Raw genomic sequence first — 57,671 nt, forward strand, 5'->3', positions numbered from 1 at the left:
TGTAAAGTTTGTTTTGATTGTCAAATCTCGAAAGATCAACTAATCTATTGTTTCTATATCCGAATAAATTCGAATCGTCAGGTTTTAAATTTTAACTATCTTACACTACTTCAAAGAACTTGTTTGGACAACTTTTTTGTCCACTTGCCGTATCTGGCTTGCATTTATTAAATGCTTGTTTCAGAACGGGTTTGCAAATGTAAAACAATATTTTGATGTTTTAAAATTATTGAGAGAAAAAGTTTTAATAAAATTTTATTCTCTTTTTCAAATTAAAACAAACATTTATATCTCTATTTGCTTATTCCCTCGAGCTTCTCTCATTTGGGAATGCAAACATAGGACTCTTTTATGAATATGCCAAACGCTAACCTAAAAGAATTAATGAATATCTTTTAACCCACTCAAAAACAGACCAATATTGATTAAACTATTTTACTCCTCGGTCTTTTATAAACTGGAACAGTACTGCAAGGCTCCCCAAACATCACGCTTTTTGCTATAGGCATTACTTTCTTGACAATTTCTCCATAGGCATAATCAGGGATGGACAACTTGCCACAGCCTTTTATTACCACTGGCCTATCTTCAAAATAAGCCAAGTCTAACGTATTCAGCACACCACTTATAAGGTGTTTCTCTAAATCATCAATACTCCCTATGATCACTTCCTTTGCTACAGGCTGTAAATTTACCATCGCTAGCATGTAGGCCCATTTGGGAATGATCGCATCCGTCGAACAAGTAATGGCCACGAGCTTGTCTGCATAAAGCGACCAGTCTAAGTTTTTAAAACTTTCACGGTACTCCCTCTCTTTAATCACCAAGCCCTGATACAAGAAAGGCTCCAAATCAAATACTATGCGCTCTCCTGCGATATGATAAGTCTCCAAATCGATGGTGACGATAGCGCTGTTGGCTACCCTGTTTATAATTTCGCTCATAATAGTAATGGGTTCTTCTTTGACTTTAAAACCAAGAACTCTTTTAAGTAGTTCGGCTCGAAGTAAGCTATGTCCTCAAAATCTTTGTTTACAAACCTGCGATAAGCCAGTTCTCCTAAACTAGCTGCAGAATTTAGCTTGTCTATATATCGGGCATTATCATGATTCAGGAACTCCTCTGTTTTTTTATTGGCATTCCCCAAAAAATAAACACTTCCAGTAGCTAAAAAATCTCCAAATACACCCTCTTCCAAAATAACAGGCTTTAAAGGATCGATGGTAGCTCCATTTGCATCCAATACTTTCGCATAGACCTCCATGCGCCGGGCATCGATCATGGGCACAATAAAGGAACCTTCCTCCACTTGCCCTACCATTTGGCAACCAAGCCCATCTAGGCTATCTATCCCAATCAAAGGCAAGTCATGGGCAAAAGCCAGTCCTTTGGCTGTGGAGACCCCAATGCGCAAGCCGGTATAGGATCCTGGACCTTGGGCGACTGCAATGGCATCAAAACTACCGATACTATAATCAGCCTGCTCCAACAAGCTTTTTATCAATGGCACCAATTTACTACCATGCACATTGTCCTGATGCAGTTCAGAAATGGCAATTAGCTTGCCATCCTCATGGATCGCTATCGAACAAACGCCAATGGAAGTTTCAATTGAAAGGATTCTACTCATGTATAATAATATAAGTATTGCATATATAAACCAAGTAACTTAAAACGGCTCAACGTAAAAAACAAAACGGCCGCTTCGAAATAGAGCAGCCGTTAAATATTATTTGAATCTTGAGATGCTCATCTTACTAACTGCTCAAAATAAAAGCCCCTTATTACGAGAATTTTCAGGCCAAAAGAAGTGGCGAAGTCTCGCTTATTTTATCGGAGTCAAATAGGAAGCATAAACTTCAGCGTCGGCAAATACTTGCAAAGCACTTTCGATCTCTGGATCTTGATCTAATGAGGCTTCTATTACCCCATTTTGATAATAATACCTTGAAATTATTTCATCCTTTAACGCTTCTTTAATTTCGTCCTTGAAGGTAACTAGGTCTTGCTCTTTGCTATGACTAACGCTTTTCTTCAGATTCTCAAGCGCTTCTTTGATATCACCAAAATACTTTTCTCGCTCTGAATACTTCTCCAGGTCTTCTATGGTTTTTTCCACCCTTGTCGTATAATCGTATTCTTTGTCCTGAAGCCAATCTACAAAAGAAGTATACAGTTCCTCACTCACCTCAAATTCTCTAGGCTTGACGATGCGCTCATGTTTTAAGGCAAATTCGCTAACAAAACTAAAAACCAGACTTCTAGTTACCAGACTATAAGTAATCGGAGCAAAGTTTCTAGAATCCAATTCAATATCAGGTTCAATGCCTGCACCATCATACACGGTACGGCCATTTTTGGTTTGAAATTCTTTTCTTAATGAATCAGCCACATAGATACCATTTCCATCTTCGTCCTTTTTGCTGTAATCAATGGCTTGGATGCATCGACCACTTGGAATATAGTACTTGGCCGTCGTAAGTTTAACCTGAGAATTGTAGGACAAAGGAATAGTACTTTGTACCAAGCCTTTTCCAAAGGAGGTTCTACCCACCAAAACTGCTCGGTCATAATCCTGCAAAGCACCCGCAACGATTTCTGAAGCGGAAGCGCTTCGTTCATTAATCATCACTACCAAAGGAATTTCTTTGTCAAGAGGTGAAGCCCTGGTTTTATATTCAGAAAGCACTTTGTCTAATTTACCGATCGTCTTAACTACTTCTCGGCCTTTAGGAATAAAAACATTCACCACATTTACTGCTTCAAGCAAAATACCGCCCGGATTATCTCTTACATCTAATATGATTTTTTTTGCTCCCTGTGCTTTAAGATCTTGTAATGCTAAAGCCACATCTTGCCCAGCATTGGTAGTGAAATCGGATAATTTAATATAGCCGGTTTCACCTTCTACCATCCCATAATAAGGCACATTACTAATCACAATCTTCTTCCTGGTAAGTTTTACCGTCAAGGTATCCTCTCCACGCTTGACCACTACCTCCACTTCTGTATTGGCAGGTCCTTTAAGCAACTTGGAAATATCTCCAGTATTCTCATTAATTACATTGACAGAATCTACTCTCAACAACTCATCTGCCACCTTTAAACCTGATACTTGGGCAGGAAAACCTTCATAAGGCATCATGATCATGTTTTTGCCAAGGCGATTACCTATTAATGCACCTACTCCCCCGTATTCTCCAGTAGTCATTACCCTAAAATCATCTGAACCTTCTTCAGGAATGTATTCTGTATAAGGATCAAGTTCAGCAAGCATGGCATTTATGCCAACAGTAACCAACTCATTGGGATCAATTTCATCTACATAATAGGTATCAAGCTCTCTTACAAGTGAGGCAAAAATATCTAGGTTTTTGGCCAGGTCAAAAAGTTTGTCATTCTTAGGATAAAAAGACAGTGTCAAAACTGCAATTCCTATTATAGTAAGGCTAGTGAAAATGCCTTTACGGGAAATAAATTTATTCATTCTTGCGGTGTTTTTACTACAGGTATTTTCTTAAGGACCTTTATGACTTTGGGGGATATATCGTGATAGCCCATTAAATCATTTGAAACGTAAATTAAAGCTATAAGTTTTTTGGAACCCTCAGTAGAAGGAAGGAGGTGTTTGTTGAGACGGTAGGCTTCTTTTACTCTCCTTTTAATATAGTTTCTGTCTGTAGCATTCTTAAGCTTCTTTTTAGAAACAGATACCAGTAATTGATTGTCAGATATCCCCAATTGATCAAGATACAAAACCTTGAAGGGATATAAAAAAAAAGAGGAACCTTTATCAAAAAGTTCCTTTATTAACTTTTTGGAGTGTAATCTTTCATTCTTTGAAAATTTACATTCCATAAAATAGCACTGAATAAATTACCCCATATATTAAAATGGGAGAGAATTATTTCTTAAGGGTCTTCTCAGAAGATACCGATAACTTGTGTCTGCCTTTAGCTCTTCTGGCTTTAATTACTCTTCTGCCATTAGAAGTAGACATTCTCTCTCTGAAACCGTGCTTGTTTCTTCTTTTCCTGCGGGAAGGTTGAAATGTTCTTTTCATTATTGCTATATTTTAATCGCTTGATTCTCGTTTTTTAAAGGATTGCAAAGATAGAGAGGTTTTTTTTATTTACAAACCAGTGGCTTACTTTTGTTTAAGACCATTTCAATACATTTCATGAAATATACCCTAAGTTCACCCATACCAACGTCACAAATTCTAGAAATTCAACTGGAGTTTGACTGTCATAAAGACGAAAAAATTAACCTTCAATTGCCTTCTTGGCGCCCTGGGAGGTATGAAATCGCCAATTATGCCCAATATATCAAAAGATTGGAGGTCATCGGTCCAGATGGAGAAGTTGCTTCAAAAAAACAAACAAAAGATCTTTGGACATTTTTCGCAAAATCAGCAGGAAAGCATAAAATATTTTATTCTTATCATGCAGCCCAGCTCGATGCTGGTGGTTCATGGGTAGCTCCCGACCAGATTTATGTGAATTTTATAAATATTTGCTTTGCCATTTCTAATAGATCTGAAGAAAATATAAACGTAAAACTTGAACTTCCCAAGAATTATCAGGTGGCTTGTGCCTTGCCTCAAGACAAGAACCACAGGCTCCTTGCAAGCAATTACCAGGAATTGGTAGACAGTCCTATTTTGGCAGCGGCTGATTTACATCATGAAACCTATAAAATAAAAACTACTACTTTCCATCTATGGGTTCATGGGAAGGTGTTTTTTGATTGGGCAAAGGTATTAAAAGAATTCAGCAGCTTTACTGAAAAGCAAATTGATGATTTGGGCAACTTTCCAGCTGAAAACTATCACTTCCTTATTCACATGTTGCCTTTTCCTCATTACCATGGTGTGGAACACCAATATTCTACGGTGATTACCCTAGGTCCTGACCGCTTATTCAAAACTCAGGAAGGTATGGACAGGCTGATGGGCATCTCTTCCCATGAACTTTATCACTTCTGGAATGTATGTCGCATTCGCCCGAAGTCCATTCAACCCTATAACTTCTCTAGTGAAGCTTATCTAAAGGAAGGGCTAATCGCTGAAGGGGTTACTACTTTTATGGGCGATTTTTACTTGCTTAAATCAGGGTATTATTCACCAGAAAGGTATTTGGAAGTTTTAGAAAAGTTGATGGAAAGAAGCTTTGAAAGCCTAGGTTGGGAGAACCAATCCATCGTGGATTCAAGCTGGGACCTATGGCTAGACGGCTACAAAGCTGGCGTTCCTGACAAAAAAGTCAGCATCTATACCCATGGAGCCCTTTTAGTGTTGGCCATGGATGTGATGCTTATGAGAAACGATAAGCGCATGCATGCTGCCATGAAAATTATGTGGGAGCGCTTTGGGAAAGATGCTACAGGTTATGAACTGATAGACTTCGAACAAGTGGTTGTGTCTTTGGCGAAAGATGAAGAAGAAATGCGACAGTTTTTTAAAGCTTTTGTATGGAAAAAAGGGGATTTGTTTTCTTTGCTCCAAACCCTATTGCCTCAGATAGGACTTCAGGTAGAAAAAAGAAGCAATGATACTTCGCTGCAAAGTAATTTTGGAATAATAACAGACCCTAAGGGACACCTGATAAAAATTCACCCTAAATCCCAAGCCTATGAGCGGTTGATGATAATGGACCGCATATTGTCTTACGCTTTAGACAAGGATGGACTCCACATGCAAATCAAGAGATGGGGAGAAACAATGGCGATAAGTTTACCTATTGAAAAGACACTATTTTATGCAACTTACAAAATCACGCGTTCCAGTGATCTTTCAGGCTTCAACAGGTTCGTGCATCTATAAATCAGGGAGGTAAAAGGCGAGAAAGTGCGATTGTGTTGCTTGTTTAGTCTAGTCTAGTAAAATAAGAAAAGGGGGTTTCAAAGTCCCTTTTCTTATTCAAATAAAGAATTGTCCAGCGGTTCATTCAACTGAATACTGACCACATGGGTCTCCATGGGCACAGGTAACATAGGATTTGATATGGTTACTTTCATCGGAAACAATATGCCTTTGACTTCTTGATAATCATCAAACATTACATCTCCAGCAACATCAGCAACCATTTTTAACTTAAGCCCTGTGTCCACACTAAAATATTCCTTGCTTTCAAGCCCTGCAGAATTCGTCACCTCCAGCATATAAGCCTCTTCCCCATTGATTGTAGCATTTTCACCTTTGGTCACTGTGAATCCCATTTCTTCATAATACAGTTCGGGAAAAGCATAAATATTAGTTTTGAGCGTTTCCAGTTCGTCAGCAGATAGTGCTTTTACCTGGCCCATGGCGCTCATATAACCTTCTTCGTCTTTTACAACAGTCTTCTGAATCACACTTCCATTGACCACCATCTGTTGCATCAAACGCATCCCTTCCATGTCTCGATTGGTGTCAATTTCAATTTTCATCCCTTGAATTTCAGCCTCCATTACCAAAACGATGGTCTTGATTCCTGAAATTTTCTCCTCCCCTCCTATGGCTTTAATATAATCTTTTATTATTTCCTGTGGGGTTTTTTCTTGCAAAAAATCTCTACTCCCAATGCCGTGCGCGACAACATTCTCCATCACAAATAATAGGGCTATAATTAAAGGAAAAATAAGTTTTCTCATCGATATCATCTATATAATTAATTAAAATCTTGGTCAACAACAGGGACATTTAACTCCACCTGTGTAACTTCTGTTTCAAGAGGTACAGGTAACATCGGGTTTTTAATGGACATTTTTACAGGAACCATGACACCATCAAATTCTTTGTATTCAGTAAAAGTAGTGTCACCGGAAAGCTTGTTTTCACTTCTTAGCTTCAATCCATTTTCAATACTGTAATAATTGACTACTTGCCCACCAGTGGGATTGGAAATTATTATTTTATAAGTCGCTTTTCCTTCTACCTCTGTAGCCCCATCAAGGACAAGCGTGTAGCCCATGGTTTCATAATAAAGTTCGGGTATTAACCAAAGGGAAGCCATTTTAACATCTTCATATTGTTCATCTGTCAAAGTTTGAGATTTTCCCCTAGAACTGACTGTAGCCTTCCCATCTTTTACTATGGTCTTGGAAACTTCATTCCCCATTACAATGACTTTTTGGGTCAAACGCTGGTTTTCCGTGTCATATATAGCTGTCATATCCAATTTATTACCCTGCACTTCAGCAGACATTTCGAGTTTGGCAGTTTTAATATTTTCTACTGCAGAAACACCCCCCACTGCTGTAAGATAGTCAGCTATAACTTCTGAAGCTGTTTTGTTATCATCAGACAATTGAATTTCCTGGACCTCTTCTCCTTTGTAATTGTACATGGTCGCCTCTCCAAATTGGGACAAGCCTTCCTTTACAGCAGAGCCATTCCCAACCACTGTTATGTACATACTATCTGGCTTAAGGTATTTGGCTGCAGCCTCATTTATGTCGCTAACAGTTAGGGCATCTAATCGCTGTAGGTAACTACTGTAAAAATCTTCAGGTAAATCATACCTGTCAATATTGATGGCAAAAGTGGCAATGGTATTTGGGTTTTCCAGAGACCTTCCAAACCTACCACTAAGATTGGCTTTGGCCATTTTTAGTTCTTCTTCTGTAATACCATTTACCTGAAGATTTCTGATTTCATGGATCATTTCATAAACGGAGGAATCTGTTACTTCATTTCTTACAGAAGTACTGGCAGAAAACCGAGCAATGAGTTTATCCGATCCAAAGCTTGACCTAGCACCATAAGTATAGCCTTTCGTTTCCCTTAAGTTGCCATTCAGTCTGGAATTAAATCCTTCACCCAAAATGAAATTCATTACCCTCGTAGCCATATAATCTGGATTGGTAAGATGCATTTCTACAGGAAAAGCAATGTTGATTACTGATTGTACAGCCGAAGAGCGATCCAGTAAGGCTACCTGGTTCTCTGTTGGTAACTCAGGCTGCTCATACTCAAATTTTGGAACATCTCCTTTTTCCCAGGATGCAAAATATTTGTCCACCAATGCTTTTGCTTCTGTGGCATCAATGTCCCCCACTATCGCCAAATAAGCAATATTGGGTTTATAATAAGTCTGGTAATACTCCTTTACATCCTCCAATGTTACCTGCTCTACCGTTTCGGCAGTCATGGTTTCACCGTAAGGATGCTCCCTACCAAAAACCAGCGCATTGGAAATAACGCCTGCCAAATAATCAGGATCATCTTTAGAAGAGGCCAATGATGTTAGGGTTTGTTTCTTTAACTTGTCAAGTTCCTCCTGAGGAAAAACTGGATTATAGAGTACATCCGTCATTAAATCCAGTATTTTTTCTTGGTGTTTTTTAAGGGATGATCCCGAAAGAGAGGTGGAGCCAGCACCGAGCGAGGCACCTACAAAATCGATTTCCTCATCAAGTTGATCTTTTGTTCTAGAGGTAGTTCCTGCCATCATCATGTCTCCAACGAAACCCGTTAATCCTGCGATATCCCCTTCGAAAAGCGGATCCCTGTCCAAGATCAAGTAAAATGCCACCCTAGGCAGTTTATCATTCGGTACAACAAAAACTTTCAAACCGTTGTCCAGGGTGAATGTGGCCGGATCGGTAAATTCAATTTTGGGTGCTGGTCCTGGAGGAGGTAAAACACTTCTGTCTACTTGTGCATGTGCCCCAAAGGAAAATAGTACAGCAAAAAGAGATATATATAAGGTCTTCATTTTTCTAGCTTTAGGGTTTTTATTGGTTTTGAGCCGATTCCTGTGGCTTCGGAAGGTAATACAATACCACCCTGCCATCCAAGGTCAAGTACTTATTGGCCACTCGCTGAATGTCGTCCTTACTTACTTTGCGGTAGACCTCCAGCTCCCTGTTAATGTATTCGGTATCTCCATAGAACAAACTGGCTTCAGCAAGATTTTGGGCAATTCCCTCAATGGAAGAATTCTTACTTACCAAGTTATTTTCAATGATGTTCTGCAATTTTTGAAAATCTTGATCTGAAATTCCTTCTTCTTGAACCTGCTTTATTAAGACATCAATTTCATTTTCGAGGTCTTCTGGAGCGATACCCATATTGGCAATACCATACATTATAAAAATTCCTCCGTCTTCCAAGTCAAGTGGAATTGCAGCGACTACCAAAGCTTTTTGTTGTTTGTCTACAAGTTCCTTGGTCATTAGAGAAGATTTACCTCCTGTAAGGTAAGTGGATAGCATTTCCATCGCATAGGCATCAGGATGATTTTTCGGTGGAAGATTGTATGCCTGAATAATAGCAGGTATTTGGATGTTATCATAGATAATATCTCTAATCTCTGTTTCTTTCTTTGGCTCTACAATATCTGGTCTGTAGATGGCATTCTTCCCTTTAGGAATCTCTGTAAAATAATCCCTAACCCAGTCTTCCGTTTGAGCATAATCAATGTCGCCAGCGATGGTGAGGATGGCATTGTTAGGCACGTAGAAATCCTTATAAAACTGCATGAACTCATCTAGACTTGCAGCATTCAGATGGTCCAAGGAACCGATAGGCGCCCAACGATAAGGGTGTTCACTATAGGCCCTTACTAAGGTTTCTGGAAGAATGGTTCCATAAGGTTGATTGTCATAGCGCTGACGTTTTTCTTCTTTGACAACTTCCCTTTGTGTTTCCAAGCCTATGTCATCTATTTTAGCATGTAGCATGCGCTCACTTTCAAGGTAAAGTGACAGTTCCAGATAGTTGGAGGGCATTAGCTCGTAATAATAGGTGATGTCATTGCTCGTAAAAGCATTCAGCGCACCACCGTTACCTTCGACGATGTCTGTATATTCACCCCTTTCTATATTTTCTGATCCTTCAAATAAAAGGTGTTCGAAAAAATGCGCAAACCCTGTGCGTTCCGGATCCTCATTCTTGGATCCTACATGGTACATCACAGAGGTAACGACTATAGGCGTCTTGCTATCTTTATGCATGATCACCTTCAAACCATTGTCCAAAGTGAATTCCCTAAAATCAATTTTGGTCTGGCTAAAAGCTAATGTTTGGATAAAACATAGCCCAACTAGCCAAATTAAAGGCTTTTTCATAGGTTGATAGTTATAGTAAAATTGCTAATTACACTTTCATATACAGCTCCATTTTGACACAATTAAGAATTAGCTGTCTAGGTAATTTAAGTTAAATATGTTGATAATCTAGGTCAATTAATTATGATTTAATCTGCTCTATTAACGCTTTTATGGCAGCAAGGTTTTTTTCGTTCTGATCATCTAAGACCTCAAAAAATGCTTCAGAAACGAGCTCCGGATTCCTTAACAAAATACCAAATTCTTCAACACGCTTTTTTTCTTCTTCCAGACAATATTTAGATATTTCTTTTGCGTTGTCATGATCCAGAGAAGTTTTAAAATTGTTCCAGGATCTCGAAAACAAATTCATCAAACTCCCCTCTTCCACGGGGATTCCTTCCAAAAGGTAAATTTCTTCTTTGAGTGCACCTATCAATACCAATTTTTCTTTTGCCCTGTCTATAAAAAATTCTCTAATGGCCCCTTCCTCCACATTCCTGGCAGCATCCTTGTAACTTTTTATGCCATCATAAGAATTTTTGAGTATCTGATTCAGGAAATTAATCAATTTTGTCTGGTTAGCCATATAAAATTTTATGCCGGTTTGAAAGGTTAAATATATCAAAATGCTTTTATCCCTCCTATAGGAGTGGAAATTAGCTTTCATCACAATTTGATTTTCGTTATGCATTGAATATATTGCTCAAGCTTAATAACGACAACTTCAGCCACCAAATCAATGAGAACCTTTTCGATAGCGGTAATAGTTACCTGTTTAAATTTATTTTTTGTTTTATCCTGTAAACAAAAAACAAGCCAAGAGGAATCTGCCAAAACATGGTACAAAGGAAATCTGCATACTCATTCCTATTGGAGTGATGGGGATGAGTTCCCTGAAGTAATCATGAAATGGTACAAGGACCAAGGTTACCAGTTTGTTGCACTATCCGACCATAATATCTTCCAAGAAGGTGAAAAATGGAAATCTATTAAGGAAGACAGTCTCTATAGGAAGGCTTTCCAGACCTACCTTTTAGATTACGGTGAGGAATGGGTGGAATACATTCAGGAGGAAGGTGATTTGAAGGTGAAATTAAAAACTTTCGAAGAATATGGCCCTCGCTTTGAGGAAAAAGAAAAGTTCCTCATGATCCCTGCTCAGGAAATCACTGCTGGTTTTGAAGGAAAACCCCTACATCTCAACCTTACCAATCTGGAAAGGCTTATTGCTCCAATGGAAGGAGGTAGTGTCGTCGAAGTGCTGCAGAACAACATCAATGCGGTCTTGGAGCAAAGAAAAGCTTCCGGCAAACCAATGATGGTGCACATCAATCACCCCAACTTCCATTGGGCCATTACACTTGAGGACATGATTCGGCTTAAAGGTGAACGCTTTTTTGAGATTTATAATGGACATCCTGCGGTTAATAATCTAGGGGATTCCAGTAGAATGGGTTATGAAGCCATGTGGGATTTTATCAACATCGCCTATCTGGAAAAGGGCCAGCCTTTGATTTTTGGTTTGGCCACGGATGACAGCCACAACTACCACAAACAAGGCGCGAAATTTAGTAATTCCGGCAGAGGCTGGGTAGTTGTTCAGGCAGATTCATTGGAAGCCGGCACTATAGTAGAGGCTTTGGAAAGAGGAGATTTTTATGCCTCCACGGGCGTGGAATTGGAAAAACTTAGCTATGCCAACAATATTTTGGAGGTGGCTGCCCTTCCCAAAGACGGGGTAAATTACACTTTGGAGTTTATTGGTTGCAAAAAAGGTGCAAAAGACACGCAGGTATTAAAGGCCGTTGAAGGGAATGCAGGGTCTTTTGAGATAAGTGAAGACTTGCTATTTGTACGTTGCAAAATTATCTCCTCCGAGCCCCAGCACAATCCTGTTGAAAACATGAAAAACCAATTGGCCTGGACGCAGCCGGTAAGGCCTGAATAAAATTGGGAGAGTACTTAAAATGGCCCTTAGGTAATATATAATTCATACTTAGAGCGAATTGCAAATTCCGTTTGATAGGAAGCAGTAGATGCAATCTACTCCTAGTGCGTGTACTTGTGGCGTTCTGAAAGTTAAAAACTTTCAGTATTTTAGGTATAAGTTAGGCTTCGCTAAACTTAGACCAGACGGGGAATTTAGACCAAAAAAGGGATAGTTAAACCCTTAAACTAGCGGGATTCTGCCTGGTATCCACCACGGCTTCTACATAAACGTCTCCTTCGATGTTATAGATATTCTTATAATTTCCTTGGACTAGGAAGCGGTATGAACCCACTATTGATATATTGGTCTCATGAGGTGATTCTGATTCGGGGAAAGTTTCTAATTGTCTGGTTTTAGCCAAGATAGACTGGACAACGTTTTTTGCAGATTTTCGCGATTTTTCCGCAATAAAGTCATAAATGATTTCCAAATCACCCCATCGACTCATCTGTCCAAATTACCTGTACTTTCTTCACCGGGCCCACTTGCTTTCGAAAAAATTCTCAACATCCTCTTGGCTATGAGTCTTACCACTCTTTCTGTCGGCCTTCGATCGGCCTAATTTAGATTCCAGTTTCTCACCCATTCCTGCGCGGTAAGCTGATTCCATTGAAGATCTACGCAGGGCGTCAACTTTTTTGATCATGGTTTCATCTTGTGTGGTCAACCAATTAATCAATTCAATTTTTTTAACAGCTAGGTCCATATTATTGTAGTTTCTTGTTATAAAGTTAACGAATTTTCTCTTTTATAAAATCGCTTTTGATGCCTTCTAGACGAAGTTTAAGTTTTAGCGGTAGCTAACTAGAGTAGAATTTGGAAAGTACATTAAACTTGGCCTTTGGAAAATTTATAATTCAGACTTAAAAGGAATTGCAGATTTCGTTTGATAGGAAGGAGTAGATGCAATCTACTCCTGGTTTTGCCTTTTAGGAAAGTTGAAAAATTTCGTCATTTTGGGTCTAAGTTACGCTTTGCTAAACTTAGACCAGCCTAGAGTAGGATCTCGAGAAGGCCCTAAGACACTAAGATTTTTAAAATACTTCTTTGCGACTCCGCGACTCTGCGTGCTACTTTCAACGATTACTTTATTCATGATGATCCTCGCAAAGGCGCTAAGACGCTAAGGTTTTGAAAATCCTTTCTGTGGCTTCTCAAAATTTAGACCAGACGATACTTGAAAATATCTATTTCAATTAGACCTATAATTAGGATTGTAATTGGGGTTTTCGGTGTGTAGGATAGGGTTAAAGTCCATCAACCATTCTTTAAAAGATGTTTTCATCTCTTTCACTTTTTCAACCTCTACTTCACTCAAATCATTGGTTTCGCCTATATCCTTAGAAAGATCAAATAACTCCACAGATGGTGGATCATAGTATTCTACCAATTTATAATCGCCCATGCGTATGGCATAACCGGGCATTTTGGCTTGTGGACTATAATGCGGATAATACCAACAGAGCTTGTCCCGATTCCATTCACCTTCACCAGTTAAAAGTGGAACCATGGAAAAACCATCTATGTCCTGATCAAAATGGTTGATCCCAGCCATGTCAATAATTGTTGGAAGCATATCATCCGTAATCACAGGTACATCACTTGTGCTGTTTGGCTTGACTTTTCCCGGCCATTTGACCAATAATGGCACCCTGATTCCTCCCTCATAAATATAACCTTTGCCTTCTCTAAGCGGGGCATTATTGGTCACTCTACCTTCGCCTCCATTATCGCTGCCCAAAATTACAATGGTATTGCTGTCCAGGCCAAGTGAATCCAGAGACTTTAGTAACCTTCCGACATTCCAATCCATATTCTCTATCATGGCCGCATAGGTTGCATTTTTTTGCTCATTTTGACCTTTCAGTTTCAATTCATATTTTTTCATCAAGGAATCAGGAGCCTCCAAGGGTGTATGGACGGCGTAATGTGACAGGTATAAAAAGAAGGGTTCTCCTTTACTCTCTTCCATAAAATTGATTGCTTCACTGGTCAGTCTGTTGGTTAAATATTGCCCTTCTGCTCTATTGTCTAGGTTTTTTATCACTGGGTTCCAGCTTTTCTCCGATTCATATGGCCCCCAATAAGTTGGTGGACTGCCATGTTCATACCCTGCAATGTTTAGCGCAAAACCCTGATTTAAGGGAAAGTACTTTTCTTCTTCCCCCACATGCCATTTACCTATGCTTGCTGAGGTGTAGCCAGACTGAAGCAAAATTTCCGGAATCATCTTTTCTTCAAGGAAAACATGCATATAATCCTCCGGGGGAATGATCCTTCCTTCCTCCGGAAACCTATGTTTGCCAATGGCTGTGATATGACCTGTAAATCCAATATGCGCCGGATTTTTGCCTGTCAATATACTGGCACGAGAAGGGGAGCAAACCGGACTCGCAGAATAAGCAGCAGTAAACTTCATCCCTTGGGCCCTTAGCTTGTCAATATTTGGCGTTTCATAGAATTCACTCCCATAGCAACCCAGGTCTTTCCAGCCCAAATCATCTATCAGGATATATACAATATTTGGAGGTCTCTCCTGAGCCAATAGGTTGGATTGAATGCTTGGTAGCAAAAGGCAAATTACACTCAAAAAAATCTTTGATTTACTCATATATAATCTTTAGTACAGAAATACAATTGATTCGGGCTTAGTGAATGCTCCCTTTTGGTCCAAGCTTAAGGATTAGCAATACTTTAAACCTCCCATGAAGAAAGTTTTCAACTTAGGTAAATTCCTTAAAATCCTTACCAAGTTGCCATTGATTTAAAATTCGAGATCTTTTTCCTATTCTCAAAACCGAATTGCAAATTAGGATAGATCTTTAACGAGAAGTTAGGGTCATCAAACAGGAAAAGTCGTGACTTCAAGAATTGAATTAGGATAAACTAAGCGGCTGAAATGGAAGTTTACTTGTTTTACTGATTTAGCTCAAGTTGGGATAGTTGAAAGCACTCGGTATTTTAGGTGTAAATTATGCTCAATTAACTTGTACTAACTGCGGTTTATAAGCAGAATTAGCTTTAAACCCACTCATTTTTTATTTATTTTTCAATGCCAATCCATTAAACCCTATGAAACAATTCATTTACACTTTGGTTTTTTTCTTTTTGTGGTCGTGTGGCTCTGGGGATTCTTCCGGTGAAAAAGCGATAGCTACGGATTTGAATTTTAAACTTGATACCCTTCTAATCGACCCGGCAAATGAATTACTTTACTTAAATGCCGGGCTTCGGGTGGCTGCACTTGATGAGAAAAAGGAATACTTGTATAATTTTAATCCAAATGATTATACCCTAGAAAAAATTGATTTGAACAAGGGGATACTGGCAGGTAAACTTCCCTTTGAAAAAGAGGGTCCCAATGGGGTAGGCAATATGGTTTTTGGAATGCATCTTATTCCCTCCAATTCCATTGCCTTTATGGGCTATACGAAGGTAAGTTTATTCGGTTTGGAAGGAAATAAAACAAGTGAATTTGCTTTTAACGATCCGACATTTGGGGGAGACAAGTTGGAAGAAAGGGAAAACTTTCAATTTATAAACAATCAGATGGTTGATGATCACACCATGATAGGCCTGATTCGAGATGGAAGGGAGAAAACCTATGCCTTGGGTATTTTGAATACAGACACCCAATCCCTTACTAAAGTCCCTTTGCCTTTTGAAGCATTAGAAAATTTTCGATTTACCTTAAGCAGTCCTTCCAGGGTCCAAATGTCCTATCCAACTGTAACGATAAGTAAGCACCAAGAAAGCTACATTATCAGCAATGATATTTCAAACAGTATTTTGCTTTATGATAAGGACAGCCTGATCCAATTCGATTACCGGAGTAAATTGAATGCTGATAAAAAAACAGGAAAATACAATCAAGATTTTGAAAACGAAGAGGCTTTTAAGCAGACAGCTTTAGACATGCGTAGGGAGATTAATTTTATGGCTCCTCTTTGGGATGAAGAGAAGCAGCTGTTTTACCGATTTTCCCATAAAATTATCAAAATAGGAAACGATGTAGAAAACTATGAGGATACTGAATCAGCCTTGTACCTGACTATTTTTGACCCTAATTTTAATGTGGTTGCAGAATCACTTGTTGATGGGCTAAATACACCACCAGGTTACCATTTTGTCAAGGACGGTAAGATCTGGATGTATATTAATATAGAAGACGAAATGGGCTTTGTGCGGCTAACTGTGGATATGTAGTAGAGGAGCCGCTTTCTGCGTAGTAAAATTATTAATTTGGAGCAGGTAAGCGTTTACAAATTACACTAGTAGCAGGTTATGAAAGTTAAAAACTTTCAGCATTTTGGGTCAAAGTTACGCGCTGCTAAACTTAGACCAGACGGGGACTGAGCGGCTTAAATGGAAGTTTGCTTGCTTTTTCAGACTTATCTCGAGTTGAGAATGTTGAAAGTTTTCGGTATTTTAGGTGTAAATTATGCATTGCTAAACTTAGATTAACAGTGAAAATGCCAAAAGGAGGTCTACAAAATCATTTGATTTGTGCATACTTAGGACCTTTTTTGAAAATAATTTAAAAAATTAAAATAAGATGTTATGACTACTACTTACCATTTTTCATCAGCACAGGAAGTCAATACTGAAATACTGGATGCAATAAAAGCCACCTTTAAATCAAAAGCCATTACTATAATTGTGGAAGAGGATACTAGCGATCATGCGCTTACGACAGAGATGAAAGTCGAATTGGATGAACGCTTAAAAGAAGATGAAAGCACCTATCATACTGCCGAAGAGTCCATCGACAAACTCCAAAAAAAGTATGGGGTATAATATCATCGTTTCTCCTCGTTCCCAAAAGGAAATTGAAAACGCTATAGAATATTATTCCCTGCATAGTAGTACCGCTCCTTTAAATTTTATTACTGCACTAAAAGAAGCATATGCCACATTGAAAACAAACCCATTTTTTAAAGTAGTGTATAGAAACATCCGTTCTCTAAAACTAAAAAAGTTTCCACATTCACTGTATTTTGTTCTTAATGAAAATCAAAACACTGTTCGTATACTTTCCTGTTTCCACAATAAACGAAACCCAGTTAAAAGACCAGGATTGTAAACTTTAAAAGCCTTGACTTGTCAGGCTCTTTATATTTAATAAAATAATCTTGTTCCTTGCTACTTACTATTGGCTTAGGAAAGTTGAAAAATTTCTGCATTTTGGTTCTAAGTTACCCGCTGCTAATCTTAGACCAGCCCAGACACAAGACCCAGGGCTTGAAATGCTTTACCCAATCAGTCCGGCACCACGCCAACCATGTCTACATTTAAATAAATGCCTTCACGACCCGTTCCCTGAATCCTTATCAAAGAGGCAACAGGAGGCCTTTCAGGGTTATAAAATACTGTCCTTACTTTCATCAAACCTTCACGACCTTTTTCATGGGATGGATAATAACTTGCTTTTACCAAGTGGTCATAACCGGATCCGGCTTTCCGAAGAATCTCAGATAGTTTTAGAAACAGGTTTCTCGCTTTTTCCTCCTCATTTTTTCCCTTTTCCGCATACAAGCCAGAAGTAAACAATAGGCCTCCTTCTTTAATGTCTACTATCCTACTGTAGGTGGTAGCCTGTGTCATCCAAGGTGGTGCGTAATAACTGACAGCTGCTGTGTCCTTTTGGTTTTCAGGAGCAGAAGCGACCAATTCTATTTCTGCCTTGTTTTCTTCTACCAACCATTCAACCATCACAATGGGTGGTACTTGCTTTCCCCTGAAAAAAGCAGCGATCACCTCTTCCACTGCTGCTGCATCTGCAATAGGGTTGATAAAAGCCTTCACCTGAACCACATCACTGGCACTGGCTCCAATATAAGCTAGAGTTGCCAAAAGGTTTTGCATGGTTTTGTCACTGGCTTCCAAAAGGTCTTTCCCGGGTTCTGCCTGACCTGCTATAAATACTTTCCTTCCGGCAGGCAAAACGGCAAGACCTGAACGATTGGACTTTCCATAAAGCCCATCTTCAAGGTAATGGTTGATTCCTCTTTTGCCTTGGGAACTCAATGGGCCAAGGGCAATGGCGTCTAGGGTTAACAATACATTTTCCCTTGGCTGTTCAGCAACAATCAAGGTGATGGCCGGGAATGCTCCTTCCGGCAATAATTCCTTAATCAATTCTTTAACGAGCGGGGAATGACCTTCCATCTGAAGGTAAACGTTCAATCTGAGCAATTTACTAAAATCTGTTCCACCGGATTTAAGCGTCATCTCCAAGTTTTTGAAAACCTGAATGACCTGTTTTTTGAGGTCGTTACCACCAACTACTTTCCCTGATTTATCCATCGGGAAAATCTGATCCGTAAATGCCAAAGACACATCTCCCACAACGGTTGCCTGAGAGCTGCCTGTTTTTTCACTGGGATCGATATAAGTAATGCCTGTAGCATTGTCTTGAACCTGTCCTTTTAATTCCATTACACTTCCAAAAACCAAAAGAAATAAAACAATTGGAAGTTGTACGAATAAAAGTTTCTTCCCTGCGACATTGAGGCCAAAAGAAAAACCCAAACGACTTTTCAAGACTTTACTGGAAATTGACATGATTGAATTTTATGTAAATTGTAATTTAAATCCTCTTACCCGAAATATCCAATAAATATTCTAGCAAAATGAATACTCACTGGCTAAACAAAAAAAACTCCGCCGAAAAGGCGTCAGACAGCTTTTTTGTTCTTAACGCCATTGAGCAATCCATTTTACTAATTTCCATAAGGCCGGAATAATAGAAATTGGCATTAATCCAAGTTTACCATCTCACGCTACTTTGATTCCCATATCTTAGATCTAGGTTCAATTTACTTTGCCACTTGTTGCTCCAGCCATTTGATCATTTCCTGCTGTTGGGCTTCTGTAAAGTGATTGAATGAACGAGGCGTATACCATTCCATGTTATTTGGTGCTTCCATATCTTGGTACAGCCGCTTTACTCCTTTCAAAGCTTCCATCACATTATCGTGGTCTGCATGCCTGTCCAGCTCCGGAGCAATCACCATAAGAGGCCTCGGCGCAAGATTGACTAATATTTCAGGAAAGTCCACAGGGATCCTGTTTTCATGCCCATCAAAAAATCCTAACCGGGGAATTAATCCATACAAATGTGAATAGGCTTTAAGCCCCTCCACATTTTCAGAGACATTTCGTAAAGGCGTAAAAGCACTTGACACCGCTACACCGGCAATTTTTGGTTCAAGGGCAGCTGCGATTAAACCTACAGTCCCTCCCAAAGCATAGCCGCCAACATATATTTTATCGCTATCGATATAGTCTATGCTTTCCAGGGCATCTACTGCTGCTCTGGCATCGGTGACCATTTTGCCCATCTTGGACCAATGTGGATATCTTTGATAAAATAAAGTTCCTTCTTCTATCCTGGCCCCATAACCGATCATATCATAAGTCAAGACTGCGATACCTTTGGCCAATAGCCCGTCAATCAAGCCGTGGAATCCAGTATCATAACCCGTATTGGTGTATTTGTGTAAAAATATAACTACCGGCATTTTTCCATTGGAGCCAGTTTTCCTTTCTCCGGCTTCATCTGTAGGAAAATAAAGCGATCCATATAAATAATCACCCATGGCATTATAGGGCGTAATATTTAGCTTTTTCCCATTCTTCACCCTTGGTCGAGGCATAAAACTGCTGACATAATCCTCCTTCTCTGTCAGATTTTCAATATCACTGGCAGGTAAGCCTGCAGGTTCATCACCCAACAGCCAGTTGAGTTTCTCTTTGGTTTTGTCGCTTTCCTCTTCCCACTTGGATACATTGACCGGAATATTTTGGGTCGACTGAATAGGAAACTTGCTAAGCTCAATGGATTCTCCACTTTCTCTCTTCCACTTTTCAAAGCTATAATTGTAGAAAAGCTGATTTTCCCATGGGAGATTTTTCCTACCAAACTGTATGTCCAGCCAATCCATATAGGCTTCAATATCTCTCTCTGCTACTGCATGCAGCCCATCTCTAAGCCTAATGCCAAGCTTTTCTGGAGCATCAAGAAATTCATAAACCTTGGTAAGGGAAGTATAAATTTGCTCAATGGCCCAGGGGTCTCCTCCCCCTCCTTCTCTGATGGAAGAGCTCAACATCAAAGCATTGGGAGCAATCAGGGCCATCAAGGAATTTTGGTCGATGGGCATTTTATGCTCTCTTCCTGAATAAAACCTAAGGCGAGGATGCAGCCAATGCGTTCTTCGGGAAACCAGGTAATCTATGGATTCATTGGAGTGTCGTTCGTCGGTATAGCGGTAAGGAAATTCACCGCCTGTACCTCCACTGCTGGTAATGGTAGCCGTAATACGCTCATCAAAAGCAGCTGCAAACAGGGATTGCTTCCCATTTCTGGAGTGTCCGGTTATGGCTATTTTAGCTTTGTCCACCTCATCTAAAGTATACAGATAATCCACTGCCCTGTGGGCTCCCCAGGCTCTTGCCATCAAGGTCGACCAATCGTAATCAGGATAAAGTTCCAGGTATTCTCTGGTATCGTCCTTCGCATCAGCCCCGGCATAAATTAAGCCCATATAACCTCTCCTTACAGCTATCTGTGCCCATCCTCGGTGGTTCCATTGCGTCATAAATACAGGAAATGGCCCATCGCCCGGCGGGGTAAACAATTCCAAGGTAAGCTTGGCCTTATGGTCTTCTCCAAACCTGAGTTCAATCATCTGAATGCTGACTCCATTTTCTGTCCTTTCGGACAAGATCTCAGCTTTCAGATTGGTAGGAGGATCAGGGAAAGTCCCTGAAAGGATTTGTTTCACCTGCTCTTTGAAATACTTCCGCTGAGACTTCCATTGGGCCATGGTAGTAATTTTCTCATTCTCTTTACCCTCCCCAATGATCAGTGGATCAGGTAGAAAAGGAATGGAGGGAATTACCCCGTAGTTAGGGGGTAATTCTCCGGTTCTTTCTATCCAATCTTTCCAAGTAAGGTCATGAAAACTAACAAAGCTATCATGACTGGAAGGTTTCTCCTGTAATAGGATCAACTCCTTCAGGTATTCCTCACGGACCGCTTTGTCTTCTTGCGCATTTGCCATAAACGGACATAGCCATAGCATTATGAAAATAAAGCCGATTGAATATTTTTCCTTTCCCATTGTTTACTTATTCTATGGTATCATCAATTGTTTCTAGCGGAGGAAAGTTGTTTTCTGCTCCATCATATCCAATGTTTTGGTTAGTGTATTGGATAACGCTTTCATGGCCCTATAATGAACAAATTGAAGCCTCTCATTAATTTTATACACTCAAAATAACTTAGAAAAACCAAAAAGCCGCTATTACTATAGGTGTTTTTTATTTTTTGCTCTATTAAGTGCAATAGGAATCTATTAAAAGTAAGTATTACCCAGCAATACTAATAATTCTAAAATAGTCACTGCCTCTCTTTCTCTCTCCATATTAACTCAACTTAGAAAAAGATTGGACTTAACATCAAGTATACACTTTGATTAACGTTTTTGGCTTGATTTGTGACTTTTACCTAATTAGCCTCGTATAGAAAAAGTAAACAGGCAAAAAGTAGTAATTTTTGAAGATGTTAGCTTATCCTGTTTTGAAAAAACCTAACCCAATTCCTATGAAAGCCTTAACAATACTTTTGTTCTTCCTGATTTTTAATCAATCTTTCGCTCAGGAAATAACTGAAAAAGAAGTAAAATCCAAAGTGGTAGAAGCCACTGTCTTTCTGAAAGGGGCCCAGGTCCTTAGAAAAGAATCCGTTACATTACCGAAAGGAGAATCCATTGTCAAATTCACCAACCTCTCCCCTTTTATAGGTCCCAAAAGCATACAGCTCAAAGCTGGTGGTGAATTGACTGTTTTGGGCATTAATCACCAGCAAAATTTTCTCGATAAATCTGTAAAATCTGAAGCACTCCTTAAACTCGAAAAAAACCTAGAACAGGTCAATGAGAAAATCGAATTGGAAAACACTTATTTGTCTATTGCTCAAGAAGAAATCGCCTTCTTACAAACCAATCGCTTAATTGGAGGCAAAAATGAAACATTGAATGTTGCCACCCTTAAAGAGGCCGCAGATTATTATGGCAATCAACTGACTGCCTTAAAGCTTCAGAGTATAGAAAGGAATAAAACCATTAAAGGATTAATGGAGGAAAAAAGTAGCCTTCAAAATCAAATCAATTCATTGGCTGGGGAAAAAGAGTTTGCTACAGGGGAAATATTAATAAAGGTAGATGCTAAAGTGCCCGGTTCTTATTCCTTCGAGTTGTCTTACCTTGTTGACAATGCCGGCTGGTTTCCTTCTTACGACATCCGTGCAAAGGACATCAATAGTCCGGTTAGGTTGCACTACAAAGCCAATGTCAGGCAGGATACCAAGGTAGATTGGGACAATATTAAACTTACTTTTTCTTCAGCAGAACCTAATGTATCAGGTGTAGCTCCAGAATTACGACCCTACTTACTCAATTACAATACCGCCCCTCCCATTTATAGCCAAAGGACAGGAAGCGTGACCGGAAAAATAATGGACGCAGAAGGAATAGGCCTACCTGGTGTAAGCATCGTTGTTGCCGGAACAACTATTGGTACGGTTTCAGATTTTGATGGCAATTACACCATTATCTTACCGAACCGTGCCAGCCAGTTGACCTATTCTTATATTGGCTATGTTTCTCAAACTCGTCCAATCACCTCTGAGGTAATGAATGTATCAATGAGAGAGGATCAGGTGGCATTGAATGAAGTTGCAGTCACAGGTTTTGGAATTAGTAAACGTTTGAAAAGTAAATCTGAAGGAATTGAGGTCAATTTTGACGTTGATGATGTACAGGAGTTACAAAGTCAACCCATCCCAATGGCACAGGTTGAAAACCAAACAGCCATTAATTTTGAAATCAACACCCCCTATTCCATTCAATCGGACAGTAAAAATTATATTGTGGATATGATAACTTATGAATTACCGGCTTTCTACCAATATTTTGCTGTACCCAAGGTCAATAACTCGGCTTACCTGATAGCTGGGATTACGAACTGGGAGCAATACCAACTTTTGGAAGGAGAGGCCAATGTGTTTTTCGAACAAACCTTTATAGGTAAAAGCCTGCTAGATGTGCGCTATGCTACTGACACCTTGGAAATCTCTCTGGGAAGAGACAAAATGGTAACCATAGACAGAGAAAAAGAAAAGGACTTTACAGAAAAATCGTTTTTAGGAAGCAAAAAGACTGCCACCAGATTGTGGAAAACCACCATTAAAAACAACAAAAGTCAGCCCATTTCAATGGTTGTTTTGGACCAAGTGCCTGTTTCTACTTTGGAAGAAATAGAAGTAGCGGTGCAAAACCTTTCCGGTGGCAAACATGATACTAAAACCGGTGAAATAAAGTGGGAGTTTAAATTAGCACCTTCGGATACCAAGCTTTTGGAATTAAAATATGAGGTCGAGTATCCTAGAAACAAAAACCTTGTTGTTGAATAATTGGATAAGGCTTAAGAATTAGAAAAACAGGAACCATCGCTGTTTGCCATGGTTCCTGTTTTTTTTAATCATAAGGTTAATCACCAAGCTCATCGATCAAATATTGACAGTTAATTACTTTTTCCAGCAAATCCTGAGGCACATAATAATATTGATTGGAAGCCTCAAAACCTATTCTGGAATCATTTCGGATTACTTCCAACAGCTCAATTGCGGTTTGCTTTTCTTTCTGTAAAATAGCCTTCACCTGATCTCGAAGAACGGTATCGGTTTTTTGACTTTCAAGCCATATGTCTCTGGCCAAAATAAATCGACCCTGTTGCCCTACAGATAAAAAATGTAGATAAGCAGCTTTAGCCAAGTTTAGGTCTTCTTCCAAAAGTGTTTTATACGATTCTTCTTTTGCAACTTCAATCGCTCCCTCTAAGAATTTTAAACCTTTTTCCCATTTCGTAGCTACTTTTTCAAATTGTGAAAGGAATATTTCTTGCGGATAAGGACCGGACCAACCCTTTAGATCATCATAAGGAAATCCTACCATAGTAGACCGATAACCTGTAGGTTCCAAGAATAAAAGATTGGAGGGGCCATACTGCTGAGGGGCAGAATAGACCACCCGAATGTCATAAGGGTATTCTTCAAATGCAGTACTAAAAGTAGTCCAGGCATTTCTTACATAGGGAACTGCCGCCCTACCATATCTTTCCAAAGCCAAAGAATTAAGTACTTCTTCTATGCTGGCATCTGGGTTGTCAGAGAATTTTTTCGCTATTTCAAGGTTTGGTGATGGGTAAGACCCTAAGGTCCAGCTTAACATATAGCCATCGATATCCATTTGCGCCAAATTAGCAGCATGTTCTGCCACCAGGTCCATTACGGGTAACCATGGCACTGCCGACAGCTCCCAGGTGTTGTTAAACTGAACTTTGGCAACCGTTTTGAGTAGGTTCTTTTTTGCACCACTCCAGTGAGATTTTGCCCTAGGACCTGGCCCAACTGCAGAAATAGAATATTCACCTACTGTATTGGAAATCCCGCCTCTTTCGATAGGCTTGGCCCATTCACTGACGGACATCAACCACACATCTTCTGGTAATTTGTCGATCACCTCTCTTGCCATCCCATGACCGTTCCATCCCCAATCCCAGGCAATTACATTCGCATCAGGTTTTGCAGCATGAACCCCATTGGCAATGGTACGGTTTACTTCAGCAATAATGTCTTCATAGGGACGCACACTACATCTAGGGCATTCGTCTTTGCCTCCATGTGAAGCACAATTCGTAAGATTTTCTGAAGCAGTAATGGTAAACACTCCTCCCAATTCGGGCACTTGGGTAAAAACATGGGTAAGGGAATGCTCCATCCAATCCCGAACCTCCTCATTGCTAGTACACATGGTTGTAAAATCATCTTTCTGAACCCCAGCCATATCAGGACGTTCTTCGAAAAATGCCTGGGGCTGTGCCCTTGGTTCGTTCATGTATAAGTAGATGTCAATACCGAAATTTTTTGCTCGCTTTGCTATCTTTTGCAAGTTTCGAAGTCTGGTTTCGCTACCTTCTCCAAATTCCGGAAAGGCATCACCTTTTGGAGCAAGCTGACTGAGGACGACATGCATCCACACCCCATTCACCCCTTTCTGGGCTAACTTCTGTAAAAGGCCATTGGGAAAGGGATCATTTTCTTCATCCATTAAAGGATCTCCAAAAATACCAAAATAAGAATAAATAAAACGGAGTTGGTCTTCTTTCAATGTGTCTCTTTCACTTATTGCTTCGTCTTCACTGAAGGTTTTAAGTTTTTCAATAAAGTAAAAAAGATCTTCGGAAGGGTTCTTGTCATTCTTAGCAAGAATAGGGTGAATAACTTCTTTTATTGCTGCCGCTTGTTTTATTTCAGCTTTTGTGGGACTGATATAATGAAGGGCCGGACTGGCTGGTTTTAAGTTGCCAAACTTATGGAAAAGAAAGTCATCTTCCTTCAAGGCAAATTCCAACCTTTCTTGATCCATGTCCAATAAAGTAAGTAACTGTTTATAGGGCAGTAAATGCCAATTCCTTCGCAATAGAGTGATATAAATCTGTTCCTTGAAATTCTCGGACAAAAGCTTCTGCTCTTCCAAACCCATCAGTTGGGCCAGGTAAAGAATATCAGCTGGTTTACAATGAATGGTCTCTGCCATTTTCTCAGGACTTACCAGGTTCCAGTTGCGCCATACGAAAGCAAATGCCTTATTGGGAAAATGGTCAAAAGTAAGCGCAGGTGGGTGGGAACCCAATGGCAACGACTTCTGGGCATAAACCGGATCTTGAAAGAATACACAAACAAAAAGAGAAAATGCGAAAAATAGTTTCATAAGTCGGTAAAGAAGGTGTTATAAATTCGTCAATTAGCAGTCTTAAATTAATAAAAATTTGAGCTTTAATAAAAGCTAAACTTTTAACTTGGCAGACTTTATTGTAATTTTATGCCAAGCATATTTTAAATTAATGAGAAAACGCAGGGTTTTGATTAATTATTAAATAGGAGAAAACCCCCTAAACTAAAACCAACAATCTATGGCCCTACCCATTATTATTGTACTATGTGCTTTAATGCTTTTTGCATACTTTTTTGACATAACCTCTGCTAAAACAAAAATCCCGCCAGTGATTTTATTGTTTGCAATGGGGTGGTCGGCAAACCAGGCAGCGGCCTTTTTTGATCTTGACATTCCAGACTTGACTACGGTATTGCCCTTCTTAGGCACAATCGGTCTGGTGCTGATCGTTTTAGAAGGTGCACTAGAACTTGATTTTGATACTTCAAAATTATCATTTGTTGGTAAAACGATATTAATCGCCATAATTCCTGTAGTCGTTATTAGTTTTAGTCTTGCTTATGCCATTCAGTTTTTTGCAGAAGTGGAGTTTAAATCTGCTTTACTAAATGCCATTCCTTTTGCCATCATAAGTAGTGCTATTGCCATCCCATCTGTTCAAAATTTAAGGTCTGAAAACCGTGAGTTTGTAACGTATGAGAGTAGTGTTTCTGATATATTTGGAGTGCTTCTTTTCAATTTTCTCCTTGAGAAAAAGATCATGAACGTAAAAACCCTTGGCCTTTTCTTTGGAGAGATCGTCATGATCCTGATCGTTACTTTCTTTGCAACGATTATGTTGGCCTTTCTACTGAGCCGTATTAAGCATCCGGTGAAATTTGCACCGATTATACTTATGATCGTGCTGATTTTTGCTGTGTCTGAACTTTATCATTTACCTGCCTTGATTTTCATTTTACTATTTGGTTTGTTTATTGGTAACCTGAACCAACTGAAACAAAGTGTAATCGTTAAAAAACTGCACACCAAAAGCTTTAAGAAAGAAATTAAAAAATTCAAAGAGTTGACCATGGAGCTCACCTTTTTGATCCGAACGCTATTCTTCCTAGTATTTGGTTTTCTAATTGAAACCAATGAACTTTTCAATTCGGAAACTCTGATATGGTCCATTTCCATCACTGCTGGAATATTCCTACTTAGGGCCCTGGTATTAAAAGTTTTCAAAATAAACCTTTTGCCACTGATGTTCATTTCCCCCAGGGGTTTGGTCACCATCCTTTTGTACCTGAGTGTTCCAGTGGCAATGTCAGTATCTATAATCAATGATTCTTTGATTATTCAAGTAATTATATTGACTTCCTTGGCCTTGATGCTAGGCATGTGGACCTCAAAACCAAAATTGGGTAAAGAGGAAAAAACCAAGGAAAATGATGAGGAACAACAGAATGAAAGTTTGGCTGGTTAAGCCTTGTAATATTTAGGAAAGGTATCAACCAAGCTGGACTCTAGCGTACTTAGTTAATATCCATTAATTAGCGCGAATGCCCTCTAGCCATTATTGGTAGAATGCTTTCTACTTTGCCTTTACGAATGCCATATATCCGATCGTACAAGTTTACAGCTGGATCACAATGGGGGACTATTATTTCAAGTAGGTCTCCTGTATTGTACCTTTTATTGGCCGTCTCATAAGTAACCGTTCCATATTCATCAGATCCTGCGTTATAGCTAAAATTAGGCTCTCCTATTACTATACCACTCGGCTTATTGATAGTCAATGATTTGGCTCCAGCGTCTGTAATCAATCTATTAGGATGATTTGAATTAATAACCGATGCCAAGACAGTAAGGGATGGATCAAAATCATCGTACAGGGCTTCATTGCCTTCACTTCCTATGGCCATGTATTGGGTGTCCATAAACAAATAACTTCCTACCTGCACATCGGTAAAGCCTGGTACATCAGCCATCATATTGTAGGTGCCTGTACCAGCCCCACTAAATATTTCCATATTGAGTCCTGATTGATCCATCATGCTATAAGTTTCTGATACTGGTTCAAAAGTTTTTATGGTCCTTTCCAATCTTTTTTGGTAACCTTGAACATGCTGAGCCCCTCCATCGTAAGCCAAAATTCCTTTAAACCGTAAATTGGGCATTTGGTCAATGAGTTGCGCCAATTCTAATGCAGGCAGTCCCGTGGGTATTCCGGATCTCCTAATCACATCCAGATCGACGACAACATCGGCAATAATTCCTGCTTCCTTAGCAGCATCTTGCAGGTCTTGGGCATTTTGTTTATTGTCTACGGCCTGAATAAATCCTGCATGGGCATTTCGCAATTGCATTGCCTTTTTAATTTTAGCACTGCTGATATTTACCCCTGTCATCAGGACTTCGGAAATGCCATTTTCTAACATGACCTGAGATTCTGATAATTTGGCAGTACAAACACCAATGGCTCCTGCGTCCATCTGCATTTTAGCCAAGGCTGGACATTTATGTGTTTTTGTATGTGGCCTTACCCCAATTCCTGTTCCTTTGAGGTTTTCGTGCACCTTTTTCAGATTAGCCTCCATTATGTCCAGGTCCAGACATAGTGAGGGTGTTTCCAGCTCCCATTTGGAAAGGCCAATTTCATCCTGTCCAAATAAAGGCGCAGGTTTTGAAAAGGCATTTCCAGGAAATAGCGCAGCAGACCCGGCCATGCCAGTGAACTGAAGAAATTTTCTACGGTTGAAGTGGTTTTTCATCTTTTAGTGGTTTTATTATGGTTAAAAATATTAATTATTGTTGGTTTAACAACTGATTCAATCACTTTTGGCACACAATCCCTCCATAAAGATTTTGAATGGGGGAAACTGATTAACGTTCCTTACAATACTGGTAGCCAGTCCATCTGGAATTGGATTAAAATTGTATATTCATACTGAAATAAAAACCACCCTCAATGAAACAGGCAACAATAATTAAATATGGGCATGCTGCTGAGGCTTTTAAAATTCAAGAAACTACTTTGCCCGCACCCAAATCCAATGAAGTGCTTATTGAAGTGGAGGGTTTTGGTCTAAATTACGCAGACGTAATGGCAAGAAATGGTCTTTATAAAGAAGCCCCAAAGATTCCATTCGTTCCAGGCTATGAAGTAGTAGGAAGAATAATAAAAATTGGTACTGAAGTCCCTGAATATCTAATAGGCAAGCGAGTGGTGGCCTTTACAAGATTTGGTGGATACGCTACCAAAGCCGTAGCGGATTATAAGGCATTGGGGGTAATTTCAGAAGTAATTTCTGGGGGAGAAGCCTGTGCACTGGCCACCCAGTACTGCACCGCATATTACATGACCCACTATTTTCAGCAAATGCGCAAAGGAGAAATTGCCTTAGTGCATTCCTGTGCGGGTGGTGTAGGTACAGCACTCACCCAACTGTGTCACCTTAAGGGTGTAAAGGTGATTGGACTTTGTAGTTCAGATGAAAAAATGGAGTACCTGAAAGATTTAAAGGTAGATTACCCAATAAACTATACTCAAACAGATTATAAAAAATGGATCAATAAGAACTTGGGTAAACGCTCAGTGGATCATATTTTTAATGCTGTGGCAGGCAATAGTTTTAATATTGACTTAAAGCTGTTAGGCTACGGTGGTAAACTTTTTTGCTTCGGTGGTGCCGCCAGGAGTGGAAAAAAGAACAATTTTCTGAATGATATTTCCTTTTTGTTCAAAACCGGATTTGTTAGCCCTCTTTTTATGATGATGAAAGCCCAGGCACTTATTGGTGTGAACATGTTGCGCATTGCTGACCAAAAAGTAGCAATTATAGGAACCTGCCTGAATGAACTTATTCAATTGTACAACAATAAAGAAATCGCACCTAAAGTGGGGGGGACATTCCCAATTGAAAAGTTGGCAGAAGCGCACATGGCTTTAGAATCGGGAAAAAGTATTGGCAAAATTTATGTTTATTGGTAAGCCATACACTAATAAAGCGCAAAACTGGCCTCCTATGAACCCATCTTCAATTCTCAAATCCATCTACCAGCATCCTCAGTTGAATTCAGCTTCCGTAGAGGAAATTATTAAAGCCCATAAGAAGGTCTTTTTTAAAAAGAGTGAAATTATTTTAAAACAGGGACAGCAATCAAATGCCTATTATTGCATGGAGTAGCTAAAGAATAATGCATTTCTTGCCCTATGACAAGCGAAATTTTTCTTATATTATTTAATTTTCGAAATTAATCTAAACGAACAACTTATGAGCGCAAATGAAAATCCCGTAAACTGGTTTGAAATCCATGTTGAAGACATGGATAGGGCAAAGAAATTTTATAGCGAGGTATTAGACCAAAAGCTAGAAGAAATGCAAGTTCCAATTGGGGTAGAAGATCTTCAAATGGTGGCTTTCCCCTATGTTCATGGAGGAATTAATGCCTCTGGTGCATTGGTAAAGTCCAGTGAAATGAAACCTGGAACAGGAGGCACCTTGATTTATTTCTCGTGTGAGGACTGTGCGAATGAACAAAGTAGGGTGGAATCAGCTGGCGGCAATGTATTGCAACCTAAATACCAAATAGGCGAACATGGCTATTGCGCCGTTTGTATGGATACAGAAGGAAATACCTTTGGGCTTTATTCAATGTAAAAGAAAAAGCAATGAAAAAATACGCCATTGAAATTAAATGGGGAGTAATTTTCGCCATTATGGGATTGGTATGGATGTTTATAGAGCGTTCAGTGGGCTTGCATGATGACTTAATTGCACATCATGCGACCTACACCAATTTGATCGCTATTCCTGCAATCGCCATTTATGTTTTTGCTTTGCTGGAAAAGCGTAATGTTTATTATCATGGCAAAATGACTTATTGGCAGGGATTCAAAACTGGTTTATTAATTACCTTGGTAGTCACCATCCTCACTCCTTTGACCCAGTGGATCACCCTTTCAATCATTACGCCCCAATATTTTGAAAATGTAATAGCCTATGCTGTAGAGAATGGAAAAATGACCCAGCAGGAGGCCAATGATTATTTTAATCTGAAAAGTTATATGATACAAAGCATCTTGGGAGCTCCTATCATGGGAATAGTTACTTCAGGCATAGTGGCCGCATTTACGATGAAAAAGTGAAAACTGTTTTGATTTAAATGGCCTTAGACCTAATGTTTTAACCTATTAAGGGTAACATTAAATCAACTTACTTCACTAAAATGATCACTATTACACTTGAAAGCTCTGTTTGGTAGGAAATCAAGGGTTATTTGGTAACTTGAAGTTAGTTACGCAAAAAATTTAAGTATGAAAAAATTGCTTTTTTGGTGGTCTAAACTCAAGTCTACTTTTTGGTTTGTGCCTGTTTTGATTATTGCCCTTGGAATAGCACTACCATTTTGGCTTGTTTATTTAGACAACAGTCATGCATTTGAGCCTAAAGGAGGCTGGAAATATTTGTTTCCCAGCAGTCCTAATGCTGCCAAAGATATCCTATCAACCATTGCTGGCGCCATGATTGGAGTAGCGGGAACAGTGTTCTCAATTACCCTGGTAGCCTTAACACTGGCAAGTAGCCAATTTGGTCCAAGGCTAATAAATAATTTCATGTATGACAGAATCAATCAGACGGTATTAGGGACTTATGTTTCCTTGTACATTTATTGTTTGATTGTGCTTAACACCGTAAAAGACACGGATCAATTGGAATTTGTGCCTATCATTTCTGTATTTTTCGCGCTATTGATGACCATCGGCAATATCGTGTTGCTGATTATTTTTATCCATCATGTGGCCAGTAGCATACAGGCAGACAATATTATTGGCAAAATTTCTAAAAATCTTTCCAAAAATTTAGAAATTCTTTTTCCTGAACAAATAGGAAAAGCTGCAGCATCCTCCTTTGATTTAGAGCAGATCAAAGCCAAATTTACCTATTCTATGCCTCTCAAAAGTAATAAAGAAGGTTATTTACAGTATGTGGATCCTGAAAAAATAATGGATTATGTATCCAGCAAAGATCTTTTCATTGAACTTTATTTTCGGCCTGGGGACTATTTGTTTTTAGACAGAGAAATTGGCAAGGTTTACGCGCATAAAGACCTGTCTGAAGAAGAACTGGAGCCTCTAAAAAACAATTTTCTCACTGGCAGAACACGTACTTCCCAGCAAGATGCTGAACATGCCATCCACCAGATGGTGGAAATCGCTGCCCGAGCCTTGTCTCCCGGTATCAATGACCCCTATACTGCCATTGCCTGTATTGACAACCTTAGCAATACCATGGCTTATCTGACCACTGTACAGTTTCCTTCACCCTATAGAATAGGCGACCAGGACAGATTGAGGATCTATGCCAACGCCCTTACTTTTGAAGGCATGATGGGGGCTGCGTTCAATGCTATCCGTCAATATGCGAAGGCAAATCCTCCAGTAATTATTCACCTAATGGAGGCCATGATTACCCTGTCGGATTTTGCAGTAGAACAGCAACACAAGGAGGTGATAAAAAAGCATGCAAAAATGATCCTTAACCTGGCAGAACTTTCCATTGATGAAAAAAATGACCTTGAGGACCTACAGAAGCGATTTGATGCGATACAGCAATAGCTTTAAAAGTGCATGTTTTTTTCTACTAACTTATTAATACAACACCCTAATTCATAGTTTGTTAGGTATTCAAGTTCAGGTAAAGAGGTCTAAATCAGCAAATAGGCAAGAATTTTTTCTAATTTTGTAATGCTATGAAGAAATTTGCTTTTGTTATTTTTCTAAACTTGGTGGTTTTAGTCACTTTTGCGCAGCAATATGATATTGGTATTCATACTGGTCTGTTTTCGTCAACTGGTATTGGGATATACAATAATAGTACCCCTGGCCCTTACTATGGAATAAAGTTTGACTACCACCTTAATTATAAATTCTCCTTATCATCCAATTACACATTCGGAAGTTTTGAGCATACACCGTATAATCAAACGATGAAAATCCGAGAAAACGTGGATCTCTTTTACTTGACTTTTCAAAAAAGGTATTACCTAAAAAGGGATTGGCTACTGGCAGTGGGAACAGGTATTGGCTACTATTTAGAACATAGCAATGAAATTGACCCCGTCACACAAATCACTGAATACAGTAGAGATTTTATTATGCCGGTGGAGTTAAATATTAATAAAAACATTGGAGGAAATCTTTTTGCCGGTGTCAAGACAGGTTTCTTTTTTACTCCTTTTTATAGCATTGGATCATTTCATTTAGGTCCGGAAATTCGGTACCGTTTTTAATCAGCGTTTATGCGTAAGTTTTTTATCATCATAGGAATTATAATTTGTAAAATAGGTTTGGTATCTGGGCAAAACCTGGAAATTCATTCTAGTCTAGGATCCTTCAGCATCCCCAATGGAAAACGTGTTGAAGCTCCGACCTCCGGTTCAAATGTGAACCTAGGCTTCTATTATCAATTAAACAAACACTGGTCCATCGGTATAGATCTAAATCGATCCTCAAACAATTATTATCGTGAATCTATGGCAGGTTTTCAGCTACCCCTTGAAGGAACAATAATTTCAGATCATTTTTCATTTTTGATTAACAAAAAAATTACACTTCCTCATTCAATTATATTGGAAGGAGGAATAGGGCTAGGAATCTTCGTGGATATGGAAAATTACTTTATGCCTGTTTATTATGATGAGGATGAGCAGGATTATAGGGGTGTATACAATGTAGATGAATACTCTAAAGGCATAACTTTCCCAGCACAATTCAGTGTAAGAAAAGAATTTTCTAATAAAGTCAGTATAGGTATTGAAGCCGGAGCGTTTTATGACCAATTTTTAAATAATAGAGGCCTATATTTTGGCCCCAGAGTCAGTTATTATCTTTAAGTCAAAATCTGCAGCAATAAATTTATCATTAGGTTTAATTCCATTCCATTTAAACCCGGATTTGAAAAAATGGAAAAATGCAATGCAATGAAGAGATTTTGTCAGCATTGTTGCAGAAAAAAGAGCAACAATGCCGCCAAAATCGTAATATGCTCATTATTTTCTACCAGGGGCTCACACCCCTGGCTACAAATATGCCACCCTTATAGGGTTTTTAGATTCATAGAAATTCACGTCCAATAGTAACATTGTAAATATATAAAACGCTTGAAAGATTCAGTTAAAATTACGTAAAAAGATCATTGACAACATTCCCTGCCACATCGGTAAGGCGATACCTTCTGCCTTGGTGTTTGAAGATGAGTTTTTCGTGATCCACCCCAAATAGGTGCATTAAACTAGCATGAAAATCATGCACATGCACCGGATCCTGGGTCACATTGTATCCAAAATCATCCGTGGCCCCATAGGTGAAACCTGGCTTTACTCCGGCTCCTGCCATCCACATGGTAAAGCAACGGGGATGATGGTCTCTTCCATAATTATCAGCCGTCAATGTTCCCTGACTGTAAACGGTTCTTCCAAACTCTCCCCCCCATACCACTAAGGTATCTTCTAGCAATCCTCTTTGCTTAAGGTCCTTAATGAGGGCAGCAGTGGCTTGATCTGTTTTGGCACATTGGTTTTTTATGCCATTAGGCAAGTTTCCATGTTGGTCCCAACCTTGATGGTAAAGCTGAACAAACTTCACATCTTTCTCTATTAGCTTCCTGGCCAAAAGGCAATTGGCAGCATAAGTTCCAGGGTCACGGCTTTCTTCACCATACAAATCAAATACCCAATCCGGTTCATCCGACATGTCTGAAACTTCAGGAACAGACGTTTGCATACGGAAGGCCATTTCATATTGGGCAATTCTCGCATTGATCTCGGGATCCCCATAGGTGTCATACTGGATGCCGTTCAAGTCCTTGAGGTAATCGAGCATTTCCTTTCGATCATGTCCGTCATAGTTCTCTGGGTTACTCAAGAAAAGCACCGGATCTTTTCCTGACCTGAATTGTACCCCCTGATGTTGGGATGGCAAAAAGCCATTGCCCCAAAGTCTGGCATACAAGGGTTGATCCCTCACCGCATTTTTGGACACCAAAACCACAAAGCCAGGCAAATTTTGATTTTCTGAACCTAGTCCATAGGAAAGCCAAGCCCCCATAGAGGGTCTACCTGGCAGCTGGTGGCCAGTTTGCATAAAGGTTATGGCAGGATCATGATTTATCTGTTCCGTGATCATGGATTTGATGAAGCAAAGTTCATCCACCACCTCCGCCGTATGGGGCATTAGCTCACTCACCCAGGTGCGGCTTTTTCCATATTGCTGAAATTTAAAATTCGACTGTGCAACGGGAAAAATACTTTGATTGGCACTCATTCCCGTAAGTCGCTGTCCTCCCCTGATGGATTCAGGAAGGTCTTTTCCATGCATATCGCTTAAGCCTGGCTTGTAGTCAAAAAGGTCAAGCTGGGACGGCCCTCCACTTTGAAAAAGATAAATAATCCGTTTCGCTTTAGGCGCGTGGTGAGGAAGTCCGGGTAGAGCTGTTCCAAGACTGGTATTCATGTCTTTCGCCATCAGCCCATCATCCGAAAATAAGGAAGCTAGCGCCAGGCCACCCATTCCCATGGCTGTTTTGGTAAGAAAATGCCTTCGATCAATTTTCTTCTCCAGCTCATTAAGGTCTGGATTTCCTTTGAAAAGGTGATTTTTATGGTGATTGCACATAGTGAATTATCTTTTGGTAATGGTAGCATCAGCATTCAGAATAGCACTTGCTACAACTGTATTGGCAGCCCACTGGTACCTGTCCGGCTTTTCTTTGATGGGATAGGCTCCCTTATTCAGCCATCCATCCATTTTTTCTGGTGCCTCTTTAAACTTTTTGAGCTCTACTTCCCTTAATTTTATCAGCAGTGCCAATTCATTTTCTTTTGGAAACCTACCGGTAAGCTTTCTAAATACATCTTGAATGGCTTTGCTTGTATCTTGTTGGGTGGCAATCTGCATGCCCATGACCTTTGCAATTTCTACATAAATAGGGTCATTCATCAATACCAAGGCTTGTAGTGGCGTATTGGTTTCCTGCCTTTTAATTGTCACCTCGGATCTTTCCGGAGCATCAAAAATATGTAAGGTAGGGTTGGGAACAGATCTTTTCCATAAAGTATAAAGACTTCTTCTGAAAAGATTCTCCCCTGTATCTTCTACATATTGGCCGCCATTTACCGACCACAATCCATCTGGCTGATAAGGTTTTACACTCGGACCTCCCAAAGCTTTCCCGAGCATATTACTAGCATATAGGGCGTTGTCACGAATCATTTCTCCAGGCATCCTACCTGATGGCCCTCTAGCCAACCATATATTATCCCCATCTTTCTCTTTCAATTCCTTCCCGGTAAGGGAAGATTGCCTGTAAGTAGCAGACATAAGGATCATTTTCTGCATCTTTTTAACATCCCAGCCGGTTTCTCTGAAAGTAACTGCTAACCAATCCAGCAATTCTGGGTGACTTGGCATTTCCCCTTGGTTACCAAAATCTGAAGAAGTGGCTACCAATCCCCTTCCAAAAAACTGTTGCCAAAGACGGTTCACGGCTACCCGCGCGGTTAGCGGGTGCTTCTCATTCACCAGCCAACGAGCTAGACCCAATCGGTTTTTTGGATAATCCTCCGGCATAGGAAGAATGGAGGCAGGGGTATTGGTCTCCACCTCCTCGCCGTGCGCTGCATATTCACCACGCTCAAGTATGTAAGTCGTTCTTTTTGGCTCCATGTCATCCATCACCATTACTTCTTGTACCGGCTCCACGGCTGCAGAATGTTCCGTGCGAGCGGCTTCTAATTTTTTCAACTGGTTTTGGTATTTTGAAGAAAGGTTGTTCCAATAAAAAATTGCAAAGGTCTTTCTTTCCTCAATACTTAAATCTTTGGCGCTCTTTTTCACCTTTTTAGCAAATAGCGATGGTTGAATCCATTCCAAAATTTCTAAAGGTGTCAACTCCTTATTAAAAATAGTAAGTTCATCAACAGCGGCACCCTTCAGTCCTCTTCCTCGCCAGACAGCACCCACCTGAATACCAGGCTGATTGCCTCTGTCAAACAGTATGTCTTTGTATAAATTGTCTCTGGACATTTCACTGGCCATTAATTCTCCATTGGCATAAGTCTTTATTCCTTTGGCTTTAGAGGAGCCATCATAGGTCATCAACAAATGAACCCACTCGTCTCTTGGAATGCCTTCCAAGGTATAGTTGCTTATAACATTGTAAGGGGCCGTATGGGCAAGAATCATTTCCAGTCTATTGTCTTTCAAATACAGGTGATAACCTCTTCTATTGTACAATACAGCACCATCCCCGGTATGGAAGATAACGCCATTTTCAAGGTTTTCAGGGATTTTTACCCATATCCCTACACTAAAAGACTGGTCTTTGGAAAAACTACCTACCCCTCCCATTTTCAGCCAGCCATCACCGTTTAGTGAGGCTGCTTTTCCTCGATAGCCTTCCACTAATTCGGGCTGCTTGCTGGCTTCACCGGTACTTTCCATAACTCCCTTAACAGCAGGTTTTATCCTATCCTGCAAGGGAACCTTATCGAAATCAAAATGCGCAATTAGTGATTTGCTGGGTTTGTAGAATCGGGTGTTTTTGTAGGATTCACTATTTATCCAGGCATCAAAATCAGCTTTTTCGGTAATTTTGATGTTATCCAAAGCCACTTCTGCCGCGGTTATCTCATTCTTTAACAGCTTAAGCAACTCATCTTTTTTATCATCCGTCCACAACATGGTCGGTACAGGCATGGCATTGTCCCAGGAAATTTGTCCTGCCTCGTCTACCTGGTTGAAAAAGCTGCTCAATTGAAAGTATTCCTTTTGGCTTACAGGATCGAATTTGTGGTCATGACACCTGGCACATTCCAGGCTTAGGGCCATAAAAGCCTTGCCAAGCGTATTCGTCCTGTCCGCTACATATTCCACCCTAAACTCTTCCTGAACGATACCGCCCTCCATATTTTGAGGGTGAATGCGGTTAAAAGCGGTGGCCAGTTTTTGTTTTTTGGTCGGATTGGGCAGTTGGTCTCCTGCCAATTGTTCTATGATGAACTGGTCATAAGGCATGTTTTGATTGTAGGCTTCTATCACCCAATCCCTCCAGGGAGACATGTCCCTGAACCTGTCTACGGTATAGCCATGGGTATCTGCAAACCTGGACAAGTCCATCCAAAACATCGCCATCTGTTCCCCATAATGCGGTGAGCTGAGCAAACGGTCAACTTGCTTTTCATAGGCATTTTCCGAATCATCTGCTAAAAAGGCATCCAAATCCTCTAAATTGGGTGGCAGTCCGGTTACATCTAAGCTTAACCTACGCAAGAGTAATTCCTTTGAGGATGATGGACTGGGTTCGAATCCATGCTCTACGAGTTTCTGACCTATAAACAGGTCTATGGGTTGATTCGACCAATCCTTGATCTTCGGTTCAGGAAGCGCTGGCATTTTTGGGGGGATAAAGGCCCAGTGAGGTTGGTAATTGGCACCTGATTCGATCCACTTTATAAGTATTGCTTTTTGCCTGTTGGTTAAAGTGAGGTGGGATTCGGGGGTGGGCATCTGGAAATCTGGATCTTCGGAAATGATCCGATGAAAGACCTCACTTTGGTTTAATTTTCCAGGACTAATTGGTATTTTCCCGCTTTCCTTGGTAGTAGCATAGGCTGCTTCAGGAAGGTCCAGCCTCATACCTGCTTCCCTGGCAGCTTCATCAGGGCCATGGCAGGAGAAGCAATTGTCCGAAAGGATAGGTTTCACATGAATATTAAAGTCCACCTGCCTTGGTAGTTCTTCCATAGCCTGGGCTATTGGATCAGGTAAATTGGGTTTACAGGACAATCCCATGAATACCAGAAATATATAAATCAATCTGTGATGCATTGTCTTCCTTAGGTTAATTTATTGTCAAAATAAATTTAGTCGAAATTTAGTCGATTTCCCATATTTTTTGAAGATATCATAGAATGAGTCAATTAAAAACTAGGCCAAATTCATTAAACATATTAGTTATCCTACTCATCTGATTTAAAAGTTCCTCCTACTTGACCAGCTAGATGACGGGGGATGACGGAAAGCGGTTGGCAGATAAACGACAGGATGGATTATTCTGCTTGTAGGATTGGAACAAATGATTTCTATTAACTATCACTTTGTATAAAGGTTGAATTTACCAAATTGATTATCTGCCTTTCCCAATTTTTCCAATTCTGAACTTTGTACATAACGTGAATCGCATTTAATTCGGATGCCGCCAATTTTTTAAAAAAAATGCTGAGGTTAAAGGGATCGAAGAACTCAAAATCAAGGTAAACGTAGGTCATACGTCCTTAACCATAGGAGTCAAACTATAACCAAATTTCACCCTTTTGAATACCATAAATCGAACAAAAAAATGCTTTAAATGAACTGATATATAAAAATCCGTTTGAAATAAAAGGTTACTTATATTAAAATATATATAATAATATCAAAGCATATATAATAAAAGTATTCCATTATTATATGTTATTTTTTCAAAATTAAAATTATATTGGGAAGGATTGGTTTACCAATAAACCAAATGATACCTGTTGACTACTGCATCAATCAATAGATACAAACAGGAAGTGTGCATTTGGAGAGGCTCCTCTTCAAGCGGTGGGGTTCTGAATTTACAGGACCCTTTCTAAAAGAACAAAACTTAATATATAATAAACCCAAAAACCCATAGTATGAAAAAAGCACTTTTCCAATCGCTTTTCAGGATCATCAATTTTTCCTTTTTAGCCATTCTAGGACAACTTTTGATGGTTGGCAGTTCGTTTGCAAATGGAGAACTCATAGATGTCTCAGGTACAGTTACCTCATCTAACGGAGAGCAAATTCCCGGTGTCAGCATATTAGTAAAGGGCACAGTTACAGGTACAGTCACTGACCTTGATGGTACCTATTCTCTTAATGTGCCGAATGAAGATGATGTTCTGGTTTTTTCCTCCATTGGATATCTTACTCAAGAAGTGCCCTTGAATGGTAGGGCTGTAATTGACATTATCTTGGATGAAGATGTCCAAGGCCTGGATGAAGTAGTGGTAGTAGGATATGGAACCCAGAAAAAAGTCAATGTAATTGGTTCTGTGACAACCATAGGCAGTGAAGAATTGAGTGCTGCTCCAGTCTCCACTATTTCAAATGCTTTAGCAGGTCGTCTACCGGGAGCTATTGTTCAACAAACTAGTGGTGAACCGGGCAATGACCAAGCATCTATTTTGGTGAGAGGAAGTTCCACCTTGGGCAATAACAATCCTTTAATCGTTATTGACGGAATACCAGGACGGGACTTGAATTCAGTTCCAGCCAACAATATTGAAAGTATCACCGTACTTAAAGATGCATCAGCTGCAATTTATGGCTCTAGGGCTGCAAACGGTGTTATCCTTGTTACTACCAAAGGTGGGTTAAAGAATACTCCCGCCACCTTCAGGTATGAATTTTACGAAGGATTTCTATCACCTACCATGGTTCCTGAAATGGCAGACGCCCCCACCTATGCACAGATGATCCGAGAAATGCAATCTTACAGGGGTGTGGACGAAGCAAACATGTCTTTTTCCTTAGAAGATATTGAAAAATACAAAGCAGGAAATTTACCTTGGACGCATCCCAATACGGATTGGTTTGATGCTGGACTTGCTGATTACAGCAGAAACCGCAGCCATAATTTCTCTGTTAGTGGCGGAGGTGAATCTGTCAATTATTATGCGGCTTTAGGTACCCAATATGATGGCGGAATTTATTCCAATTCTGCCAGTTCATTTAATCGGTATAATCTAACGACAAATGTAGACGTAAAAGTCAACGAATATTTAGATGTAGGTATTAATATTATAGCTTCTCAAGAAAAAAGGATGTTCCCTACCAGAGGTGCAGGAACAGTATTTGCGCATTTGATTAGAGGTTATCCTACAGAAACAGCAACTTGGCCCAACGGCTTACCAGGGCCTGATGTAGAACGCGGAGACCAACCCCTTGTTATCTCATCATTTGAACCAGGATACGATGATGACAGGCGATACCGAAGCAATAACACGCTTTCTGCTAATTTAAAAATTCCCGGAGTCGAAGGTTTGACACTTTCCAGTTATTATGCTTATGATATTTACTTCAAGCAAAGAAAATTGTTCGAAAGACCTTTTAACCTTTATCACTTGGACGTAGGAGGGTATTTGGCGGCAGGTAATACCGGTAGTGAAGATGGGTCGGCATTTCTCACCGGAATCCCCAGTGGTCAGGCACCAGAGCCAAGACTTAGAGATTTCTTTGACAATACCATTACAAATACTTTTAACTTAAAGTTGAACTATGACAAAACCCTTAATGGGATCCACAATATCAGCACTTTTATTTCCTACGAAAATTCTGAATATACAGGTCAGGGAATTGAAGCATTCAGAAGATATTTTGTTTCAGATAAGCTACCCTACCTGTTCGCTGGAGGAAATGCTGAAAAAGATAACGGTGGATGGATTGATATAGATGCTCGGGTAAATTATTTTGGTAGGTTTAGTTATAATTTTAAGGAAACTTACTTATTCCAGTTTAGTTTCCGTAGGGACGGTTCCCTTAGGTTCTCAGAAGAAAGCGGCCGTTGGGGAAATTTCCCGGGGGTGCTTGCTGGTTGGAATGCTTCCAATGAAGATTTTTGGAAAGAAAATATTGGCTTTATTGATTTTTTCAAAATCAAAGCATCTTGGGGTAAAATGGGGAACGATCTGGTAAATCCATTCCAATACCTTACAAGTTATGAGTTTGACCAAGGCACCGTATTTGGATCAGGTAGGAATTATAACACTGGTCTAAACCTAACCGGAACACCAAACCCTTTTATTACTTGGGAAGTGGCCAATGTATACAATGCAGGCTTTGAGTCAAATTTCTTAGACGGAAGGTTGAGTTTAGATACCGAATTTTTTTATGAAAGAAGAAACAATATTCTTGTTCAAAGGAGTGCTTCAGTTCCCAACTACACCGGCATCTCCTTACCGGATGAAAATTTTGGCATTGTTGACAACAAGGGGTTTGAAGTTATTCTAGGATACAACGACCAAAAACCAAAGTTCTCTTATGGAATAAATGGGAACCTTGCTTTTGCCCGTAACAGTGTAATTGAATTTGACGAACCGGAACGAAATGTTCCTTGGCAGGTTCAGACCGGTTATCCTCAGGGTTCTGCTTTGCTTTATCGATCAATAGGTGTTTTCAGGGATGAAGAGCATGTAAATTCCCTGCCCCATGTTCCTGGTGCACGCCCTGGTGACATTATCATCGAAGACTATGATGACAATGGCATCATTAATAACGACGACAGAACCTTGTATGACAGGACAACCAATCCACAAATCACCTATGGTCTTTCTTTTAATGTTAAGTATGAAAATTGGGAATTAAGAGGACTGGTGCAGGGTGCAGGAAGAGCAATGAGATTAATGTACACAGAGTTGCAAGGTAGTTCAGGCAATTATTTTCAATATGATGCTGAAGGCAGGTGGACTCCCGATAATATTAATGCAGATAAGCCCAGAGCATTTGAAAGAGAAGAGGAATATTGGCGGTTAAATTTTAGGACAGACTATTCCTATCACAATACTTCTTATGCTCGCCTAAAGAACCTCCAGCTTTCCTACACTATTCCCTCTCATCTTTTAGAGGCAGTTCAAGTTTCCACTGCGAGAGTGTTTGTTTCAGGTCAAAACTTATTCCTGATTCATGCCGGAACTGATATTATGGATCCTGAACTGGGAAATCTAAATAACTATCCAATCATGAGAGTCCTTTCGTTTGGTACAAGTGTTTCTTTCTAATTAGATTTAAAAATCGCCATGAAAAAATATATAAACATTAACATTTTATCAGTTTTTCTACTTTTGATGTCTTCCTGCGTAGAAGAAGTTTTGGATAAAGCCCCTTTAGACAGATATGCTGAGGAGCTGGTTTGGTCGGACATCAACCTTGCCAATAGCTATCTTAATACTGCCTATCGTAATATGTCAAGTGGGTTCAACTCCAATTTAAACCTCGCCGGGGTGTCTGACCATACCTTTTTTATTCATATTTATGGAACAGATGTTTATGTGCAGGGGAATATAACTCCTTCCAATATGGGACCATTCAATCATACTCGGTTCAGGTTTCTTAATTGGCAGCTATTCGATAATATTCAAATCATCAATACCTTCCTTGAAAACATAGATAAGGTAGTAGAAAACACAACAGAAACTGAACGAGAAGCAGTAAAAATAAAAGCTGAAATTTTGAAAGGAGAAGCCATATTCCTCAGAGCCTTTGCCTATGCCCAGATGGTTCGAACCTTTGGAGGCCTTCCTATATTAACAGCGCCTTTCGGAATAGGAGATGATTATCTAGGAACACCAAGGGGGTCTTTTGAAGAAACAATTGATTTCATAGTGCAGGATTGTGACAATGCTGCAAACCTTCTTTTACCAAAAGATGAAATGGAAATGGGTAGGGCAACCAAAGGAGCCGCATTGGCACTCAAGTCCCGTATTTTGTTATTTGCAGCCAGTGACCTTACCGCTGATGGTACCGCTGAAAATAAATATGTGGGTTATGAAAACCCCGATAGAACCGCACTTTGGTTAGCAGCAAAAAATGCATCGAAGGCAGTTATTGATATGAACACCTATTCTCTTGCAGATTTTGGAGCTCCAGATAAAGAGGCAGTGGCTAACAATTATTATGATTTTTTCAGACAAAAGGATCTTTCCAACAATGAGGTGATTTGGGGTAAAATGTTTGTAGCTGATGTTGGGGAACGACATAGAACTAACTTGTGGCAGGGACCCAACGGATTATCAAACTATGGAAGCAATAACCCTACTCAGGATTTAGTAGATACCTACCAAATGGAAGATGGTTCTAGCTTTTCGGATCATTTCACGCTAGATGAAAATAGTTATTATCAGAATATTTCTGATAAGTACCAAAATGAAAACCCCTACTATCATCGTGAACCGAGGTTTTATGGTTCCATATTATATGATAGTGCACATTGGCAACCACGATTTTCAGACCTGCAAGAAAGAGATCCTTTAGGTATATATGACCGACGCACCCGTATAACCACACAAGGAGGCAATGAGGTAAGCAGCCTGGTTGGCATTGATACCCGTCAAGGACCTGTACATTCATGGAATGCCGGCTACACCGGTTATTTGATGAAAAAGATGATGGACCATGAAGTTATTGGCAAGGACCAATACAATGAGAATGTATGGATATGGCTGAGATACGCTGAGATAATTTTGGACTATGCTGAAGCCAGCTTAGAGCTAGGAGACATTCAAGAGGCAGCAACCTATATCAATATGATCAGAAACCGGGCCGGCATGCCTGATTTCACTGGAGACATTGAGGAAGCACTTCGGTATGAAAGAGAAATTGAATTTACTTTTGAAAATATCCGTTGGTTTGACATCAGGAGGTGGAAGGTTCTTGAGGAAAAATTAGACGATGCCAAAGGTATTGAGATTGTCGAAACCCGTAACTTGGATGAAGGGACAGTTAACACCATCTGGAGACGATTAACGGTTCAGGATCGTACAGTAAACCAAAAAATGTATTGGATACCTATTCCAAATGATGAAATGAACAAAGCCCCTCATTTGGTACAAAATCCCGGCTATTAATGTTCGCGAAAAGGAATGGTAAAAACTAGAAAGATAATAATGCAAGATGGTAATAGGTAACTAATGTCATCCAGCATAAATTGTGGTGACCTTTTATAATCTTTGCGATTAAATTGTGCTAAATGATTAAGCAAAGGGTTATAGCTGATGGTTCCTGCTCTTGAGGGCTGAACTTCGTCAATAACCTTCCTCAGATTAAAACTAGAAGGAAAACTCAGTATAATAGGAGGGTATTTATCTATATAAAAACCATTACAGCAGACCCTCTCAAGCACCTATAAGCCCTTTAAGTATAAAAAAAAGCCTGTTCAAATGAACAGGCTTTTTTAATTTTGATGTGATCCCGCTGGGGTTCGAACCCAGGACCCTAACATTAAAAGTGTTATGCTCTACCAGCTGAGCTACAGAATCAAAATTCCAATTTTTAGACCTCTTTTTTCAAGGCTTAATAACAAAAGAAAACTTGGTTTTTCGCCTTACTTTCCCGTAATTGGAATGCAAACTTAAAGGACTAAATTGAAAATGCCAAATCTTAGACGGATCTTTCTTGTTTTTTTATCAGGTTTTTCTCTGCTGTTTTCACATCAGGCTGATAGTCAGGTCAGCGGAAATAGCAGTTTGTCAACCGCAGATAGCATCTTTTCAGAGAAAAAGTACAAAGAGGCTTTGCAACTTTATGAAACTATTCTTTACGAAGAAGAAGCCTACTCTCCAGCGATGCTGTTAAAAATGGGTTTTATTTCTGAAGGCTTAGGAGATTATGGTAAAGCATCCCTTTATTTATCTAAATATTATGATTATAACCCCAACCCTGAGGTCATTGATAAAATCAAATCACTGACTGGGCAAGCTTCACTTGAAGGTTATCAGGTTTCGGACCAGGATAGGTTTCTTCGATTGCTCTTGGATTACAAAACCATAATTACAGGCAGTGCCGCTTTGCTAATGGTAGTATTCTTGATAATGGTATTTGTATTTCCGAAAAAACGCACTGTTTTCTACTATCCTGCACTACTGTTATTGGTGGTGACCTTTGCCAGCAACAATTTCCTGAATAAGCCTGATACAGGTATTATTACCGGAGGTCCAGTACTTATTATGGATAGCCCCTCTGCAGCGGGGAATCTAGTAAGAAGGGTTGAGGCTGGCCATAGGGTGACCATTTCTTCCAGCAAAGACATGTGGTATCAGGTAAAGTGGGGCAACAAAGATGCCTACATCCGCAAATCAGATATCTCTAAAATTTAGGCATTAGGCTTCAAATTATACGTAGATCAGCAATCTGGAAGTATATACATTTCGGGTAAGGTTGTTGTGCTATATACGGTAATTTGAAAATGAACTAGCAAAATCATGGATTTGAAATAAGCATCGAAATTTCTGTCCAAACCAGTCTCTGCTCTTGCTGCGTTTCCTTCAGGGGAAAGCCTGTAATATCAAGAAAACCGCGCTATTTGGAAATTGAGTCTTGGTAAGGCTAGGGTCAAAAAAGCCTGTTGAATGTGCCAGATAAACTACTTGTGAAGGAAATTGGGCAACCTCTTAAGGGGTAAACAAAATGGAGTCAAGCAACGAAACTCAATAAAATGGCACCTATCCCTCTAGAGACTGCTGAATCAACTATTAAGTTTATTTCATCGCATCTGAAGTATTATTTTCACCTTCCGGATCTTCGTCCAACACTGGGTCTACCATACTAAGTATTTCTCCCGGAGACATATAAAGGGCTTCAAGTTTTTGTTTGTAAGCCAAAGGAATTTGGTCATGGTTGAGCACAAAGTTTTTTGTCGCGATTATTTTTTCTCCAAGTCCATGGGCCACTGCAAAACTGTCTGCTGCAATTTCAGCTTTTGTAACAAAATCGTTGGACAAATAATATTTCACGCCAAAACCCAACAAGTCAAAAGCGCTCCTATTTAGGTAATCCTGAATGTGCCCAAGTTCATGTCCTATCCAACCTAATAGCACATCATCGGGCAACTCTTCAATAGGGATAGGATTGTCCTCCAGAAAGAGAAACCTTGAAATTTTTATTTTGTAGGAACGATTGTCTTTCTGGTGAAAAAATAAGGAACCCACTTTTGGCTGTGCCTGCATTACAGAACCAGTGATATTGTTCTTGAACTGAAAATCTATTTTGGTATCAACTAAATCTGGAAAATAGGAAAGCGCTTCTAAGGTTAAAGCCCTGATTTCCTTGGGAATGATTTTATTTGTAGCAAATTTCTCCAATTTATCGTTTGGCATAAAGTGAATTTGACTTTCAGTTACAGTCTCATTTTTGTTGAATCTCCCCTCAGAATTGCAGATCAGCAAAAGGTTTAGGGAAATAATAATATTGCTTATTAAATATATCATGTTTCACACCTAGTTTATCTATGTATAGTACACAATACTGAATAGAAATCAAAGGAAAACCATAAAAAAATCCCGTCAATTTTGACGGGATTTGCTATTGTGTTAATCCTGATCCTTAAATGGCCCAGGCTCTATCCCCTTTTTTATAATCAATACAGGGCTCGTATCTCCCTGGTGTTTCCACAAATTTTAATGCTTGAGTGGCACCTATCTCTGAAGTAAAGTAACCTAACAAAGTCAAGTCTTTAATCATCAATATGTATTTGTCATCCGTGTTCGCTTCGGTAGCAGGAACCATAGCTCTTTTATTGACCTGATTAAGGAAATTTGTTCTTTCCTCCACCGATGCATCCATAAAATCCTTGTTATTTTCTGCCTTAAAATCACTTTTTAGCCTATTGAGGCCGTTTACAAATGATTTTTGTTGTTCTTCAGTATAGGTAGCTTTTACCATCATTGCCATAAATGTGCCAATTTCTGCAGCTTTAGCTCCTGGTGTGTCGGTTGTAGGGATGATTGCTTCACCAATTTCATCCATATAAGCCAATTCACTTTCAGAAAAATCCAACCCTTCAATCTGCTTATCAGGAGCACATCCTGTTAAGATAACATTGGCGCCAACCATGGTACCACCCATCATCAGTACCACGTTTTTTAGTGCTTCTCTTCTATTTATAAAATTCATATCGCTTCAATTTGGGTTTACAGATTACCTTTTTTCAATTCTTCAACAGCAAAGCTTGCCGCTCTTGCGGTCATGGCCATATAAGTCAATGAAGGATTTTGTGCTGCTGCCGAAACCATCGCTGCTCCATCTGTTACAAAAACATTTTTCGCATCCCACACTTGATTATTGCCATTCAAAACAGAAGATTTAGGATCTCTTCCCATTCTTGCTGTACCCATTTCATGTATACCTTGTCCGAAGGTATAACCGGTATCGTAAGTGGTGACATTTTTTACGCCTGCGGCTTCAAGCATTTCTGCTGCATCGTTTTTCATGTCCACCCTCATTTTCATTTCATTGTCATGAATCTCAGCGTCCATTTCCAATACGGGTATCCCCCATTTATCGGTAACCGTTTTGCTGAGTTTAATTGAGTTGTTATGATAAGGAAGTATTTCGCCAAAAGCTGTCATTCCTATCGTCCACTCTCCAGGCTCTGTAAGTTCCGCTTTTAAAGGTGCTCCAAAATCCAATTCCGCAACCGTTCTGCTCCAACCCTGTCTGCTTGCACCTCCCTGAAAACCAAAACCTCTAATATAATCTCTCTTTTCGTCACCTAAGTTTCTATACCTTGGAACATAAAAACCACCTGGTCTTCTTCCAAAGTAATATTTGTCATCAAAACCTTCAACAACACCTCTTGCCCCAAGTCTAAAATGGTGATCCATGACATTGTGCCCTAGTTCTCCTGAACTACTGCCCAATCCTTCAGGCCACACATCGGTAGCTGACCGCATTAATATTGCGGAAGAATTAAAAGAAGAGGCACAAAGGAATACTATTTTTGAATCGAATGCGTAAGTTTCATTGGTTTCACCATCGATAATTTCTACTCCAGTTGCCCGCTTAGTATCTTTGTCATACAGCACTTTGGTAACAATTGACCAAGGCCTCAAAGTAAGGTTACCTGTGGCTACTGCTGCTGGCAATGTAGAGGCTTGAGTACTGAAATAACCTCCGTATGGACAACCAAGAGAACATTTATTCCTGTATTGGCAACCAGGCCTACCGGGAAGTGGCTGTGAAATATTCGCTATTCGGGCATGGGTCATTAACCTTGCCCCATTATAATGTTTTTTAACCCTATCAGCTACACTCTCTTCCACACAGTTCAATGGCATGGCAGGCATGAATTCCCCATCAGGGAGAATGTCTAGGCCATCCTTGTTGCCGGATATGCCTGCAAATTTCTCTACATAACTGTACCAAGGTGCCAGGTCTTTGTACCTTATAGGCCAGTCGACAGCTATTCCTTGCTTGTCATTGGCTTCAAAATCTGTGTCAGACCAGCGATAACTCTGTCTTCCCCAAAGAAGGGAACGACCACCTACCTGATACCCTCTAAACCAAGTAAAAGGCTTCTTTTCTACGTAGGGAGAATCGTCTTCATGTGCCCACCAATCTAGATTTAACTCGTTTAAAACATAATCCCTTCGGAGATTAGGGTGATTTTCCAACATCTCCACTGTCCGCCTTCCTCTATGAGGTATTTCCCAAGGTGCTTTGGTAGCGTTTTTATAATCTTTTACATGTTCTACGTTTGGTCCTCTTTCAAGAAGAAGTACTTTTAACCCCTTCTCTGTTAGTTCCTTTGCTGCCCATCCGCCACTGATCCCTGAACCAACGACAATAGCGTCATAACTTTGATTAGCCATATGCTTTAATGTTTATTTTAGGTATTGCAATACTATTGAATTTATTAAAGAAATGGTAAAATTTACCATTTTCCTGAATTCCACGCTCTCAATTTATAAATGCTCTAAATAGGAATCATATATACCTCCTATACTTCTTAACTATTCACCGATATTATTGTTCTTCAGCCTGTTTCTTTCTGTATTGGCTTTTATAAAATCATTGTCTTTGAAAAAGAAGACAAATATTACCGTCACCACCAAAGCAATGCCTGCTGGTATCAGCCAGATATTTTGCCATATATGATTTCCATCTGCCAACAAATAAAAGTCTGAAACTATACCTGCTATCCAAAAGCCTATAAGCATGCCTATGCCATAAGTCGCTAAGGTAATCAACCCTTGAGCAGAGCTTTTGTATTTCGGACCAGCTTTTGAGTCTGTATAAATTTGACCAGAAACAAAAAAGAAATCGTAACAAATGCCATGCAACGCAATCCCTATAATTAGCAAGTAGGTCCCCTCTCCAGCATCTCCAAAAGCAAAAAGCACATACCTTACAACCCATGCAAGCATGCCAACAACCAAGGTAGTCTTTAATCCAAATTTCTTAAAAAAGAAAGGCATCAACAAAAGAAACAAAGCTTCCGAAACCTGTCCAATGGTCATTTTACCTGTAGGGTTTGTTAATCCCACCTCAGAGAGGAATGGGTTTGCGTTTTGAAAATAAAAGGCAAGCGGAATACATATTAATATAGATGACAGGAAGAAAATAGCAAAATCCTTGTCTTTCAACAACTTAAGCGCGTCTAAACCAAGCATTTCTGATATGGATTGTTTGTCACCTTTCACTGTAGCAACTGGAGGAGTCTTAGGAAGTGTGAAGGCAAACAATCCCAAAACTACTGACGAAATAGACGACATTAAAAAGGTATTTCGAAGCATGCCCTCTCCTATTGCTGCAGAACTATCCCATACAAAGAAGTAACTAATCATCAAACCGGAAGCAATCCATCCTACTGTTCCCCATACCCTGATGGTGCTAAATTCTTTGGCTGGGTCTTTCATTTGGTTAAAAGAAACTGAATTAACCAGTGCCAGGGTGGGCATGTAAATAATCATATAGGCCAGTACATAAGGATAAAAAGAAACGAAGCTATCAGAAGAAAACATCATGTACATCAATCCCGCGCCCAATAGGTGCAGTACTCCTAAAATTTTCTCTGCATTGAAAAACCTATCTGCTATTAAACCAATTACGAATGGTGCCACTATGGCACCTATAGACTGAGTAGAAAATGCTGCGGCCAATTGACCACCATTTGCCTGAAGGTTATTCCCTAAAAATGTTCCCATGGTAACATACCAAGAGCCCCAAACAAAAAATTCCAGAAACATCATTAGGGAAAGCTTAAACCTATTATTTAAAGTCATAGTTTTTGGTGTGTAAGTGTTTAGGATGATCAAATCTAGTCAAGGACTCTTAGCAAACAATCTATAAAAATATTTAAAATTTAAGCCAATTTAACGTAAATTTATCACTTCAGAAAGCGAGTATAGGATTTCGCAATTCCTGAAAACATTTTTAGCAATTTGCAAAAATTAATAGATTCAGCATCGAGGGTTGAAATATAAAAGAATATAGGGAATTAAAGAAACCAAAAAACCAAAGACCAGAAGAATGAGTAACAGAAAACTTAAAATGGGGATGATTGGAGGTGGACCAGGATCTTTCATAGGCGCTGTCCACAGAATTTCAGCTGCAATGGATGGAATCATTGAATTGGCAGCAGGAGCTTTTAGTAGTAGTCCGGAAAAATCCGCCGAAACAGGCAAAGAGCTTTTTCTTCCTTCTGAAAGGGTTTATGCCTCTTATGACGAAATGTTTGAAAAAGAACTACTGTTGCCTGAATCTGAAAGAATAGATTTTGTGGCAATAGTTACTCCCAACCATGTTCATTTCGATCCCACTAAAAAAGCATTGGAAAATGGATTTCACGTAGTGCTGGACAAACCAATGACTTTTAGCTATGAAGAAGCCAAAGACCTTAGCAAAATAATTGAACAAACAGGATTAATGTTTTGCCTTACCCATACCTATACTGGCTACCCCATGATAAAGGAAGCAAAACATTTGATCTCCTCAGGTGTTTTAGGTAAAGTAAGAAAAGTATATGTAGAATATCCGCAGGGTTGGTTGTGGAACAAACTTGAAAATACCGATTATAAGCAGGCCATCTGGAGAACAGATCCTACGAAAAGCGGTATTGCTAACTGTATGGGAGACATCGGCACCCATGCTTTTAACCTTGCTGAATACGTAAGCGGGTTAAAATTGACAAAATTATGTGCAGACCTTAACAGTGTTGTTGAAGGCCGCAGCCTCGATGATGATGGAGCTGTCTTGTTAAAATTTGAAGGAGGAGCATCAGGAGTATTGATGGCCACACAGATTGCGACGGGTGCAGAAAATAACATTAAAATCAGGGTTTATGGGGAAAAAGCAGGATTGGAATGGCAGCAAGACAATGCCAACTCCCTTATCGTCCACCATCCTGAGGCACCTGATCAGATTTATCGAGCAGGTGGCAACATCCCTTACTTGTCTTCAGCAGCCATGGAAAACCTTCGAACACCGGGAGGACATCCAGAAGGCTACTTAGAAGCTTTTGCCAATTTGTACAGAAATTTCGCTAGATGCCTGTATGCGAGAAAGAATGGTGAGACGCCAAAAAAGGAATGGCAAGACTTTCCTGGTGCTGAAGATGGATTAAGAGGAATGGCTTTTGTGGAGCATGTAGTAAAAAGTAGCAATTCTAATGAAAAATGGACTAAATTTGAACTCTAAATAACCTTAACTTTATGAAAACCATTAAAGGCCCAGCCTTATTTTTGGCTCAGTTTGTAGATGATAAAGCACCTTTTAATAACTTAAAAGACATATGTACCTGGGCAGCAAGCATAGGATACAAAGCTGTTCAAATCCCTACCTGGGATGCCAGACTCATAGACCTGAAGAAAGCAGCCGAGGACATGGATTATGTCAACGAAATCAAAAATACAGTAAAAGAAGCAGGTGTTGAAATTTCTGATTTTTCCACACATTTGCAAGGACAACTGGTAGCTGTAAGTCCAGCTTACAATGAGCTTTTTGATGCTTTTGCTCCTGCAGAACTGGCGGGTGATTTAAAAGGGAAACAAAAATGGGCTACCAATCAACTAATGATGGCCGCCAAAGCGAGTAAAAACTTTGGCTTGACCACACATGGTACCTTTAGCGGTGCTTTGATGTGGCATACCGTTTACCCATGGCCTCAACGTCCTGCTGGTTTGGTAGATACAGGTTTTGAGGAGTTGGCAAAAAGATGGTTGCCTATTTTAGATGAATTTGACAAGTATGGTGTGGATGTTTGTTATGAACTTCACCCAGGAGAAGACTTGCATGATGGGGTTACTTTTGATTTATTTCTTGAAAAAGTTAACCACCACAAAAGGGCCAATATTCTATATGACCCAAGCCACTTTGTTTTACAGTGTTTAAATTATGTTGATTTTATCGACATTTACAAAGACCGAATTAAAATGTTCCATGTTAAGGATGCAGAGTTTAATCCAACAGGGAGACAAGGTGTTTATGGTGGCTATTCCAGCTGGATAGAACGGGCAGGAAGATTCCGTTCTCTGGGAGATGGCCAAGTTGATTTTAATGCGATATTTAGCAAACTTTCACAATACGATTTTGATGGATGGGCTGTTTTGGAATGGGAATGTGCCATTAAGCATCCTGAAAATGGAGCGATAGAAGGTGCTAAATTTATTAGTGAGAAAATAATACATGTTACCGAAAAGACTTTCGATGATTTTGCTTCCACAGGATTAGACGAAGGATTGAATAAAAAACTATTAGGAATTTAATTAATCTAACTATTACAAACCATGAAATTTAATTTGAATTTAAGTATGGCTATTGTCGCCAGCGCAATGGTAGCCGTTTCAGCCTGTGGTGGCTCCGGTAGTTCTGAATCTGCATCTAGCGAAAGTACAGCAGCTGCACCACCCCCTGCTCCTGTAGAAATGAGCCTGGAAGAAAAGTATAAAGATGATCCTATATTCATCAAAGGTTCAGAATTAATGGGACAGAATGATTGTCCTTCCTGCCACATGCTTGAAAGGAAAATCGTAGGACCTTCTTATGCAGATGTAGCTGCTAAATATGAATCAACAGAGGAAAATATTGAACTTTTGGCAGGGAAAGTTATCGCAGGTAGCGTAGGCACTTGGGGCGAAATACCTATGCCAGCTCACCCTACTCTTTCTGAAGAAGACGCTAAAAGTCTTGCTCAATTCGTACTATTGCTAAAGAAATAATTTGAAATGATAAGAACAACTTTGTCTATGGCAGCACTGTCACTTGCAGTAGTGGCCTGTGGCCCTGCAGCTAGTGAAAAAGGTACTGCGGAGGAAAATATAGAAGAAATCATCGTGACGGAAGAAGAATGGATAAGTTTATTTGATGGGGATGGCCTGACAGGTTGGACCAGTTTTGGTAAAGACCAACCAGGTGAAGCGTGGGAAGCTGCCGATGGTGTGCTCTACTTTAATTCTGGTAAAAAAGACGAAGGTGCTTCTGGAGGAGATTTGGTCACCAAAGAAACATTTGGCGATTTTCACTTAGAAATAGAGTGGAAAATCTCAGAAGGTGGAAACAGTGGCATCATGTTCTTTGTCCAGGACAACGGCGAATATGATAGACCTTACCATACAGGCCCTGAATATCAGGTGCTAGACAATGATGGCCATAAAGATGGAAAAATCATCACTCATAGAGCAGGTGACCTATATGACATGATCGAGTCTACTGAAGAAGCAGCAAAACCTGTTGGAGAATGGAACAAGACTGAAATTATTATCAATGATAGCAAATTACAGTTTTTTCTTAATGGAGTAAAAACAGTAGAAACAACGCTATGGGATGACCAGTGGAATGCCATGGTAGCTGAAAGTAAATTCGCTCAATGGGAAGGTTTCGCTAAATTTAAGGAGGGTAAAATCGTACTTCAGGACCACGGAGATGATGTATGGTTCAGAAATATCAAAATCAAGAGACTGTAAATCGTTACTTGAAAATGTAATTTCCAAATTCGTTAATTGAATTAGAAAGTTGCATGAGGTTGATTTAAACAATTGGGCAGAAAAAAGGGATTATTCCCTAACTTCTGCCCAAATCATCCTACCGATCGGTAATAGGGTGTTCTTTTTTACACTAACTTTTAGTAGTCGGTGTACCAGGTCTATATAAGCTGCTTGTCTAATTTTATCCCTTGTTATAGAGGAGCAAGGAATAGGATTGTCAAAAATTTTTATATACTCTTTTTTCCCTGGGTTTGTCATAGGTTAGCCAATAATTATCTCTATCCCCATTTGATTAAAATTTCTCCGAGATCACATCTCCTATTACCTGGCTTTCATATATAACACCCTTTTTGAGTGTACCTGTAACCCTCCCTCTTACATATTCCTAAACAGAATTCAGCAACTATTGCTTAAATATCGGAGCTGTGTGGCTTTTTCCCTTACTCATTTTTAGAAACAGTTTATTCTTTATTGAAAGACAAATAAACTTCATAATAATTCTGAACTTCGTGTGCTGCTGCAGAGCAAGCACCAATTTATCATCTTCTGAATTTCTGATAAGCATTGCGTCCTATTTGACATAGAAATTGCATATACTGAACTGAGGTTGGAATATTTCAGCAAAGCCCTGATTTTTAGGTCCACAGATTAAATTATGCTTAATTGAATTCGTATTCTTTAAGCAAAGTTTTGGCTTTTAGTTTTCATCAAATTCCTCTCACGATAGACATTCTTGCCTACAGTAAATAGTAATCTTACACCGCCAAGTCGATTGGCATGAATCGCACGCCCAAAGAATCTAGTTTAATTCAGCCGGCTTTTTTTCTGTCAAAACAATAATTATCTCAATTAAACTCGGATCAGGCAATAGGGTTTGTAGTTAATGGTGTAATCACAAGAAAATCAAGCTTTTTAGAAACAGAGTCATAGCATTATTGCTATGTTGAGGTCGAAAATAGCAACAAAGTGACTGATTTTGTCCGCCGCGGCGGATCATGGCGTAATAGAACACCTATTGCTCATTTCGGTTTAAACTGTTTAAAGAGCTGACTTTTTGGAGGTGATTAAAAACTAGATTATCAAATCCAAAAGCAGCTATTTATCTTTGCTTATAAAGTTGCCCATCACAGGTAGATGATCACTTATTATCCTCATTGTATCAGGGCCAAAGAAATTCTCAACTTTAATCCTGCCAGCTATCATTTCAGTAGCCATATTTTGATTTACCAACATATAATCAAGGCGTCTACTTGGCTTGTCTGCCGGATGGGAGTATAATAAAGAATCAACCGGATCTATAAATTGGTTTTTCAGTAGATTATTATTCTTAAGTATAGCCAATTCATCACTTGACGGGTAAGCATTTAAGTCTCCAGTCACGATCATATTTTTAGAAGGGAATATATTAAGAGTCTCGTTAAAATTGCTTACCAACAAGTTTAACTGGCCCTTTCTCATTGCTTCATCTCTCTCGCTTCTACCAGCTTTTAAATGCACACCAGTCAAAAGAAATGTATAGTCTTCCTTTGGAAAAACATCAATAGACCACATTCTTGTATTTATTTGGTTTTGTGTTTCTTCTAATCCATTTCCTCCCTTGTAATCCACTAAAGGCGTGGTAGCTGACCCATATCCTCGAATTACACCCATTGGAAACCTGCTCATGACTACAACATTCATATACCAGTTGTGACTTGGTACATCTGCAAAATAGAGATAGCCCATTTGCGGAAGAGAGTCGTTTGCTAGTTGCTTAAGGAATTTAGCACTTTCAAATTCTTGGAATACCACGATATCTGCATCCGCCATCTTTAGTGATTTTATTAGCAGGTTGAGACGCAGATCCATATTTTCTGGAGGATTATCTTCCCTTTCATTGTCGATATAGGGATCGTCGTGATTATCAATAAAATGTTCCACATTCCAAGAAAGGATAGAAAAAACGGAATCCTCATCGTAGCTATAATCAAATGGTTTTACGACCACTACATTTCGTGAAAGAGAGTCCGTGGAACCATAGGATTTAGTTTTTTCTTGCACTGAGCAAGAACTAAGGATAGTTGTACTAATTGCTATTAATGCTAATTTTTGCATGGTAATATTAATTTTTGAAAGGAACAGGATAATAAATCCTGTTCCTGATAATTTAATTTATTTAGACCACCAACTAATAGAAGTCATTGTGTCCCCTTCCTCAAGCCATTCATTAACGGCTTTCTCGTAATTACTTTGATTGATGGCTTTAATGAGTGGTGGATAAACCATTCGTTGCAGGATTTTATCAATAAGCATGGCAGAACCCACCTTTAATTCAGGGTAGCCTACACGTCTATAATTTATCCATCCATCATAACCTTGGTAGTAAAAGTTTACATATTCTTCTGAGTAAACTTGTTTTAAGGCAGTTTCGGTATCGGTAGATAACTGCATTTCTGTCTGTGCAAGGTGATCTTCAATTTCGCTTTCTTCCACTCCCCACCACTTGCAAGAGGATTGAACTCCAATTTCAAAGTGTTCTGCTGCATTGCCGGCTGTATATCCTTTAAGAATAGCTTCAGCAATATAAAATTCCACTTCTGCGTGGGAAATTAAAACAGAAGGAGCTCTAACTCCATTCATACCGGTATATGGAGCGGCTAATCCAGAAAAATCCCGAATGATATCAGGGCTTTCTCCTGAAGGAACTCCTAAGTAAATTGGATTTCCTTTTTCGTCCAAATTTACTGGCTCACCATCGGTATCTCTGCCTAAGGATGCCATATGGGGCCTACGAGGGTCTAAGGTCAGGTGGAGTTGATTTGCAAATGTCTCGCCCAATGATGTGGAACCACTTGTGCCAGTTGCTATCGTAGATTCCAATCCAAATCTCCCATCATAGATAATGGCACATGTTTCGTCTTGGGTCGAGATAAGTTCCCCTCCCTCGATAAGTCCTTTTATCAGGGGTATGACTGAGGGATCTACTTTTACCATTTTCATATAGGTGCGAAGCTTCAAACTATTGGCTAACTTTCTCCATTTTTCATTATCTCCATTGTAAAATGCATCTCCGCCTCTAATGAAATGTCCTCCAGAATTTGTCTCCAATAGTTCATAGGCTTCATCTAACTTTACCAGGTTTGCTCTATAAATTGATTCCTGAGAATCGAAAATTGGAGTGAAATTCAAATCATCTCCCTGAACAGCTTCAGTGTAAGGCACGGGGCCAAATACATCAGTAAGGTAAGTTGTAAGATAAGCCTCCAGGATCAATCCAGCAGCTAAATAATCGTCTAACTCTTCCATCTTTGCTCTGTTTTTCAGGTCTTGAATATCATAGA

Annotated in this window: 45 protein-coding genes and 1 tRNA gene (1 of these 46 running past the window's edge); 21 read left to right on the forward strand and 25 right to left on the reverse strand. The window is 39.6% G+C overall.

The features are described 5' to 3' along the window. Positions 1 to 425 precede the first annotated feature (425 nt). The 5 genes from AAC073_RS21610 to rpmH all read right to left on the reverse strand — a co-directional run bounded on the left by AAC073_RS21610 (position 426) and on the right by rpmH (position 4,063). On the reverse strand, positions 426 to 944 hold the full coding sequence (locus AAC073_RS21610; protein ID WP_339925902.1) for a DUF2480 family protein: 519 nt from the start codon (positions 942 to 944) through the stop codon (positions 426 to 428). After that, a complete protein-coding gene (tsaB, locus tag AAC073_RS21615; protein ID WP_339925903.1) occupies positions 941 to 1,630 on the reverse strand; it encodes a tRNA (adenosine(37)-N6)-threonylcarbamoyltransferase complex dimerization subunit type 1 TsaB in 690 nt (229 codons plus the stop codon). The genes AAC073_RS21610 and tsaB overlap by 4 nt, the downstream gene beginning before the upstream one ends. Before the next feature lie 195 nt (positions 1,631 to 1,825). Further along, positions 1,826 to 3,487 carry a S41 family peptidase gene (locus AAC073_RS21620; protein WP_339925904.1) on the reverse strand — a complete coding sequence of 554 codons (1,662 nt, stop codon included), beginning with the start codon at positions 3,485 to 3,487 and terminating at the stop codon, positions 1,826 to 1,828. Beyond that, positions 3,484 to 3,858, reverse strand: coding sequence for a ribonuclease P protein component (gene rnpA, locus AAC073_RS21625; protein ID WP_339925905.1), 375 nt, complete (start codon positions 3,856 to 3,858; stop codon positions 3,484 to 3,486). The genes AAC073_RS21620 and rnpA overlap by 4 nt, the downstream gene beginning before the upstream one ends. Positions 3,859 to 3,904: 46 nt before the next feature. Further along, positions 3,905 to 4,063 (reverse strand): 50S ribosomal protein L34, encoded by a 159-nt coding sequence (gene rpmH / locus AAC073_RS21630; RefSeq protein WP_020894049.1) that lies wholly within the window; start codon positions 4,061 to 4,063, stop codon positions 3,905 to 3,907. A gap of 117 nt (positions 4,064 to 4,180) precedes the next feature. On the opposite strand from rpmH, the gene AAC073_RS21635 reads away from it, so the two are divergent. Further along, entirely contained in the window at positions 4,181 to 5,824 is a 1,644-nt protein-coding gene (locus AAC073_RS21635) for a M61 family peptidase (protein WP_339925906.1), read from the forward strand. Positions 5,825 to 5,916: 92 nt separating this feature from the next. Here the strand turns inward: AAC073_RS21635 and AAC073_RS21640 are convergent, their stop codons facing one another. From AAC073_RS21640 to AAC073_RS21655, 4 genes are all read right to left on the reverse strand, one after another. Next, positions 5,917 to 6,633 carry a peptidase, M16 family protein gene (locus AAC073_RS21640; RefSeq protein WP_339925907.1) on the reverse strand — a complete coding sequence of 239 codons (717 nt, stop codon included), beginning with the start codon at positions 6,631 to 6,633 and terminating at the stop codon, positions 5,917 to 5,919. A gap of 17 nt (positions 6,634 to 6,650) precedes the next feature. Then, complete coding sequence (locus AAC073_RS21645) at positions 6,651 to 8,699, reverse strand: pitrilysin family protein (protein WP_339925908.1); 2,049 nt, start codon at positions 8,697 to 8,699, stop codon at positions 6,651 to 6,653. Positions 8,700 to 8,718: 19 nt separating this feature from the next. Beyond that, on the reverse strand, positions 8,719 to 10,053 hold the full coding sequence (locus AAC073_RS21650; RefSeq protein WP_339925909.1) for a pitrilysin family protein: 1,335 nt from the start codon (positions 10,051 to 10,053) through the stop codon (positions 8,719 to 8,721). 121 nt (positions 10,054 to 10,174) lie between these two features. Further along, a complete protein-coding gene (locus tag AAC073_RS21655; RefSeq protein WP_339925910.1) occupies positions 10,175 to 10,621 on the reverse strand; it encodes a DUF2383 domain-containing protein in 447 nt (148 codons plus the stop codon). 153 nt (positions 10,622 to 10,774) lie between these two features. Here AAC073_RS21655 and AAC073_RS21660 point away from each other — a divergent pair, with 153 nt between their 5' ends. Next, positions 10,775 to 11,983 (forward strand): histidinol-phosphatase, encoded by a 1,209-nt coding sequence (locus tag AAC073_RS21660; RefSeq protein WP_339925911.1) that lies wholly within the window; start codon positions 10,775 to 10,777, stop codon positions 11,981 to 11,983. 214 nt (positions 11,984 to 12,197) lie between these two features. On the opposite strand, the gene AAC073_RS21665 is transcribed toward AAC073_RS21660, so the two are convergent. The 3 genes from AAC073_RS21665 to AAC073_RS21675 form a co-directional block, all read right to left on the reverse strand. After that, positions 12,198 to 12,473, reverse strand: coding sequence for a type II toxin-antitoxin system RelE/ParE family toxin (locus AAC073_RS21665; RefSeq protein ID WP_339925912.1), 276 nt, complete (start codon positions 12,471 to 12,473; stop codon positions 12,198 to 12,200). Positions 12,474 to 12,497: 24 nt separating this feature from the next. Further along, the gene (locus AAC073_RS21670) at positions 12,498 to 12,731 is read right to left on the reverse strand and encodes a hypothetical protein (protein ID WP_339925913.1); all 234 of its coding nucleotides are present in this window, start codon (positions 12,729 to 12,731) and stop codon (positions 12,498 to 12,500) included. Between the two features lie 486 nt (positions 12,732 to 13,217). After that, positions 13,218 to 14,636 (reverse strand): sulfatase, encoded by a 1,419-nt coding sequence (locus tag AAC073_RS21675; RefSeq protein ID WP_339925914.1) that lies wholly within the window; start codon positions 14,634 to 14,636, stop codon positions 13,218 to 13,220. 461 nt (positions 14,637 to 15,097) lie between these two features. Here AAC073_RS21675 and AAC073_RS21680 point away from each other — a divergent pair, with 461 nt between their 5' ends. The 3 genes from AAC073_RS21680 (at position 15,098) to AAC073_RS21690 (ending at position 17,108) form a co-directional block, all read left to right on the forward strand. Continuing rightward, complete coding sequence (locus AAC073_RS21680) at positions 15,098 to 16,231, forward strand: DUF4221 family protein (protein WP_339925915.1); 1,134 nt, start codon at positions 15,098 to 15,100, stop codon at positions 16,229 to 16,231. Between the two features lie 354 nt (positions 16,232 to 16,585). Next, on the forward strand, positions 16,586 to 16,822 hold the full coding sequence (locus AAC073_RS21685; protein ID WP_339925916.1) for a hypothetical protein: 237 nt from the start codon (positions 16,586 to 16,588) through the stop codon (positions 16,820 to 16,822). Next, positions 16,812 to 17,108, forward strand: coding sequence for a type II toxin-antitoxin system RelE/ParE family toxin (locus AAC073_RS21690; RefSeq protein ID WP_339925917.1), 297 nt, complete (start codon positions 16,812 to 16,814; stop codon positions 17,106 to 17,108). Before AAC073_RS21685 ends, AAC073_RS21690 begins: the two co-directional genes overlap by 11 nt. 176 nt (positions 17,109 to 17,284) lie before the next feature. Here AAC073_RS21690 and AAC073_RS21695 read toward each other — a convergent pair whose 3' ends face one another. Together AAC073_RS21695 and AAC073_RS21700 are read right to left on the reverse strand one after the other, a co-directional pair. Continuing rightward, positions 17,285 to 18,589 (reverse strand): RidA family protein, encoded by a 1,305-nt coding sequence (locus tag AAC073_RS21695; protein ID WP_339925918.1) that lies wholly within the window; start codon positions 18,587 to 18,589, stop codon positions 17,285 to 17,287. 254 nt (positions 18,590 to 18,843) lie between these two features. Next, positions 18,844 to 21,153: an alpha/beta fold hydrolase gene (locus AAC073_RS21700; protein ID WP_339925919.1), complete on the reverse strand. Its 2,310-nt coding sequence runs from the start codon at positions 21,151 to 21,153 to the stop codon at positions 18,844 to 18,846. A 482-nt stretch (positions 21,154 to 21,635) separates the two neighbouring features. On the opposite strand from AAC073_RS21700, the gene AAC073_RS21705 reads away from it, so the two are divergent. Then, positions 21,636 to 23,504: a mucoidy inhibitor MuiA family protein gene (locus AAC073_RS21705; protein ID WP_339925920.1), complete on the forward strand. Its 1,869-nt coding sequence runs from the start codon at positions 21,636 to 21,638 to the stop codon at positions 23,502 to 23,504. Between the two features lie 76 nt (positions 23,505 to 23,580). On the opposite strand, the gene AAC073_RS21710 is transcribed toward AAC073_RS21705, so the two are convergent. Beyond that, a complete protein-coding gene (locus AAC073_RS21710; RefSeq protein ID WP_339925921.1) occupies positions 23,581 to 25,863 on the reverse strand; it encodes a hypothetical protein in 2,283 nt (760 codons plus the stop codon). 202 nt (positions 25,864 to 26,065) lie between these two features. Between AAC073_RS21710 and AAC073_RS21715 the strand changes: the two genes are divergently transcribed. Further along, positions 26,066 to 27,292, forward strand: a complete 1,227-nt coding sequence (locus AAC073_RS21715) for a cation:proton antiporter (RefSeq protein WP_339925922.1) — start codon at positions 26,066 to 26,068, stop codon at positions 27,290 to 27,292. Between the two features lie 67 nt (positions 27,293 to 27,359). On the opposite strand, the gene AAC073_RS21720 is transcribed toward AAC073_RS21715, so the two are convergent. Further along, on the reverse strand, positions 27,360 to 28,580 hold the full coding sequence (locus AAC073_RS21720) for a DSD1 family PLP-dependent enzyme (protein ID WP_339925923.1): 1,221 nt from the start codon (positions 28,578 to 28,580) through the stop codon (positions 27,360 to 27,362). Positions 28,581 to 28,777: 197 nt separating this feature from the next. Here AAC073_RS21720 and AAC073_RS21725 point away from each other — a divergent pair, with 197 nt between their 5' ends. The 7 genes from AAC073_RS21725 (at position 28,778) to AAC073_RS21755 (ending at position 33,705) form a co-directional block, all read left to right on the forward strand. Further along, positions 28,778 to 29,800 carry a zinc-binding dehydrogenase gene (locus tag AAC073_RS21725; RefSeq protein ID WP_339925924.1) on the forward strand — a complete coding sequence of 341 codons (1,023 nt, stop codon included), beginning with the start codon at positions 28,778 to 28,780 and terminating at the stop codon, positions 29,798 to 29,800. Between the two features lie 34 nt (positions 29,801 to 29,834). Next, complete coding sequence (locus AAC073_RS21730) at positions 29,835 to 29,996, forward strand: hypothetical protein (RefSeq protein WP_339925925.1); 162 nt, start codon at positions 29,835 to 29,837, stop codon at positions 29,994 to 29,996. A gap of 87 nt (positions 29,997 to 30,083) precedes the next feature. Next, positions 30,084 to 30,470, forward strand: a complete 387-nt coding sequence (locus tag AAC073_RS21735; protein ID WP_339925926.1) for a VOC family protein — start codon at positions 30,084 to 30,086, stop codon at positions 30,468 to 30,470. Between the two features lie 11 nt (positions 30,471 to 30,481). Continuing rightward, positions 30,482 to 30,958 carry a DUF4199 domain-containing protein gene (locus AAC073_RS21740; RefSeq protein ID WP_339925927.1) on the forward strand — a complete coding sequence of 159 codons (477 nt, stop codon included), beginning with the start codon at positions 30,482 to 30,484 and terminating at the stop codon, positions 30,956 to 30,958. Positions 30,959 to 31,126: 168 nt separating this feature from the next. Further along, complete coding sequence (locus AAC073_RS21745) at positions 31,127 to 32,428, forward strand: DUF2254 domain-containing protein (RefSeq protein ID WP_339925928.1); 1,302 nt, start codon at positions 31,127 to 31,129, stop codon at positions 32,426 to 32,428. Between the two features lie 134 nt (positions 32,429 to 32,562). Further along, entirely contained in the window at positions 32,563 to 33,102 is a 540-nt protein-coding gene (locus tag AAC073_RS21750; protein ID WP_339925929.1) for a hypothetical protein, read from the forward strand. 9 nt (positions 33,103 to 33,111) lie between these two features. After that, positions 33,112 to 33,705, forward strand: a complete 594-nt coding sequence (locus AAC073_RS21755; protein ID WP_339925930.1) for a hypothetical protein — start codon at positions 33,112 to 33,114, stop codon at positions 33,703 to 33,705. 286 nt (positions 33,706 to 33,991) lie between these two features. Here the strand turns inward: AAC073_RS21755 and AAC073_RS21760 are convergent, their stop codons facing one another. Then, positions 33,992 to 35,485: a DUF1501 domain-containing protein gene (locus tag AAC073_RS21760; protein ID WP_339925931.1), complete on the reverse strand. Its 1,494-nt coding sequence runs from the start codon at positions 35,483 to 35,485 to the stop codon at positions 33,992 to 33,994. Between the two features lie 6 nt (positions 35,486 to 35,491). Next, complete coding sequence (locus AAC073_RS21765; RefSeq protein WP_339925932.1) at positions 35,492 to 38,698, reverse strand: DUF1553 domain-containing protein; 3,207 nt, start codon at positions 38,696 to 38,698, stop codon at positions 35,492 to 35,494. Between the two features lie 830 nt (positions 38,699 to 39,528). On the opposite strand from AAC073_RS21765, the gene AAC073_RS21770 reads away from it, so the two are divergent. Together AAC073_RS21770 and AAC073_RS21775 are read left to right on the forward strand one after the other, a co-directional pair. Further along, positions 39,529 to 42,654: a TonB-dependent receptor gene (locus AAC073_RS21770; protein ID WP_339925933.1), complete on the forward strand. Its 3,126-nt coding sequence runs from the start codon at positions 39,529 to 39,531 to the stop codon at positions 42,652 to 42,654. An 18-nt stretch (positions 42,655 to 42,672) separates the two neighbouring features. Next, the gene (locus tag AAC073_RS21775; RefSeq protein WP_339925934.1) at positions 42,673 to 44,499 is read left to right on the forward strand and encodes a RagB/SusD family nutrient uptake outer membrane protein; all 1,827 of its coding nucleotides are present in this window, start codon (positions 42,673 to 42,675) and stop codon (positions 44,497 to 44,499) included. A 338-nt stretch (positions 44,500 to 44,837) separates the two neighbouring features. Here the strand turns inward: AAC073_RS21775 and AAC073_RS21780 are convergent. Beyond that, a tRNA-Lys gene (locus AAC073_RS21780) sits at positions 44,838 to 44,910 on the reverse strand. A 111-nt stretch (positions 44,911 to 45,021) separates the two neighbouring features. Between AAC073_RS21780 and AAC073_RS21785 the strand changes: the two genes are divergently transcribed. After that, positions 45,022 to 45,747, forward strand: coding sequence for a hypothetical protein (locus AAC073_RS21785; protein ID WP_339925935.1), 726 nt, complete (start codon positions 45,022 to 45,024; stop codon positions 45,745 to 45,747). 381 nt (positions 45,748 to 46,128) lie between these two features. Here AAC073_RS21785 and AAC073_RS21790 read toward each other — a convergent pair whose 3' ends face one another. The 4 genes from AAC073_RS21790 to AAC073_RS21805 all read right to left on the reverse strand — a co-directional run bounded on the left by AAC073_RS21790 (position 46,129) and on the right by AAC073_RS21805 (position 50,652). Further along, on the reverse strand, positions 46,129 to 46,857 hold the full coding sequence (locus AAC073_RS21790) for a hypothetical protein (RefSeq protein WP_339925936.1): 729 nt from the start codon (positions 46,855 to 46,857) through the stop codon (positions 46,129 to 46,131). Positions 46,858 to 46,972: 115 nt separating this feature from the next. Beyond that, a complete protein-coding gene (locus AAC073_RS21795; RefSeq protein WP_339925937.1) occupies positions 46,973 to 47,542 on the reverse strand; it encodes a gluconate 2-dehydrogenase subunit 3 family protein in 570 nt (189 codons plus the stop codon). A 17-nt stretch (positions 47,543 to 47,559) separates the two neighbouring features. Next, positions 47,560 to 49,239: a GMC family oxidoreductase gene (locus tag AAC073_RS21800; RefSeq protein WP_339925938.1), complete on the reverse strand. Its 1,680-nt coding sequence runs from the start codon at positions 49,237 to 49,239 to the stop codon at positions 47,560 to 47,562. 141 nt (positions 49,240 to 49,380) lie between these two features. After that, a complete protein-coding gene (locus AAC073_RS21805) occupies positions 49,381 to 50,652 on the reverse strand; it encodes a nucleoside permease (protein ID WP_339925939.1) in 1,272 nt (423 codons plus the stop codon). Positions 50,653 to 50,899: 247 nt separating this feature from the next. Here AAC073_RS21805 and AAC073_RS21810 point away from each other — a divergent pair, with 247 nt between their 5' ends. From AAC073_RS21810 to AAC073_RS21825, 4 genes are read left to right on the forward strand one after another with little or no spacing between them, the layout of a single operon-like run. Then, the gene (locus AAC073_RS21810) at positions 50,900 to 52,066 is read left to right on the forward strand and encodes a Gfo/Idh/MocA family oxidoreductase (RefSeq protein ID WP_339925940.1); all 1,167 of its coding nucleotides are present in this window, start codon (positions 50,900 to 50,902) and stop codon (positions 52,064 to 52,066) included. Between the two features lie 14 nt (positions 52,067 to 52,080). After that, on the forward strand, positions 52,081 to 53,133 hold the full coding sequence (locus AAC073_RS21815; protein WP_339925941.1) for a sugar phosphate isomerase/epimerase: 1,053 nt from the start codon (positions 52,081 to 52,083) through the stop codon (positions 53,131 to 53,133). A gap of 21 nt (positions 53,134 to 53,154) precedes the next feature. After that, entirely contained in the window at positions 53,155 to 53,586 is a 432-nt protein-coding gene (locus AAC073_RS21820) for a c-type cytochrome (protein WP_339925942.1), read from the forward strand. Positions 53,587 to 53,592: 6 nt separating this feature from the next. Then, positions 53,593 to 54,330, forward strand: a complete 738-nt coding sequence (locus tag AAC073_RS21825; protein WP_339925943.1) for a DUF1080 domain-containing protein — start codon at positions 53,593 to 53,595, stop codon at positions 54,328 to 54,330. Positions 54,331 to 55,446: 1,116 nt separating this feature from the next. Here AAC073_RS21825 and AAC073_RS21830 read toward each other — a convergent pair. Together AAC073_RS21830 and AAC073_RS21835 are read right to left on the reverse strand one after the other, a co-directional pair. Continuing rightward, positions 55,447 to 56,391, reverse strand: coding sequence for an endonuclease/exonuclease/phosphatase family protein (locus AAC073_RS21830; RefSeq protein ID WP_339925944.1), 945 nt, complete (start codon positions 56,389 to 56,391; stop codon positions 55,447 to 55,449). 111 nt (positions 56,392 to 56,502) lie between these two features. Further along, positions 56,503 to 57,671, reverse strand: the 3' portion of a protein-coding gene (locus tag AAC073_RS21835; RefSeq protein WP_339925945.1) for a SusD/RagB family nutrient-binding outer membrane lipoprotein. 301 nt of this gene lie beyond the right edge of the window; only the last 1,169 of its 1,470 coding nucleotides appear in the window; its start codon lies beyond the right edge, outside the window — the gene reads right to left on this strand; it ends in the stop codon at positions 56,503 to 56,505.

It is taken from the genome of uncultured Cyclobacterium sp. (assembly GCF_963977555.1).
Taxonomy (GTDB): Bacteria; Bacteroidota; Bacteroidia; order Cytophagales; family Cyclobacteriaceae; genus Cyclobacterium.

What these genes read in the sequence shown, in the direction of transcription:
- AAC073_RS21610 (WP_339925902.1), bottom strand. Translation starts at nt 944, where the DNA reads ATGAGCGAAATTATAAACAGGGTAGCCAACAGCGCTATCGTCACCATC.
- tsaB (WP_339925903.1), bottom strand. Translation starts at nt 1,630, where the DNA reads ATGAGTAGAATCCTTTCAATTGAAACTTCCATTGGCGTTTGTTCGATA.
- AAC073_RS21620 (WP_339925904.1), bottom strand. Translation starts at nt 3,487, where the DNA reads ATGAATAAATTTATTTCCCGTAAAGGCATTTTCACTAGCCTTACTATA.
- rnpA (WP_339925905.1), bottom strand. Translation starts at nt 3,858, where the DNA reads ATGGAATGTAAATTTTCAAAGAATGAAAGATTACACTCCAAAAAGTTA.
- rpmH (WP_020894049.1), bottom strand. Translation starts at nt 4,063, where the DNA reads ATGAAAAGAACATTTCAACCTTCCCGCAGGAAAAGAAGAAACAAGCAC.
- AAC073_RS21635 (WP_339925906.1), top strand. Translation starts at nt 4,181, where the DNA reads ATGAAATATACCCTAAGTTCACCCATACCAACGTCACAAATTCTAGAA.
- AAC073_RS21640 (WP_339925907.1), bottom strand. Translation starts at nt 6,633, where the DNA reads ATGAGAAAACTTATTTTTCCTTTAATTATAGCCCTATTATTTGTGATG.
- AAC073_RS21645 (WP_339925908.1), bottom strand. Translation starts at nt 8,699, where the DNA reads ATGAAGACCTTATATATATCTCTTTTTGCTGTACTATTTTCCTTTGGG.
- AAC073_RS21650 (WP_339925909.1), bottom strand. Translation starts at nt 10,053, where the DNA reads ATGAAAAAGCCTTTAATTTGGCTAGTTGGGCTATGTTTTATCCAAACA.
- AAC073_RS21655 (WP_339925910.1), bottom strand. Translation starts at nt 10,621, where the DNA reads ATGGCTAACCAGACAAAATTGATTAATTTCCTGAATCAGATACTCAAA.
- AAC073_RS21660 (WP_339925911.1), top strand. Translation starts at nt 10,775, where the DNA reads ATGAGAACCTTTTCGATAGCGGTAATAGTTACCTGTTTAAATTTATTT.
- AAC073_RS21665 (WP_339925912.1), bottom strand. Translation starts at nt 12,473, where the DNA reads ATGAGTCGATGGGGTGATTTGGAAATCATTTATGACTTTATTGCGGAA.
- AAC073_RS21670 (WP_339925913.1), bottom strand. Translation starts at nt 12,731, where the DNA reads ATGGACCTAGCTGTTAAAAAAATTGAATTGATTAATTGGTTGACCACA.
- AAC073_RS21675 (WP_339925914.1), bottom strand. Translation starts at nt 14,636, where the DNA reads ATGAGTAAATCAAAGATTTTTTTGAGTGTAATTTGCCTTTTGCTACCA.
- AAC073_RS21680 (WP_339925915.1), top strand. Translation starts at nt 15,098, where the DNA reads ATGAAACAATTCATTTACACTTTGGTTTTTTTCTTTTTGTGGTCGTGT.
- AAC073_RS21685 (WP_339925916.1), top strand. Translation starts at nt 16,586, where the DNA reads ATGACTACTACTTACCATTTTTCATCAGCACAGGAAGTCAATACTGAA.
- AAC073_RS21690 (WP_339925917.1), top strand. Translation starts at nt 16,812, where the DNA reads ATGGGGTATAATATCATCGTTTCTCCTCGTTCCCAAAAGGAAATTGAA.
- AAC073_RS21695 (WP_339925918.1), bottom strand. Translation starts at nt 18,589, where the DNA reads ATGTCAATTTCCAGTAAAGTCTTGAAAAGTCGTTTGGGTTTTTCTTTT.
- AAC073_RS21700 (WP_339925919.1), bottom strand. Translation starts at nt 21,153, where the DNA reads ATGGGAAAGGAAAAATATTCAATCGGCTTTATTTTCATAATGCTATGG.
- AAC073_RS21705 (WP_339925920.1), top strand. Translation starts at nt 21,636, where the DNA reads ATGAAAGCCTTAACAATACTTTTGTTCTTCCTGATTTTTAATCAATCT.
- AAC073_RS21710 (WP_339925921.1), bottom strand. Translation starts at nt 25,863, where the DNA reads ATGAAACTATTTTTCGCATTTTCTCTTTTTGTTTGTGTATTCTTTCAA.
- AAC073_RS21715 (WP_339925922.1), top strand. Translation starts at nt 26,066, where the DNA reads ATGGCCCTACCCATTATTATTGTACTATGTGCTTTAATGCTTTTTGCA.
- AAC073_RS21720 (WP_339925923.1), bottom strand. Translation starts at nt 28,580, where the DNA reads ATGAAAAACCACTTCAACCGTAGAAAATTTCTTCAGTTCACTGGCATG.
- AAC073_RS21725 (WP_339925924.1), top strand. Translation starts at nt 28,778, where the DNA reads ATGAAACAGGCAACAATAATTAAATATGGGCATGCTGCTGAGGCTTTT.
- AAC073_RS21730 (WP_339925925.1), top strand. Translation starts at nt 29,835, where the DNA reads ATGAACCCATCTTCAATTCTCAAATCCATCTACCAGCATCCTCAGTTG.
- AAC073_RS21735 (WP_339925926.1), top strand. Translation starts at nt 30,084, where the DNA reads ATGAGCGCAAATGAAAATCCCGTAAACTGGTTTGAAATCCATGTTGAA.
- AAC073_RS21740 (WP_339925927.1), top strand. Translation starts at nt 30,482, where the DNA reads ATGAAAAAATACGCCATTGAAATTAAATGGGGAGTAATTTTCGCCATT.
- AAC073_RS21745 (WP_339925928.1), top strand. Translation starts at nt 31,127, where the DNA reads ATGAAAAAATTGCTTTTTTGGTGGTCTAAACTCAAGTCTACTTTTTGG.
- AAC073_RS21750 (WP_339925929.1), top strand. Translation starts at nt 32,563, where the DNA reads ATGAAGAAATTTGCTTTTGTTATTTTTCTAAACTTGGTGGTTTTAGTC.
- AAC073_RS21755 (WP_339925930.1), top strand. Translation starts at nt 33,112, where the DNA reads ATGCGTAAGTTTTTTATCATCATAGGAATTATAATTTGTAAAATAGGT.
- AAC073_RS21760 (WP_339925931.1), bottom strand. Translation starts at nt 35,485, where the DNA reads ATGTGCAATCACCATAAAAATCACCTTTTCAAAGGAAATCCAGACCTT.
- AAC073_RS21765 (WP_339925932.1), bottom strand. Translation starts at nt 38,698, where the DNA reads ATGCATCACAGATTGATTTATATATTTCTGGTATTCATGGGATTGTCC.
- AAC073_RS21770 (WP_339925933.1), top strand. Translation starts at nt 39,529, where the DNA reads ATGAAAAAAGCACTTTTCCAATCGCTTTTCAGGATCATCAATTTTTCC.
- AAC073_RS21775 (WP_339925934.1), top strand. Translation starts at nt 42,673, where the DNA reads ATGAAAAAATATATAAACATTAACATTTTATCAGTTTTTCTACTTTTG.
- AAC073_RS21785 (WP_339925935.1), top strand. Translation starts at nt 45,022, where the DNA reads ATGCCAAATCTTAGACGGATCTTTCTTGTTTTTTTATCAGGTTTTTCT.
- AAC073_RS21790 (WP_339925936.1), bottom strand. Translation starts at nt 46,857, where the DNA reads ATGATATATTTAATAAGCAATATTATTATTTCCCTAAACCTTTTGCTG.
- AAC073_RS21795 (WP_339925937.1), bottom strand. Translation starts at nt 47,542, where the DNA reads ATGAATTTTATAAATAGAAGAGAAGCACTAAAAAACGTGGTACTGATG.
- AAC073_RS21800 (WP_339925938.1), bottom strand. Translation starts at nt 49,239, where the DNA reads ATGGCTAATCAAAGTTATGACGCTATTGTCGTTGGTTCAGGGATCAGT.
- AAC073_RS21805 (WP_339925939.1), bottom strand. Translation starts at nt 50,652, where the DNA reads ATGACTTTAAATAATAGGTTTAAGCTTTCCCTAATGATGTTTCTGGAA.
- AAC073_RS21810 (WP_339925940.1), top strand. Translation starts at nt 50,900, where the DNA reads ATGAGTAACAGAAAACTTAAAATGGGGATGATTGGAGGTGGACCAGGA.
- AAC073_RS21815 (WP_339925941.1), top strand. Translation starts at nt 52,081, where the DNA reads ATGAAAACCATTAAAGGCCCAGCCTTATTTTTGGCTCAGTTTGTAGAT.
- AAC073_RS21820 (WP_339925942.1), top strand. Translation starts at nt 53,155, where the DNA reads ATGAAATTTAATTTGAATTTAAGTATGGCTATTGTCGCCAGCGCAATG.
- AAC073_RS21825 (WP_339925943.1), top strand. Translation starts at nt 53,593, where the DNA reads ATGATAAGAACAACTTTGTCTATGGCAGCACTGTCACTTGCAGTAGTG.